Source organism: Chitinophaga sp. (assembly GCF_039596155.1).
Taxonomy (GTDB): domain Bacteria; phylum Bacteroidota; class Bacteroidia; order Chitinophagales; family Chitinophagaceae; genus Chitinophaga.
Genome location: NZ_JBCNKF010000004.1, coordinates 1 through 57,671 on the forward strand (window position 1 = coordinate 1; position 57,671 = coordinate 57,671).

General features: G+C 44.5%; 41 protein-coding genes (1 of these 41 running past the window's edge). 20 read left to right on the forward strand and 21 right to left on the reverse strand.

Annotation, left to right across the window (positions count from 1 at the left end; genetic code table 11):
• Window positions 1–187 precede the first annotated feature (187 nt).
• Complete coding sequence (locus ABDW33_RS04985; protein WP_343688960.1) at window positions 188–583, reverse strand: DUF4259 domain-containing protein; 396 nt, start codon at window positions 581–583, stop codon at window positions 188–190.
• A gap of 372 nt (window positions 584–955) precedes the next feature.
• Window positions 956–4,546, reverse strand: coding sequence for a chromosome segregation protein SMC (gene smc, locus ABDW33_RS04990; protein ID WP_343688961.1), 3,591 nt, complete (start codon window positions 4,544–4,546; stop codon window positions 956–958).
• Window positions 4,547–4,868: 322 nt separating this feature from the next.
• Here smc and ABDW33_RS04995 point away from each other — a divergent pair, with 322 nt between their 5' ends.
• Window positions 4,869–7,094 carry an FUSC family membrane protein gene (locus ABDW33_RS04995; protein WP_343688962.1) on the forward strand — a complete coding sequence of 742 codons (2,226 nt, stop codon included), beginning with the start codon at window positions 4,869–4,871 and terminating at the stop codon, window positions 7,092–7,094.
• Window positions 7,095–7,151: 57 nt separating this feature from the next.
• Here ABDW33_RS04995 and bshC read toward each other — a convergent pair whose 3' ends face one another.
• A complete protein-coding gene (gene bshC, locus ABDW33_RS05000; protein ID WP_343688963.1) occupies window positions 7,152–8,747 on the reverse strand; it encodes a bacillithiol biosynthesis cysteine-adding enzyme BshC in 1,596 nt (531 codons plus the stop codon).
• A 23-nt stretch (window positions 8,748–8,770) separates the two neighbouring features.
• Between bshC and ABDW33_RS05005 the strand changes: the two genes are divergently transcribed.
• Complete coding sequence (locus ABDW33_RS05005) at window positions 8,771–8,929, forward strand: hypothetical protein (RefSeq protein WP_343688964.1); 159 nt, start codon at window positions 8,771–8,773, stop codon at window positions 8,927–8,929.
• On the opposite strand, the gene ABDW33_RS05010 is transcribed toward ABDW33_RS05005, so the two are convergent.
• The 5 genes from ABDW33_RS05010 to ABDW33_RS05030 form a co-directional block, all read right to left on the reverse strand.
• Window positions 8,916–10,217: a TolC family protein gene (locus tag ABDW33_RS05010; protein WP_343688965.1), complete on the reverse strand. Its 1,302-nt coding sequence runs from the start codon at window positions 10,215–10,217 to the stop codon at window positions 8,916–8,918. The two genes, ABDW33_RS05005 and ABDW33_RS05010, sit on opposite strands and share 14 nt — an antisense overlap.
• A gap of 10 nt (window positions 10,218–10,227) precedes the next feature.
• Window positions 10,228–13,293: an efflux RND transporter permease subunit gene (locus ABDW33_RS05015; RefSeq protein ID WP_343688966.1), complete on the reverse strand. Its 3,066-nt coding sequence runs from the start codon at window positions 13,291–13,293 to the stop codon at window positions 10,228–10,230.
• Window positions 13,294–13,314: 21 nt separating this feature from the next.
• Window positions 13,315–14,349: an efflux RND transporter periplasmic adaptor subunit gene (locus tag ABDW33_RS05020; protein ID WP_343688967.1), complete on the reverse strand. Its 1,035-nt coding sequence runs from the start codon at window positions 14,347–14,349 to the stop codon at window positions 13,315–13,317.
• Window positions 14,350–14,859: 510 nt separating this feature from the next.
• On the reverse strand, window positions 14,860–16,131 hold the full coding sequence (locus ABDW33_RS05025; RefSeq protein ID WP_343688968.1) for a glucose-1-phosphate adenylyltransferase: 1,272 nt from the start codon (window positions 16,129–16,131) through the stop codon (window positions 14,860–14,862).
• 85 nt (window positions 16,132–16,216) lie between these two features.
• On the reverse strand, window positions 16,217–17,641 hold the full coding sequence (locus ABDW33_RS05030) for a glycogen/starch synthase (RefSeq protein ID WP_343688969.1): 1,425 nt from the start codon (window positions 17,639–17,641) through the stop codon (window positions 16,217–16,219).
• Window positions 17,642–17,936: 295 nt separating this feature from the next.
• Here ABDW33_RS05030 and ABDW33_RS05035 point away from each other — a divergent pair, with 295 nt between their 5' ends.
• Entirely contained in the window at window positions 17,937–18,842 is a 906-nt protein-coding gene (locus tag ABDW33_RS05035) for a DUF72 domain-containing protein (protein ID WP_343688970.1), read from the forward strand.
• A gap of 96 nt (window positions 18,843–18,938) precedes the next feature.
• On the opposite strand, the gene ABDW33_RS05040 is transcribed toward ABDW33_RS05035, so the two are convergent.
• Window positions 18,939–19,133 carry a hypothetical protein gene (locus ABDW33_RS05040; protein ID WP_343688971.1) on the reverse strand — a complete coding sequence of 65 codons (195 nt, stop codon included), beginning with the start codon at window positions 19,131–19,133 and terminating at the stop codon, window positions 18,939–18,941.
• 168 nt (window positions 19,134–19,301) lie between these two features.
• Between ABDW33_RS05040 and ABDW33_RS05045 the strand changes: the two genes are divergently transcribed.
• Together ABDW33_RS05045 and ABDW33_RS05050 are read left to right on the forward strand one after the other, a co-directional pair.
• Window positions 19,302–21,659: an ABC transporter permease gene (locus ABDW33_RS05045; RefSeq protein ID WP_343688972.1), complete on the forward strand. Its 2,358-nt coding sequence runs from the start codon at window positions 19,302–19,304 to the stop codon at window positions 21,657–21,659.
• Window positions 21,660–21,908: 249 nt separating this feature from the next.
• On the forward strand, window positions 21,909–24,839 hold the full coding sequence (locus ABDW33_RS05050; RefSeq protein ID WP_343688973.1) for an FAD-linked oxidase C-terminal domain-containing protein: 2,931 nt from the start codon (window positions 21,909–21,911) through the stop codon (window positions 24,837–24,839).
• Between the two features lie 58 nt (window positions 24,840–24,897).
• Here ABDW33_RS05050 and ABDW33_RS05055 read toward each other — a convergent pair whose 3' ends face one another.
• The gene (locus tag ABDW33_RS05055) at window positions 24,898–25,452 is read right to left on the reverse strand and encodes a sigma-70 family RNA polymerase sigma factor (RefSeq protein WP_343688974.1); all 555 of its coding nucleotides are present in this window, start codon (window positions 25,450–25,452) and stop codon (window positions 24,898–24,900) included.
• 199 nt (window positions 25,453–25,651) lie between these two features.
• Between ABDW33_RS05055 and ABDW33_RS05060 the strand changes: the two genes are divergently transcribed.
• The 6 genes from ABDW33_RS05060 to ABDW33_RS05085 all read left to right on the forward strand — a co-directional run bounded on the left by ABDW33_RS05060 (window position 25,652) and on the right by ABDW33_RS05085 (window position 34,625).
• Window positions 25,652–26,584, forward strand: coding sequence for a FecR family protein (locus ABDW33_RS05060; RefSeq protein WP_343688975.1), 933 nt, complete (start codon window positions 25,652–25,654; stop codon window positions 26,582–26,584).
• A complete protein-coding gene (locus ABDW33_RS05065; RefSeq protein WP_343688976.1) occupies window positions 26,565–29,615 on the forward strand; it encodes a TonB-dependent receptor in 3,051 nt (1,016 codons plus the stop codon). The genes ABDW33_RS05060 and ABDW33_RS05065 overlap by 20 nt, the downstream gene beginning before the upstream one ends.
• 69 nt (window positions 29,616–29,684) lie before the next feature.
• The gene (locus ABDW33_RS05070) at window positions 29,685–31,019 is read left to right on the forward strand and encodes a DUF4876 domain-containing protein (protein ID WP_343688977.1); all 1,335 of its coding nucleotides are present in this window, start codon (window positions 29,685–29,687) and stop codon (window positions 31,017–31,019) included.
• Between the two features lie 80 nt (window positions 31,020–31,099).
• Window positions 31,100–32,614: a DUF6850 family outer membrane beta-barrel protein gene (locus tag ABDW33_RS05075; RefSeq protein WP_343688978.1), complete on the forward strand. Its 1,515-nt coding sequence runs from the start codon at window positions 31,100–31,102 to the stop codon at window positions 32,612–32,614.
• A gap of 74 nt (window positions 32,615–32,688) precedes the next feature.
• Window positions 32,689–33,810 (forward strand): cytochrome c peroxidase, encoded by a 1,122-nt coding sequence (locus ABDW33_RS05080; RefSeq protein WP_343688979.1) that lies wholly within the window; start codon window positions 32,689–32,691, stop codon window positions 33,808–33,810.
• 302 nt (window positions 33,811–34,112) lie between these two features.
• Window positions 34,113–34,625: an OmpH family outer membrane protein gene (locus ABDW33_RS05085; RefSeq protein ID WP_343688980.1), complete on the forward strand. Its 513-nt coding sequence runs from the start codon at window positions 34,113–34,115 to the stop codon at window positions 34,623–34,625.
• Window positions 34,626–34,904: 279 nt separating this feature from the next.
• Here ABDW33_RS05085 and ABDW33_RS05090 read toward each other — a convergent pair whose 3' ends face one another.
• Together ABDW33_RS05090 and ABDW33_RS05095 are read right to left on the reverse strand one after the other, a co-directional pair.
• Entirely contained in the window at window positions 34,905–35,783 is an 879-nt protein-coding gene (locus ABDW33_RS05090; protein WP_343688981.1) for an inositol oxygenase family protein, read from the reverse strand.
• 346 nt (window positions 35,784–36,129) lie between these two features.
• Window positions 36,130–37,761 carry a sodium/sugar symporter gene (locus ABDW33_RS05095; RefSeq protein ID WP_343688982.1) on the reverse strand — a complete coding sequence of 544 codons (1,632 nt, stop codon included), beginning with the start codon at window positions 37,759–37,761 and terminating at the stop codon, window positions 36,130–36,132.
• A gap of 107 nt (window positions 37,762–37,868) precedes the next feature.
• Here ABDW33_RS05095 and ABDW33_RS05100 point away from each other — a divergent pair, with 107 nt between their 5' ends.
• Window positions 37,869–38,897, forward strand: coding sequence for a hypothetical protein (locus ABDW33_RS05100; RefSeq protein ID WP_343688983.1), 1,029 nt, complete (start codon window positions 37,869–37,871; stop codon window positions 38,895–38,897).
• Window positions 38,898–38,934: 37 nt separating this feature from the next.
• Here ABDW33_RS05100 and ABDW33_RS05105 read toward each other — a convergent pair whose 3' ends face one another.
• Window positions 38,935–39,894, reverse strand: a complete 960-nt coding sequence (locus tag ABDW33_RS05105) for a (-)-gamma-cadinene synthase (RefSeq protein ID WP_343688984.1) — start codon at window positions 39,892–39,894, stop codon at window positions 38,935–38,937.
• A gap of 180 nt (window positions 39,895–40,074) precedes the next feature.
• Window positions 40,075–40,590, reverse strand: a complete 516-nt coding sequence (gene idi, locus ABDW33_RS05110) for an isopentenyl-diphosphate Delta-isomerase (protein ID WP_343688985.1) — start codon at window positions 40,588–40,590, stop codon at window positions 40,075–40,077.
• Window positions 40,591–40,891: 301 nt separating this feature from the next.
• Between idi and ABDW33_RS05115 the strand changes: the two genes are divergently transcribed.
• The 4 genes from ABDW33_RS05115 to ABDW33_RS05130 all read left to right on the forward strand — a co-directional run bounded on the left by ABDW33_RS05115 (window position 40,892) and on the right by ABDW33_RS05130 (window position 44,381).
• Window positions 40,892–41,371, forward strand: a complete 480-nt coding sequence (locus ABDW33_RS05115; protein WP_343688986.1) for a GAF domain-containing protein — start codon at window positions 40,892–40,894, stop codon at window positions 41,369–41,371.
• A gap of 9 nt (window positions 41,372–41,380) precedes the next feature.
• A complete protein-coding gene (locus tag ABDW33_RS05120) occupies window positions 41,381–42,142 on the forward strand; it encodes a CpsB/CapC family capsule biosynthesis tyrosine phosphatase (RefSeq protein ID WP_343688987.1) in 762 nt (253 codons plus the stop codon).
• A gap of 22 nt (window positions 42,143–42,164) precedes the next feature.
• On the forward strand, window positions 42,165–43,484 hold the full coding sequence (locus ABDW33_RS05125) for a nucleotide sugar dehydrogenase (RefSeq protein WP_343688988.1): 1,320 nt from the start codon (window positions 42,165–42,167) through the stop codon (window positions 43,482–43,484).
• A gap of 219 nt (window positions 43,485–43,703) precedes the next feature.
• Window positions 43,704–44,381 carry a response regulator transcription factor gene (locus ABDW33_RS05130; RefSeq protein WP_343688989.1) on the forward strand — a complete coding sequence of 226 codons (678 nt, stop codon included), beginning with the start codon at window positions 43,704–43,706 and terminating at the stop codon, window positions 44,379–44,381.
• Window positions 44,382–44,391: 10 nt separating this feature from the next.
• Here ABDW33_RS05130 and ABDW33_RS05135 read toward each other — a convergent pair whose 3' ends face one another.
• Window positions 44,392–45,750 (reverse strand): sigma 54-interacting transcriptional regulator, encoded by a 1,359-nt coding sequence (locus ABDW33_RS05135; protein WP_343688990.1) that lies wholly within the window; start codon window positions 45,748–45,750, stop codon window positions 44,392–44,394.
• 658 nt (window positions 45,751–46,408) lie between these two features.
• Here ABDW33_RS05135 and ABDW33_RS05140 point away from each other — a divergent pair.
• The 3 genes from ABDW33_RS05140 (at window position 46,409) to ABDW33_RS05150 (ending at window position 50,733) form a co-directional block, all read left to right on the forward strand.
• Entirely contained in the window at window positions 46,409–47,392 is a 984-nt protein-coding gene (locus ABDW33_RS05140) for a GNAT family N-acetyltransferase (RefSeq protein WP_343688991.1), read from the forward strand.
• Window positions 47,393–48,531: 1,139 nt separating this feature from the next.
• Window positions 48,532–49,887: an MBOAT family O-acyltransferase gene (locus ABDW33_RS05145; protein WP_343688992.1), complete on the forward strand. Its 1,356-nt coding sequence runs from the start codon at window positions 48,532–48,534 to the stop codon at window positions 49,885–49,887.
• 3 nt (window positions 49,888–49,890) lie between these two features.
• Entirely contained in the window at window positions 49,891–50,733 is an 843-nt protein-coding gene (locus tag ABDW33_RS05150; RefSeq protein ID WP_343688993.1) for a hypothetical protein, read from the forward strand.
• Window positions 50,734–50,788: 55 nt separating this feature from the next.
• Here ABDW33_RS05150 and ABDW33_RS05155 read toward each other — a convergent pair whose 3' ends face one another.
• The gene (locus tag ABDW33_RS05155) at window positions 50,789–52,366 is read right to left on the reverse strand and encodes a gliding motility-associated C-terminal domain-containing protein (RefSeq protein WP_343688994.1); all 1,578 of its coding nucleotides are present in this window, start codon (window positions 52,364–52,366) and stop codon (window positions 50,789–50,791) included.
• Window positions 52,367–52,577: 211 nt separating this feature from the next.
• On the opposite strand from ABDW33_RS05155, the gene ABDW33_RS05160 reads away from it, so the two are divergent.
• Window positions 52,578–53,540 carry a FimB/Mfa2 family fimbrial subunit gene (locus ABDW33_RS05160; RefSeq protein WP_343688995.1) on the forward strand — a complete coding sequence of 321 codons (963 nt, stop codon included), beginning with the start codon at window positions 52,578–52,580 and terminating at the stop codon, window positions 53,538–53,540.
• Window positions 53,541–53,556: 16 nt separating this feature from the next.
• Here the strand turns inward: ABDW33_RS05160 and ABDW33_RS05165 are convergent, their stop codons facing one another.
• From ABDW33_RS05165 to ABDW33_RS05185, 5 genes are all read right to left on the reverse strand, one after another.
• A complete protein-coding gene (locus ABDW33_RS05165) occupies window positions 53,557–54,096 on the reverse strand; it encodes a hypothetical protein (protein WP_343688996.1) in 540 nt (179 codons plus the stop codon).
• On the reverse strand, window positions 54,093–55,034 hold the full coding sequence (locus ABDW33_RS05170; RefSeq protein WP_343688997.1) for a glycosyltransferase family 4 protein: 942 nt from the start codon (window positions 55,032–55,034) through the stop codon (window positions 54,093–54,095). Before ABDW33_RS05170 ends, ABDW33_RS05165 begins: the two co-directional genes overlap by 4 nt.
• A gap of 3 nt (window positions 55,035–55,037) precedes the next feature.
• On the reverse strand, window positions 55,038–55,931 hold the full coding sequence (locus ABDW33_RS05175) for an NAD-dependent epimerase/dehydratase family protein (RefSeq protein WP_343688998.1): 894 nt from the start codon (window positions 55,929–55,931) through the stop codon (window positions 55,038–55,040).
• 266 nt (window positions 55,932–56,197) lie between these two features.
• Window positions 56,198–57,310, reverse strand: a complete 1,113-nt coding sequence (gene gmd, locus ABDW33_RS05180; RefSeq protein WP_343688999.1) for a GDP-mannose 4,6-dehydratase — start codon at window positions 57,308–57,310, stop codon at window positions 56,198–56,200.
• Between the two features lie 26 nt (window positions 57,311–57,336).
• Window positions 57,337–57,671 carry the 3' end of a glycosyltransferase family 2 protein gene (locus ABDW33_RS05185; protein ID WP_343689000.1) on the reverse strand. Its footprint extends 412 nt past the window's final position, so only the last 335 of its 747 coding nucleotides appear in the window; the start codon falls outside the window, past its right edge — the gene reads right to left on this strand; its stop codon occupies window positions 57,337–57,339.

The window sequence follows — 57,671 nt, forward strand, 5'->3', positions numbered from 1 at the left end:
TTGCCATATTTAAATATAGGAAGAGTTAATAAAATATTGATTAACAATACATTTTTTTATACAAATAAAAGAGGGTGCCTCATTTATTTATGAGACACCCTCTTCTTTATTTAATACAAACGCAAATAGATAAAGCCTTCTGGTTCTTAGACCGGAAGGCTTTCAATCAGGTATCTACAGGTATAAATTAGCTAAGTCTTCTGATCAGCTCATCCTGTACTGTAAACCAGGCTTCCACCTCACCACTGTCTGTGAACGTCTGTTTCATTTCAGAATTCAGCTTGATCTTTTCAACCACAGAAATCGCCAGTTTCCTCAGTGCCAGTGTAGCCAGAACGTTTAACGAATCCAGCTTTTCCAGTGGAGTTTCAGGATAATCTTCACTGGGTTTACCTGTCAGTGCGGCTACTGTTTCTGCTGCTGCCAATGCGTCTTCGCATTCAGAAGTGTCGAGGAGACCGTCTTTGTTCAATGAAAACTGCAAGGTATCAGCAATCAAGCCTCCGTCCTTCGCATCAATCATTTCAAATACCCAGTCTAGTGAACCATCATTTTCAAAATTTCTGGTACCCCATGTGCCCATAGCTATGTAAGTTTTTTGTTTGGTTGCGTAAAGTTACTTCAGAGATCTGAAATCTAAAAGTTCATGCTGCTTAGTATAAATTAAAAGTTAGTTAAGCACATGAAATCTGGCAAAGAGTTCTGGTCATCAAATTTTAGTCCAGATTGATAGATTTTATTATTCTCTACATCCCGGCCAAACATTTCTATCCAAACTACCGCTGTTCATTCTTCCTGTAAATGTCCAAAATACACCTATCTTTTCCAACTACCCTCATTTACGCTTCCTTCAACCACCTTCAATTCTCAGCTCTCTTTCTATGACCGCAATTCATTCCTCTTTCAGATAAAGACAAATTTCCTTTCTTCTAATTAGCTCAATCCGCTGTACCCTCTAATTCAAACTTCTGAAATCCACTGGTACCAGCTTACTCACGCCCGGCTCCTGCATCGTCACCCCGTAAATCACATCCACTGCGGCCATCGTTTGCTTATTGTGTGTTACGATAATAAACTGTGAGTTATCAGAAAACTTACGGATCATATTCGTAAACTTCCCGACGTTCGCATCATCCAGTGGCGCGTCCACCTCGTCCAATATACAGAATGGTGCTGGTTTGATCAGGTAGATGGCAAACAACAACGCGGTTGCTGTCAGCGTCTTCTCTCCCCCGCTTAACTGCGTGATGGCTGCCGGACGCTTACCCTTCGGCTTGGCTATGATCTCAATTCCTGTGTCTGCCAGGTTTTCCGGATCACTCAATATCATATCACACTGGTCCTCTTCTGTAAACAACGCCTTGAATACCCTGACAAAGTTTTCCTTCACCTGGTTAAAGGTTTCCAGGAACTTCTGGTTTGCTGTCGCCTCTACTTCCTGGATGGTTGCCATCAGCGACTCTTTCGCTGTCACAAGGTCATTCTTTTGTTCCAGAATGAACTCATAACGTTTCTTCATCTCCTGGTAGGCCTCAATAGCAGTCGGGTTGATCTCACCCATGTTCTCCAGGCGTTTCTTCAGGCGTTCCGCACTCCCCTGCAATTCGTCTGCCGGCAATGTAGAACTACGTACCTCGTCGATGATTTCGTCAAGGTTCACCTTGAATTCCACACTTAAGCGTTCCTTCATTGACGCCAGTTGCAGCTTCAGTTCGTTCACCTTGTCTTTGATCACGGTCAGCTGGCGGTCCAGTTCCTCCCTTGCACGCTGCCGCACGCGGAGGCTACTTTCCTTTTCCTGCAACTGATTACGGAAGTTATAATACTCCTGATCTTTCTCATTCAGTTCTTTCTCTTCTTCTTCTTTGCGGCGGAAGAGGTCCACGAGACCGTCTTCGGCAGCCCCCAGTTTGTCTTCGGCAGCAGCGATATTCGCGACTGCGTCTTCCAGCTGAGATTTATTGCTGGTGATCTGATTGTGCAGATCGGTCAGTTGTTTACGTTTGAAATCCAGTTCCTGGCGCAATGCCGCCACTTTGGATTGCTGGCGGGTTTGCTGTAAGTTCTGGTTATTGAACTGTACGTTTGCCTGGTTGAACTGTGCTTCGGCATCACTGGCAGCACGTTCTGCATTCACAATGTTGTCATGCAGGGCGTGTACCTTTTCATTCAGATCTTCCAGTTCTTCCCTGACACCCGCAATGCTTTCCTGGTTCTGCTCCAGGGATTGCTGCATTTCTGCAAGACGCTTTTCGCCTGATTCGATGAGGTGACGGAAGTTCTCTATCCTGTTCTGCAGGCCAAATACCTGGTTATTCAGCTGGTTGATCTTCTCACGTTGCTGATTGATCTTATTTTCATTCAGCTGGGTGTTGAAGCCCAGTACCTGGTTGTGTTTTTCCTGGATCTGTTCGCGCAGGGTAGCCACGATAGTTTCCAGGGCCCGGATCTCTTCATCCAGTTTCTCCAGGTTCTTGGCACGGCCAAGTTTCTTTCCTTCGAAAGCACCGACGCTACCACCGCTCATATTGTATTTACCACGTACGATGCGTCCACTCTTTTCAATCACGAGTATATCCTGATCAGAGAGTTGATCCCATTCTATCCCGCTCACATTCCCGGAGATAAATACTTTACCCAGCAGGTAATTGCCCAGCCCTTTATAACGCTCGTCAATCTCTACCACATCCAGTGCCGGAATGGTACCGGGTGGGGTAAATAGCTGTCCGCCCTGATGATTGAACTGATCCAGGATAAAGAAGTTGGCTTTACCTTTTTTGTTCTCATCGAGGAGGTTGATCGCCTGAATGGCTTCGGCTGCGTTGTTGACTACGTAATAGTTAAGGTAAGGTTCGAGCAGGTTCTCTACACAGGTGCGGTAGTCTTCACGACAGAAGAAGATATCGCTCAGGATGGGCGCTTTATTGTTCCAGTCGGTATTTTTCTTGAGGAATTTGATACTGTCGGGGTAACCTTCCAGGCTATCTACCAGGGATTTGAGCAGGTCGTACTCGTTCTTTTTCTGATCGAGGGTACGGTTTTCATCTACCAGCTTGTCGCGAAGTCCTTCGATTTCGCCCTGTGTGGCGAGAATTTTGCCTTTCGTCTCTTCCTGGAAGGCAATCATGTCTTCCAGATCGGCTTTACTATCCAGCAGGGTATCCTGCAGCGCGGCCTTCTCTTCTTCCAGCTGCGTGATTTGCACCTGGCGATTCGCCTTTTCTTCCTGCAGTTGCTGGATACTACGCTGGAGGTTCTGTACAGAAGTATCAGCTACGGCCACTTTTTTCTCCGCTTCGAACTGCTGGCGTTGCCATTGTTGCTGATCGCGGCGGAGGTTTTCGAGGGCCAGTTTCTTCTGGTTGAAAGATTCCTTTTTCTCATCCACCATGTCCTGCAGGCCTTCCAGTTGATCCTGGAGGGAGTCAAACACTTCCTGTTCTTCAGTCACCTGGTTTTCAGTAAAGGCGATGGAATCGGTGAGACCCTGCAGCTGCCCTTCGGCATTAGCGAGGAACGAGCTGATATTGCGTTCTCTTTCTTTTAAGTAAGTGAGTTGCTGCGTGGCGAGGTTCTTGTCGTTTTCCTTGGTACGGATGGTGGCAACGAGTTCGTTGAAGGATTTCTGTAAAACCGACAGTTCGCGTTCTTTGGCAATGAAGTGGAGTTTATCTTCTTCAACGGAGGCTTCATCTTTGGTGATGTCTGCTTCCAGTGCCAGTTTCTTGTCTGATTCGGCTTGTTGCTGGTCGGTAAGGTCTTTAAATTCAACATTAAAGCCTTCGAGGGCAGCTTTAGCCAGTTCTATGGATACTTCGCGGTATTCTTTCTTGATCTCGTAGAAGCGTTCTGCTTTGCGGGCCTGCGCTTCGAGGGTTTTGAGGTTGTTATTGATTTCGAACAACAGGTCCTCAATGCGGTTCAGGTCACCTTCGGTCGCATCCAGCTTCGTTTTGGCTTCCTTTTTACGGGTCTTGTAGATGGAAATCCCGGCTGCCTGCTCAAGCATCCGGCGGCGGGAGTTCTCTTTATCTTTGATGATATCATCTACCATCCCGAGCTCAATGATGGCGTAGGAATCGGTGCTGACGCCAGTGTCCATGAAAAGGTTATGGATGTCTTTGAGTCGGCAGGCTACGTCATTAAGGCGGTATTCAGAATCGCCGTTTTTGTAGAACTTACGGGTGATAGTGACGGTTGTAAACTCAGTAGGGAGTACATTGCGGGTATTCTCGAACGTGAGGCTTACTTCAGCCATCCCGCTGGCAGAGCGGGTTTTGGAGCCGTTGAACACCAGGCCTGATTGGTTTTCGGAGCGGAGATTGGAGATCTTATGCTCACCGATAACCCATCGGATGGAGTCGATAATATTACTTTTGCCGCAGCCGTTGGGGCCTATCACCCCGGTTACACCTTCGTCAAAGTGTAAGACAGTCTTGTCAGCAAAACTTTTGAAGCCTTTGATTTCTAATGTTTTTAAACGCACAATTGCTCCTCTTTGTTTTTTTAAGCCGTCAAAGATAACTATGATTTCTCTGATTTGCATGATCAGATTTAACCATTCACAGCACAATTATGTTCCGAGTCATTATTTTTCAAAGAAAGCAGTAATTTATTATAGATAGACATGTCGGGGGAAATTTAATTATACACAGTTGTGTATAAATTTCAGACAGGTTGCTGAAGATCATTGCTTTAGATGAATATAATGCTGGGTTAGCCGATATGGTATGGACTAACAGGGCGCACAAATTAGGGATTTTTTCTATCTTATGAAAAATTTAAAATAAGCGACTGTTCAGGGATTGACGCGAACCTACATGGGTATAATATTTGAATTCATATCTTTGTAAATATTAATTTTCTACATGCGGCACTGGATCCAGGAAGTCAGGAATTTCATCTACAGCTATCATTTTAGTACCGGTTTGCGTACTACCATCAGTGTGGTCGTGCCCTCTGTAGTCTGTTCAATGCTGGGCAACCTCCCGCTGGGCATCGTCATTTCTCTTGGTGCCCTTGCCACTGCCCTCTCGGACGTTCCGGGAACCGCTATCCATAAGCGAAATGGTACCCTCATTGCCATCGGTTTCATCTGGTTTACGGCGATTACCACCTCTCTCATAATGCCATACCCGGTATTGATGACCTTTTATATACTCGCCTGTTGTTTTATGAATGCCATGTTGCTGGTCTATGGCAACAGAGGGGGAAATATAGGGATTGCCTGTATGCTGGTGATGGTCTCCATTCTTGGTGAAAAGGCCGTGCCCGTTCAGGAAGCCTTCATTCACAGTTTCTATATCCTATTGGGCTCGGTATGGTACGGGCTCCTGGCCCTGCTGCTGTGGCAGATCCGCCCCTACCTCAGCGTTCAGCAAATGCTGTCTGAATGTATTACTGAGACAGCCGATTACCTGCTGGCAAGGGCGCGCTTCTACGAACCCGGCGCCGGTGATAAGATCGAGGAAATCTATAAAGATGTTCTCGCACAGCAGGTGGTGGTGAGTGAAAAACAGGAAGCAGTGCGCGAATTGCTTCTGAAAAGACGTTCCCACCAGGAAGGTACTACCAGTATTAATAAGGCACTGGTTTTAATTTTCCTCGACATGGTAGATCTGCAGGAACAGATCATGGCCGCACAGACTGACTATCATGCCCTGCATGACTCATTTGACAATGCAGGGATTCTCGATAAATTCCATACCCTCATCCTCGAATTTACCGGAGAACTGAAGATCATAGGCGAAGCCGTCGCCACCGGCCAACGCTCCCTGCCAAAGGCGAACCTGAGGTACGAGATCGTAAAAGTGCAGAAAGCCGTCGATGAGATCCGGAAAACTTTACCTACCGTCAAAGAAAGGACCCGCCTACTCGTTCTTTCCAATATTCTTCATAACCTGTCAGACATGGCACAGCGGATCTATAACCTGCACCGCCTGACCAGGTTAGAAAGGGTAAAAGATGAGATCATTGATCCAAGATTACAGTTGTCAAGTTTTACGAACCATGGCCAGTATGACGCGGAGACCTTCTTTAACAACCTTACATTTCAATCACATATCTTCCGGCATGCACTGAGAGTGAGCCTGGCAGCAGTGACTGGCTATGTGATCGGGCAAATCCTGCACCTGGACAGGATCTACTGGATCCTGCTTACGATCGTGGTAATCCTGAAACCAGGTTTTAGTATTACCAAAGCACGTAGTTATCAGCGAATATATGGTACGGTGGCAGGGGCTTTATTTGCTGCAGGCATCCTGTTCATCACTGGCAATAATACGGTGATCTTCATAGCCATGCTGATTTGTATCCTGGGGGCGTATAGTTTTATGACGCACCAGTATACATTGAGTGTCTTCTTCGTTACTCCCTTTGTTATTTTCCTGTTGCACTTTTTACATCCGGCGCATTTCTATAATGTAGGATTAAGGGTATTGGATACTGCCATTGGTGGTACCATTGCATTCTTTGCAAACTTGCTGCTGTGGCCTAGCTGGGAGAAGAATACGCTGCCCAGTCATATGGTTAAAATGGTAAAAAGCAATGCGAAATATTTTGAGCAGGTGATGCATATGTATACGCAGGATCCATTTATGGTAAATGATTATAAACTGGCCAGGAAGGATTCAAATGTGAATGCCGCCAACCTGATGTCCGCGTTCCAGCGTATGCTCTCTGAGCCAAAAAGTAAGCAGACAAACGGATCGCTGGTATATCATTTTGTAGTTGTAAATAATTCAATTATCTCACATATTGCGGCGTTGGCCAATTACGGTACTACCCATAATGGCGTGCGGTTCCCGCAGCCGGAGTACAGGTTACTCAGTCATAATTTACAGGCTTATTTTACCTGTATAACAGAGATGCTGGAAAAGCCAGGCGAGAAACCTTCCTCCCCACCTGCCAACCTGGAAGCGTTTGAAACGCTGGATATGAAACTGGAAGCCATGTATCAGAAACGGCAGGAAGAGGTGAATAATGGACAGGGGGATACAGATTTGAGGCAGGAGATACTGGAAGTAAAGCAGGTAAGGGATCAGCTGCACGCCGTGATGTCATTGCTGAAAGATATGAAGAAAATGCTGGAATAATAAAGCCGCATTTACGTTCCGTAAATGCGGCTTTTTACCTGCATGCAAATTGGCTGATTAGTCCGTATAAATAATCCCAAACTGGTCCGATACAGGTTCCAGATGTTCCAGAATCAGGTCAAAGAAAGCCGGCCCCTGCTGAATGTACCAGGGCATAAAGTTTTCTTTGCGTTCCTGGAGGCTATTGGCAGGGAAAAGCCGTTGTTTCAGCACCCGGATCTGGTCGGTTTGCCATGCGAACTTACGTTTTTCAGCGCGAAGGAATTTGTGTTCCAGTTTGCCGATCGCCTTGATAGCTTTCGCTCGTTCTGATTCTACCGATTTTACCAAAGTAATGTCTATATCTTCTGCTTTCAGGGACAGTTCGTCAAAGAGCTTGTCGATGGCAGCATATTCATCTTTGAGTACCAGTGCAGCATTGGTATGCTTTTGTACAAAGTCGTTCACCAGTGATTCCGCATCCCTGAACAGGTCTGCCATGTCCAGGCCCAGTTTCTCCAACCTGGCGATGGAAGACATATCTGCGAGCAGGAACGAATTGCGCAGTAACAACACCGGGAATGGCACCTGGTAATGTGCAAACAGATCCTGCAACTCTAACCAATACGCAATCTCACCACCTCCGCCAATAAAGGCGATATTCGGCAAAATCGTCTCCTGGAAAAGTCCTCTCAGGATCACATTTGGACTGAACCGCTCCGGATGCTCCTGCAATTCTTTCTCCAGTGAATCCCGGGTAAACTCCACAGGCATGTGCAGCACCTTCCATGTATTTCCTATCTGTACAATGCGCTCACGGGCGGTCGCTGTAAGGTAAAACAGGTTGATCTCCCTTGGATTCGCCTGCGCTTTATAGTGTTGAGAAAGCCGGGAAAGCGTCTCATTTACAATTTTATGTGAATGCTGGTGCAGCAGTTCATCCCGCATTACCGGAATGTACAGTCGTTTCAGCGCAGGGCTGTCTGGCACAAGTACGACCAGGCCAAACCGGCCAAACAATTCATTTACAAGGTATAAAGTGGCCTCCTGGATATTTTCATGCTCCAGGTATGCCTTTTTCATCATGGCCATGAGCTCGGCAGCATGTGGTCCGTAACCAAGGGCAGACTCAATGGTGGCAAAGAGCTCCGTAAAGCCTTCCGGCTGCATACGCCCCACAGCTCCCTGCTGGGAAGTCGCCCAGTTGATATTCCTGCCCCCGATATATACATGGCCCAGTTCCTCCAGGTCAGCATCTTCACTGCCCATGTAATAAACCGGAACGAATTTATACTGCGGATACCTGTCTTGTAACTGCCCCGCAAGCTTGACAGCCTGCAAAATCTTATATACAAAATACAGGTAGCCGGTAAAAATATTAGGCTGATGAGCGGTGGTCACCGTAAAAGTGTTCGCCTCGCCCAGGCTGGAAATATTATTCTTGACGTGATCTGTGATCTGAAGGCCCTGATACTGCTCCTGCAAAGCGGAGACTAATACCCCACGATTTTGTGGATGGGATTTTTTCGCCTTGATAGCAGCTTCAAAATCAGGGGATAAGGAAGAATATTTGTAAAAAGAACGCAGATGCGGATGATCTGCCAGAAAGTCTATCACCAGTTGATTGAAATACCCCGTCTGACTATACGTTATATTGCTTACAGGTTGCTCCATACTACACTCAAATGATCTTTTGAATGCACGAATTTAGGGGAAAAGGCGGAAAAGAAGGGGTTAATTTCATGAGTGGTAAATTTAATGTATACGACAAAGGCGCTTTTACCTTCAGCAAAAGCGCCTTTGTAGCCGGACCGGTTCCTACCGGCATATTAATGACATCATTTAAGGCTGGCTAAGTTGATTTCCGTAGTACTTCAACCGGATCTCCGCAGATTTTGCCGCGAAACTTACATTTATCAGGAGGTAACCGGCATTTTCAAAGCTTTGCTGTGCGGTCTTAACGTCTATGATCGTCGCCTGCTTTAACTGGAACCGCTGCAAAACAAGATCGAGTAGTTTGCCGGACAGGTCATAGTTATCCTTCGCAGTCTGCAGCTGTTGTAAGTTATTATTATAAGCCTGCCAGCTCTTTACGATATTCCCGGTATAATTCATACCCAGTGTGTCCCGGATCAACTTATCATTGGCCGTATTGATCCCCGCAATTTCCTGCCTGCGCTTATATACTGACCCGTTAAAGATAGGAATACTCAACCCCACTCCTACATAAGGACCATAGTTCTGGTTCAACAAAGAGAATCCCTCACTATTCCTCGTATAGTTGAAATTATACCCTCCGTTGCCACTCAGGGATGGATACCTGTAAGCCGCCGTTTCCTTTTCCAGGTATTGGTCCACCTGCACCTGCTTGCCTGCGGCGATCAGATCCGGATGCTGCTCCATTGACTGAAGAATGGGCGCCAGCTGCAAATCTGTCGCCACGATGATGGTATCCTTTATCACGATAAGAGAGTCCTGCTTCAATGTCAGCACTGTCAGCAGATCGGTTTTGGCCTGGTCTATCACGAGTTGTTGTGCCTGTAAATTCTGTACCTGCGTATTGAGGTCCACCTGTGCCTGAAAGAGATCTGCATTATTCGCCACGCCCACGCTCTGCTGCGCCTTCACAATATCCAGCTTCTGGCGGGATACCTCAAGCGAACGTTCCAGGGTGGCCGCATAGCTCTCCTGCCGGATAATGTCATAGTATTTGATCATTACATTGTAAGTAATGAACGCCGCCCTTGACCTGAGATAGTCGTTACTCATCGACTCCGTCACGTCCAGCCTTTTAGCTGCATTTGCCACCCTGCTACCGTTGTAGATAGGCACGGTAGCACCAAAACTTGCAGAGAGCTGGTTGGAACGCGCATTGTTACTCGACTTGTTATTCGCAGGATTCGCATACTTCTGCTCCAGGCTCGTTAACTGCTCCACATCCGAGCCGGAAGCACTTACCACCGGCATCCCTCCTGCTATTCCGTAGTTATTATTTGTCTTTGCAATCTTCACATTATTCTCCGCGATCTTAATGCCTAAGTTCTTATTCAGGGCAATACTGACCGCATCCTTCAGCGAGAGTTGTTGCGCAGGCAGCCACCCCGGAAGTAAACAAAATATCAGGTATATTATGAATCTTTTCATGCTATTTATTTTATTCCGCCACATCCGGTATATGTGCCTTATGCTTGCCACTCACGTAAGTATATACAGCCGGTATCACGAACAGTGTCAATATCAGTGAAAACATAATCCCCCCCACAACTACGATACCCAACGGTACACGACTTGTAGACGCAGCCCCCAGGCTCAATGCCAGCGGTAAGGCACCTAGCGCAGTTGCCAAAGACGTCATCAGGATCGGGCGTAAACGCTGCGAAGCCGCTTCTACCACTGCATCATGCTTGTTCATACCCATCTCCCGCTTTTGGTTCGTAAATTCTACGATCAGAATTCCATTCTTCGTTACCAACCCAATCAACATGATCATACCGATCTCTGAGAAGATGTTCAATGTCTGGCCAAAGATCCACAGGCTCAACAGCGCTCCGCCCAGTGCCAGCGGTACTGTCATAATAATGGTAAATGGATCTATGAAGCTTTCAAACTGCGCAGCAAGTACCAGGTAAATCAGCACCAGTGCCAGCAAAAATGCAAATACGATATTGGAAGAACTCTCTGCATAGTCACGACTGGAACCAGATAACGCAGTGTGGAATGTGGGATCCAGTAATCGATCCGCAATTGCCTGCATTGCTTTGATGCCGTCTCCAATCGTATACCCCGGCGCCAGCGACGCTGAGATGGTTGCACTCTTGAAACGGTTAAAGTGATACAATGTAGCCGGGCTCGTACTGGTCTCTACTTTTACCACCGCATCCAGTGGTATCTTATCGCCACTTGCATTGCGCACATAAATATGACTGATATCGGCCGGTTCATTTCGCTCAGTCCTTTCCAATTGTGCAATTACATAATACTGGTAGCCATTCATGATAAAATACGCCAGGCGACCACCGCTGAATGCAGCCTGCATGGCAGAAATGACGTCATTCGTAGACAAGCCAAGGTCCTTGATCTTCATACGATCGAACGTCACTTCCAGTGTAGGTTTCGTAAACTTCAGATCTACGTCTACATTTGAGAACGTCTTGTCTTTCCGGGCTTCATCCAGGAATAACGGAATGGTATTTTTCAGTTTAGTCAGATCCTGATTCTGCAGAATGAACTGTATGGGTAAACTTGTTTTAGAACCGGATCCTACAGCAATCGTCTGTTCCTGTATTGTAAAGATGCGGGCATCATTGAAGCGCTTCAATTTCTTATTCAGGTCATTCGCAATTTCCGATTGGCTGCGCTCTCTTTCTTCAGGAGGCACCAGTCCGATACGTGGCTGGGAACTGTTGATCACAGACCCTGCAGGTGTTCTTGCAAATACAAATGCCCTTTCTGGAACTGAGTCGTAAAGGTAATTCGCAATCTTATCACTCACAGCCTGGGTGTAGCTATAACTTGTACCTTCCGGCAGGCTTACTGTCATACGGATACTGCTTCTGTCTTCCAGTGGGGCAATCTCACTTTGAATATTTTTCAGGATGATCAGGATCATACCGAAACATGCGAGAATGATCAGCCATGCGGTCCAGCGGATCCTCATAAATGCTTCCAGCCATCGCTTGTATCCATTCTCCATACCCTGGAAGAATGGTTCTGTCTTTTCGTAAAACTTACCGTGGCCGGCATCTTTCCTGTTCAGGTATACATTTAACACCGGCGTGATAGTCAGTGATACAAATGCAGAGATCAATACAGCCGTAGCCAGTACTACACCAAACTCACGGAACAATCTGCCCACAAACCCCTGCAGGAAGATCACCGGCATAAATACAACCGCCAGTGTCAATGAAGTTGAAATCACTGCGAAGAAGATCTCTTTACTACCTTCCAATGCTGCCGTACGGATGCTCATGCCCTGCTCCAGTTTTCGAAAGATATTCTCTGTGACCACAATCCCGTCATCCACTACAAGGCCTGTAGCCAATACAATTCCGAGCAGGGTCAATATGTTAATCGTAAACCCGGCCAGGTACACAACAAAGAAAGTAGCGATCAGTGAGATAGGTATATCGATCAGGGGGCGTATGGCAATGAGCCAGTTCCTGAAGAAGAAGAAGATCACCAATACCACCAGTGCAAATGCAATGATGAGTGTTTCTTTTACTTCTGCAAGTGATTGCCTGATGTTCCGGGTATTATCTACCAGCACACTGAATTCAATATCGTCCTTATTGGAAGCTTTGATTGCCTCCATACGCTTCTTAAACTCATCGGCTATCGCAATATTATTCGCACCTGGTTGAGGAATGATTGCTACCCCTACCGCGTTCACTCCATTGTATTTCCAACCCTGTTCTTCTATCTGCGGTCCAAGTTCTACGCGGGCTACATCGCCCAGCCGCACAATACCTGTACTATCTTCGCGCAGGATAAGATCCCGGAAATCCTTCTCTGTAGTAAGCCGGCCAAGGGCATTGATCGTTAGCTCAGTATTATTCCCGTACACCTTACCTGCGGGCAACTGCACGTTCTCATTGCTCAATGCCGTACTGATATCATTAAACGCTACATTATAGGCATCCATCTTTGCCTCATTCAGCCAGAGACGCATTGCATAACTCTTATCGCCAAAGATGGAAACAGAGCTGACCTGGTCGATCGTCTGTAATTGCTGTTGCAATACGTTGTCGACATAGTCACTCAGTTCCATGAGCGATTTACTACGGCTTTGCACCGCCAGGATGAGTATCGGATCACTGTTTGCATCCGCTTTGGTCACGACGGGAGGTGCATCAATATCCAATGGCAGACTTTTGGTCGCCTGGCTTACTTTGTCACGCACATCGCTCGCAGCAGCTTCAAGATCGATTCCCAGGTTGAATTCCACCGTGATCACGCTGCTACCTAGGGAACTATTGGAAGAAATGGTACGTATACCAGGAATCCCGTTGATCTGCTTCTCCAGGGGTTCGGATATCTGGCTTTCTATGATATCCGGATTCGCACCTGTATAAGCAGTCGTTACTGTAATAATAGGTGGATCGATGGCAGGATAATCTCTTACTGCCAGGAAATAGTAGCCAATTACCCCAAACAGTATAATCAGGAGGTTCATCACTGTCGCAAGGACAGGCCGCTTCAATGATAGTTCTGAAATATTCATTTGTCGATTTCCGTTGGGTGATTATTGCTGTGCAGCTACGAGTTGTTCCAGTGTCTTCACTTTCCTGACCTTCACAGGGGCGTCCGGTCGGGCAAAGAGCACGCCGGTAACTACGACTGTATCACCGACAGCAATGCCGCTGGTAATCTCCACATTATTGGCCTCGCGCACCCCGGTTTGCACAGTAGAAAGATGCGCCTTGCCGCCTTTGACAAGGATTACCTGGTTATTCTTATCATTTGGGATGAGGGCATTGGTAGGCACCATAATCGCTTTTGCGGCTGCCCCGGCATTGAAGTACACTTTTACAAATGCACCTGGGCGGCCTTTACCATCAGCGAGCAAGGCACGTACTTTTACATTGCGGCTGGTCTGGCTCACCTGTGGTTCCATCGCAATTACGGTCGCCTGCTTGTGGGTGCCATTACCCGCATCACTTACCACATCCACTACTTCTCCTTTTTTAATATTATGTGCATAGTTTTCAGGCAGCAGGAAGTCGACCCTCATTTTATCGGGCGACTGTATGGTCGCGATCAGGGTGGACGGCGTAGCATATGCTCCGATGCTCACCTGGCGAAGACCGATAGTTCCGGTGAATGGGGCACGGATGGCCGCCTTATCTATCTGGGCCTGGGTATAGGCAATATCCGCTTTTGTACCATTCACATTGTTCAGTGCCAGGTCGTAATCGGCCTGATTGATACCGTTTATATCCAGGAGTTTGCGGTCGCGTTCTTCAGTTTTTTGATAGAGGTCCAGCAGGACTCTGGACTTCTGCAGCTGCGCCTGCAGGTCGGCGTCATTGATCCGGGCAATAAGGGTACCTTTTTCCACGATAGTGCCTTCGGGCACATTCAGGAAGGTGATCCTGCCGCTGATTTCCGGGTGAAGTTCGGCAAACTCATTAGGTACGATCGTCCCGTTTGATTCAATGTTATTGCTCACACTTCGCGTGTCAGCAATGATCACATCCACAATGGTGGGTTGATTGCCCTGAGATTTTGCATCCTCTTTTTTCTTTTTGTCATGGCAGGCGACCGATAATAAGAGCATACAACAGAGTCCGGTTATATGCATTGCCCTTTGATCCAGCAAGACCATCAAAATTGATTTTTTGTTGAGAACCTAAAAAACAAATGTAGATGCGGGGCGAAGTAGGTTGATGATATGTCGGCCAACAGGCAAAATATGTCGGTGATTAATTAAAAAGCAGAGATGAAAGGGCCGTAAAACACGGTAAAACAAGCCGGAATTTTAACAGTATTTAACGCTGTTATCAGCATTTAATTATTTACATTCCACAGCCCGTAAACCCTTTACTGGAAAGGATTTACGAAGACACAAATCCAAAACCGCCTGTCAGTTTTAAAATGAAATTCAACAGTATTTCTGACCGTTTGTAATGAGATTTTCAGAAGTTCAAAAGGCCATTACAAAAAGTAACCAACGGGGAGAAGCGGGCAAAAAAAAATCGATTTCACCTGTGGTAAAATCGATTTTTTTTAGTGGCCTATACAGGCTTAAGGAAGCATGCAAAAATTCATTTGCATGGTCTGTTCAGTCTTAGATCTCAAAACCATCTGGCAGCACCATTCCGTTCTTTATCACCACAATTCCGTCCTTCACTGTATACAATTCGTGCTCTCCGTCTGGCAATGTCTCTCCCACATTAATCTTTACATTATTCCCAATACTTACATTCTTATCGATGATCGCATTGTTGATCACGCAGTTGTCTCCAATCCCCATTGGCGGATGTCCTTTTGCTTTCGCTCTTGCCAGGTCTTCCAGTGTCTGGTAGAAATCACTACCCATGATATAACTATTGGTAATCACCGAGCCCTTACCAATACGTGCACGGATACCTACCACGCAGCGTTCCAGTGTACTATCGGTAATAATGGTACCATCTGCAATGATGGTCTTCTTAAATGTACCGCTCATTTTGGCGGGCGGCAGCATACGGGCACGTGAATAGATTGTTTTGCCTTCATCGAATAAATTGAACTGGGGAATATCGTCTGTCAGGGACAGGTTGGCCTCCCAGAATGAACTGATATTTCCGATATCTGTCCAGTAACCGGTATATTGATAACTCATTACCTTCAGATCAGCATTGATCGCGTAAGGAATGATTTCTTTACCAAAGTCTGTTGCAGCTGCCTGACCTTTCAGCAGGTCATATAAAGTTTGTCTGCTGAAAATGTAAATACCCATACTTGCCAGGTATTCTCTTCCGGCTGCATGCATTTCATCACTTACAGGAGAAGCCCATGGCGCCAGTACATCCTGTTTAGGCTTTTCTGTGAAGGAAGTGATCAATCCTCTGTCGTCGGTCTTGAGGATCCCAAAATCAGAAGCATCTTTCGCCGTTACCGGGATGGTTCCGATCGTTACGGCTGCCTGAGACTCAATATGATGTTGCAGCATCTCCCTGAAATCCATCTGGTACAGCTGGTCGCCGGACAAAATGAGTACATAGTCGTACTCATAGTTCTCTATATGATGCAGACACTGACGTACTGCATCGGCTGTTCCCTGGTACCAGGTGGGGTTGTCGGGGGTTTGTTCTGCCGCCAGAATATCTACGAAAGCCTTACTGAAGTGACTGAAGTGATATGTGTTCTTAATATGCTTGTTCAGTGAAGCGGAGTTAAACTGGGTCAGTACAAAGATGCGGTTCATATCCGCATTCAAACAATTGGAGATGGGAATATCCACCAATCTATATTTACCAGCTACCGGCACCGCGGGTTTCGAGCGTTTGCGGGTGAGCGGATAAAGACGGGTTCCGGAACCGCCTCCTAAGATAAGGGAGATAACTGCGTTAGACATATATTCTATTCTTTTGTTTCGTTGAAATAATGATTACTATAATGGAAAGTCCCGTTTACAAACTACGTGGAAAGTTCCGTGCCAATTAAGGTCTGATTACTATTGATTCGTATAATTTTACATATTCCGCAGCTGCACTGTCCCAGGAGTGGTCTATCTGCATGATATATTCCTGGATCTCCTGCAACGTCTGCGCATCGCTGTACAGCTCCACAGCCCGCGCGATGGCCTGACAGGCATCCCAGGCCTCGGCCTGTATAAAGCGGATGCCAAAACCGCCAGGTTCTCCGAAGTCCTTCACCGTATCTTTTAACCCGCCTACACTACGCACAATGGGTATTGTTCCGTAGCGCAAAGCATACAACTGATTTAACCCACAAGGCTCTACTCTGCTGGGCATTAACAGGAAGTCACTCCCTGCATATATGCGGTGAGACAAGCCTTCATTATACCCATACTGTACATTGAAATTAGGTCCGGTAGCTACTTTTGTCTGGTGCAACCGCCATTCTGTATGTGACTCCCCGCTGCCTAATACAAGGAAGTTGAGCTGATTCTGCTGCTCATACAAAGAACGTCCGATAATATCTGGTAACAGGTCGGCGCCTTTCTCGCCTACCAAACGGCCAATGAAGGAGATCAATGGTAATTCGGGATTGAAGCCAAATTCCTCGCACAACTGGCGCTTTATTTCTTTTTTCCCACTTACAAAGGAAGTTTCGTCATAGTGAAAGGGTAACATAGGGTCTGTAGCAGGATCCCATACTTTGTTGTCAATACCGTTCAGGATACCTTTACACTTGCGACGCTCGCTTCGTAGCAGACTTTCCAGTCCGTTTGCGCCGTTATACATCTCTTCCAGGTATCCCGGAGACACGGTGGTTACTCTCCATGCACATTTGATGGCTGCTGCCAGCGGGTTCACTGCATTGTTCCATCCTACCAGTCCTGCCTTCCAGAGGTCAAAGCCCGGTAAGCGGTAAAGCTGATCCCAGCCGAATTGCCCCTGGTACTCTGCATTGTGAATAGTTAATACCGAAGCAATGTTCCGCAGCCGCTCATACTTGTAAGCATGTGTCATCATAAAGGGGATAAAACCTGTATGATAGTCGTGACAATGCACAACATCAGGATGATGTTGCCATTCATTCAGCCAATCCAGTACAGCGATCTGAAATGCCAGGAAACGCTCCATATCATTCCAGTGACCGTAGACGCTTTCCTGGTCCAGCAACCCCGGAATATCCAACAGGTACAGGTCAAAGCCCAGTACATTGTTCTTTTCGCGGAACACGTTGACGTGGTACCAATTGAACCCGACCCAGGTACCTCCCTGGTGAACGAGTTCAAATTCGTTGTTCTCAAAAAAGCGGGATTTATAGGCGGGCATCACTACCTTGGCAACACAACCCAGATTGTGCTGGTATTTAGGGAGTGCACCTACGACGTCTGCTAATCCTCCTACTTTCGCTACCGGATAACATTCCGCGCTAACGTGTAAAATTTCCATGCTTGTCAGTTAATAAATAAAGCTCTTGTATATAATCAAATTAGCTTGGAAAAAGGATATTGCAAAGGAATATCCAAACTTTCTTTATATTATTTGCACAGTCGCCACTGGTACAGCCTGCTGCCCGCAAAGCCGCTCCTGCCCGGCTTGTAGCAAGCCTTTCAGTCCATAACATTTTTTTATCATAAGGCAATATCAGTAACCACACTTTGAGGCGATGTAACCACGGAATGCTGAAAAGGCGATTATAGTGAAAAATCTTATCTTCGAAGGTTATTAATTTCCAATAGTTTTTATGCAATTCGGCCGCGTCAATGATTCATTATTAAACAATATAGACTTTACCCTGCCCGACCCGAAGGACAATCTACTTGTATTACCCGGTCTGCCAGCAGCGAATCTGTCTGTCTATATCGGAGCTCCCCGATGGGGAATGAAGGAATGGGTAGGGCCCCTGTATCCTAAAGGTACCAAAGAAGCCAATTACCTTGAAGAATATCCTCATCACTTTAATTGTATAGAGTTCAATGCGACACATTATAAGATCTATGACCCGCTCACCATTGGGAAATGGAAGGCCCGTGTGAACAGGAAGGATTTCAAATTCTGTCCTAAGGTTCCGCAGTCCATTAGTCATTATAGCAGCCTGGTGAATGCGCAGGATCAAACCACAGCTTTCCTGGAAGGGATCCTCGCGCTCGAAGAGAACCTTGGACCTATATTCCTCCAATTAGGTGAAAACTACAGTCCTAACCGTCGGGAGAATCTGTATAAATACCTCCAAAATCTGCCGACAGACCTGCAATGGTACCTTGAACTCAGGCACCCCGATTGGTTTAACAATCCGGCTGTCACTAAAGAACTTTTCGACACCTTACGGCAGCTGAAAATCGGTGCTGTCATCACAGATACTGCCGGCCGCAGGGATTGTGTACACATGCAACTGCCCACACCGGGGTCTATGGTTCGCTTTGTGGGGAATAGTTTGCATCCAACAGATTATAAAAGAATGGATGACTGGGTGGAAAGGATTGACAAGTGGGCAAAGAACGGGCTGCAGGAGTTGTACTTTTTTATGCATATGCAGGATGAAATGGCATATGTGGAGGCCACTGTGTATTTTATCGATAAACTAAAAGAAGTGTGCGGCATCAGCGTGCCTAAGCCTGTGTTCCAGCCCAGACAGCAATCTTTATTTTAAATAAACCTGCCGCAAGGGACTATAAACAGTTCCAGAAAAAAGGCGGTTAAAAAGCGTTCGCCTTTTAACCGCCCTACCTTATAAGCAGCCATCATCTTATTGCTGCTCCTGGTTTTTATCGCCTTTGTTTTTGTTTTGTTCCTGCTTTTCCTTGTCTTTCTTTGGAATGATGACTTTTTCTGTATCATCTGACGTCACCTCCCGGGTAATATCACGACTATAATCATTTCCGAGGTTTGGACCTCCCTGTTCTAAGCCGTGGCTGCCTATTGATCTGTCTCTGATTTCCATAACTCACTATTTTTGGGTTTAATAATACTAACGATAATGGTCCAGAAACCATGCCAGCCAATATGTTCGCAAGCGGACACAAGTTCCTGAAAACGAACAGCCTGCAAAACAAAACAAGCTCATTTACAGGCGTTTACAAACTGGTATCATTGTGGTAATTATTTTTTTATGATCAGGAATTATTGCCGTGTTGCCTGGCGCAACATTGTACAAAACAAGCGACTCTCCGTTATCAATATTACAGGGCTAGCCCTGGGTATGACTTTCGCCCTGCTCATCGGCATGTGGGTACAATATGAAAAGAGCTTCGATCAGTTCCATAAAAATGGAGACCGGATAGGTATCATTATCAGGCATACCTTGTTCAATAATGAGAAAGAGACAACGTATACTACTCCCCTCCCCCTTTATAGTCTGATGCAACATAACTATCCGGAAGTGAAACGCGCTTCGAGGATCAGTCAGTCTGATCAGATGGGCATTGCCTATGGTACTCAAAAGTTCTTCAGGACAGGCATTTTCGCCGATCCGGCTTTTCTGCTTATGTTCTCGTTCCCTTTAATGGAAGGTAACGTCCATACCGCCCTGAATGAACCGAACAGCATTATACTGACAGTCTCACAGGCACATTCCCTGTTTGGTAATGCACCTGCCCTTGGACAAATTGTGAGGGTAGACAATATGGAATTGCAGGTGACAGGGATCATGAAAGACCTGCCGCCAAATTCAACTTTTCAGTTTGACTTTATCATGCCCTTTTCTTTAATGGAAAGAGAATCTCCATTTGTAAAGGATGCAAATAACAGATGGGGAGTCAACTTTGCATGGAATGCGGTAGAGCTGAATCCGGGAGCCACTATGGCTGGTTTGTCAAAGAAGGTAAGCGGATTAATCAACGAGCATGACCCGGGGCATGATAACCAATTCCTGGAACTGCAACCATTTACACACATGCACCTGTACAATGAATTTAAGAACTGGAAAGAATCGGGCGGCAGGGCTGGTTATGTACATCTCTTTACCATCATTGGTCTTTTTATTTTGTTGATTGCCGCTATTAACTTCATGAATCTCAGTACGGCAAGATCTGAAAAACGTGCGAAAGAAGTAGGTATTCGTAAGGCGATCGGCTCCGGACGTATACAATTAGCCGGTCAGTTCCTGAGTGAATCTGTCCTGACAGCGTTGCTGGCTTTCATTATTGCAATCATCTTAATATTACTCATACAGCCTTTCCTGGGGGAGGTAGGCATCACACATGTACAATTCTCGATGCAACATGCGTGGATGGCTTTAGGCATTTGCTTCTTCACCGGATTACTGGCAGGCAGCTATCCTGCCTGGTACCTCTCTTCTTTTATGCCGGTACTTGTATTGAAAGGCCCGGTAAAGACAGGCAAAAGTCCGGTTACACTGCGCCGCGTATTAGTTGTCTTCCAGTTTGCCATCAGCATTGCACTCATCATTTGTACCGCTATCGTATTCCAGCAGATCAGGCATGCACAAAACCGGTTCATGGGATATAATCCAGATAACCTGCTCTCTATAAATACGAGTACTGCACTTAAAAAAAATTACACGGCTCTGAAGCAGGAACTCCTGAGTAGTGGTCAGATAGCTGCGGTCACCAGAACATCTCAACCTATGACAGCCAACTATAACAAGTGGAGCGATTTCTCCTGGCAGGGTAAAGATCCCAAGGCTGAAATAAGCATGGATGTGATCATGGCTGACTGGGACTACGACAAAGCGACCGGCATGCAATTCATGCAGGGCCGCGCTTTTGATCCCAGCCATCCGTCAGATTCCAGTGCTGTAATTCTTAACGAGACGGCACTCAGAACAATAGGATACACAGACCCTATTGGCAAAACCATTCAATCCGGGTCGAATACACTTACGATTATCGGTATTATAAAAGATCTTGTATTATACAATCCTTACCAGACTGCCTATCCGCTGGCGATTATCTTTCAGAAAGAAGAAGCCAACAATATACTCGTTCGCCTCAAACCAGGTGCAGATATTTCGAAAACACTCAATATCATCACCCCCGTTTTTGAAAAATACAATACAGACCAGCCATTTGTGTATTCTTTTACGGACAAGGATTTTGCCCATAAATTCGAAATGGAAAACCAGGTCGGCACTTTAGCAGCCTCTTTTGCATTGCTGGCAATCCTGATTTCCAGTATGGGGCTGTTTGGATTGGCGATGTTCATGGCAGAGCGCAGGACGAAAGAGATAGGTATCAGAAAAGTGATGGGGGCTACACTGCCACAACTATGGTTACTGCTGTCAAAAGACTTCGTCTGGCTGGTGATACTGGCGGGTGTTATTGCTTCACCTTGTGCCTTTTATCTGATGCAGCAATGGCTGGCGCATTTTGATTACAGGATAGCCATCAGTTGGGAGGTATTTGCGGGAGCAGGATTGGTTGCCGGTATAATCGCGCTGATCACAGTCAGCTCCCAGGCTATAAAAGCGGCACTTATGAATCCCATCCGGTCATTACAATCTGAATAAACTCCTGGTGTTCCTCAGCCTGCCGTAAGAACAGGCCGGGAAAAGTATCGGGGCCTGGTCCGGTGAGCAATGCATGTTCTAACTGGCAGCCTTTGAATACCGCTTTACCCCTGCAAAAGCAGTTTTTTATTGTTCACAGGAATATTCTTCAATAAATCCCGTGAAAATTAGACAAAATCTAACAAATTCACTCATTTGCATTCCACCGATCAAAACCTTACTTTTGTTCTCTGAAAAGGGAAGAATAATATGCGCGAAAAGCTTAGGGAGCTTGCCGGTGAACTGACCGGAACGTTATACACCGATGATACCATGCGTACCTTGTACGCCACAGATGCTTCTGCATACCGGGAAATGCCATTGGCCGTTGCTATTCCAGCCAATGAAGCAGACATCAAAACACTGATCCGTTTTGCGAGGGCAAACAAAACGTCGTTAATTCCGCGTACAGCCGGAACGTCGCTCGCCGGACAAGTTGTTGGCAACGGGATCGTCGTTGATGTGTCGCGTACTTTCACCAAAATTCTCGAAATCAACACAGCAGAACATTGGGTAAGAGTGCAGCCAGGGGTCATCCGCGATGAGCTCAACATGTTCCTCAAACCATACGGCTTCTACTTCGGACCGGAAACCTCCACTGCCAACCGCGCCATGATTGGTGGGATGGTTGGAAATAACTCCTGTGGTTCTAACTCTGTTGTATACGGTAGTACCCGTGAACACCTGCTCGAAGTAAAAGCTATTCTCAGCGATGGCTCTGACGTCACTTTCAATGCTATCTCTGCAGAAGAATTTCATGCCCGCTGTGAAAAGAATGATGGTAGTCTGGAAACGGCTGTCTATAAGCAAATGCGCACACTGCTGGGTAACCACTCCCACCAGGAAGAGATCCGCCGTGAATTTCCGAAACCTAGTATCCTCCGCAGAAATACCGGTTATGCTGTAGACCTGCTATTGGAAACAGCACCTTTTACAGCCGGTAAAGAAGATTTTAACTTCTGTAAACTCATTGCCGGTTCAGAGGGAACCCTCGCATTCCTGACAGAAATAAAAATCAACGTGGATCCCCTGCCTCCTAAAGAGACAGGTTTGCTTTGTGTACACTTCAATAATGTTGATGAATCCCTGCGTGCGAATATTATCGCCATGCAATATAAACCCAGCGCCAGTGAATTGATCGACCACTACATCCTGGAGTGTACAAAAGATAATATTGAACAAAGCAAGAACCGCTTTTTCGTACAGGGAGATCCGGGGGCTATCCTTGTAGTAGAATTCCTCCGCGACACCCGCGAAGAAATCACCGGGGTTGCCGACCGCCTCACTGCTGAGCTGAAAGCTGCAGGTCTGGGATATCATTTTCCCCTGCTGTTCGGTGCAGACACGAAGAAGATCTGGACACTACGTAAAGCAGGTCTTGGCTTACTGAGCAACCTGCCCGGCGATGAAAAGGCTGTGCCAGTGATCGAAGATACGGCAGTTGATATCTACGACCTGCCTGATTATATTCGCGACTTCAATGAGATACTGAAAGCAAATGATCTTTACTGCGTACATTATGCGCATGCGGGTAGTGGAGAGATCCACCTTCGTCCGATTATCAACCTGAAAACACCTGAAGGCAATGCCCTCTTCCGTAAGATCGCCGAAGAGATCGCAACCCTCGTTAAGAAGTACAGGGGTTCACTGAGCGGTGAACATGGAGATGGCCGTCTGCGTGGTGAATTTATCCGCCAGATGATTGGTAATAAGAACTATGAACTGCTCAGAGAAGTAAAATATACCTGGGATCCGGAGAACATCTTCAATCCAAATAAGATTGTGGATACCCCAAGCATGAACAGCATGCTGCGCTATACACCAGGCCAGCAAACACCGCCTATCCAGACTGTTTTCCACTTCCCGGAGCAAACTATCCTGCAACATGCTGAGCAATGTAACGGATCAGGCGACTGCCGCAAGACACAACTGAGCGGTGGTACCATGTGTCCCAGCTATATGGCTACGCGTAATGAGAAAGATACTACCCGTGCAAGGGCCAATATCTTACGTGAGTTCCTGACGCATTCAACAAAGGAAAACCGCTTCGACCACCAGGAGATTAAAGAAGTACTGGATCTCTGCCTGGCTTGTAAGGGTTGTAAGTCAGAATGCCCTTCTAACGTCGATATGGCGAAACTGAAAATGGAATTCCTGCAGCACTATTACGATGCAAACGGAGTGCCTTTCAGAGCAAAACTGATCAGCAACTACAACCGGCTGAATGGACTGGCACAATACGTTCCGGGACTGTACAACTGGATGATCCATACAAAAGCTACCGGTGATCTGATCAAGAAGACTTCCGGGTTTGCGAAAGCACGTTCATTACCAGGATTACAGGCAACCACCCTGCGTCGCTGGTATAAGAAAGAGTGGCCAGCGGTAAAGGCAGCACTGCCGGCAGCCACTAAAAAGGTGTACCTCTTCTGTGATGAATTTACCAACTTCAATGATACACATATCGGGATCAAAGCAATACAATTACTGTATCGCTTAGGTTATGAGGCAGTGATGATAGAACACCCTGAAAGTGCCCGCGCATGGCTGTCTAAAGGCCTGTTGCGCAAAGCAAGGACATTCGCGGAACAGAACGTACGCATTTTCAGTGAGGTGATTAACGACAATGTACCTTTGTTAGGTATAGAGCCGTCAGCCATCCTGAGTTTCAGGGATGAATATCCGGATCTTGTCAGAGAAGACCTGAGAGCAGCAGCGAAAGCATTAGCCAAAAATGTATTCCTGATAGATGAATTCCTGAACAGGGAAGCTGAAAAAGGAAATATCAAAGCCGATCAGTTCATAGCTGACAAAAAACAGATCAAACTGCATGGACATTGCCAGCAAAAAGCATTGTCATCTGCACTTTACAGCAAAAATATTCTATCATTACCTGCTCAATATACCGTCGAAGTTATTCCTTCCGGATGTTGTGGTATGGCGGGATCATTTGGGTATGAAGAAGAGCACTATGAGCTATCCATGCAGATTGGGGAACTGGTGTTGTTCCCGGCGGTAAGAAGTGCCGGTGAAGAGACCCTGATTGCGGCACCGGGCACGAGTTGCCGCCACCAGGTGAAAGACGGTACAGGCAAAAAGGCCCTGCATCCAATCGAGATTTTATTCGATGCACTAAGATAAAAGCAACTTATATTAATGATAGATAAAAACGCTTTTGCCGATGCAAAAGCGTTTTTATTTAAGTCAACTCTTTCCTCAGTTCTTTGATGGCTTCATGCACCTTGTTATAAATAGTGCGCTCTGACAAACCTGTCTTCGTAGCCATATCCGCGTAAGACAATCCTTCAAAATACTTTAGCCGGATTAATAATTGTTTTCTCTTCGAGAGACGTTGAATAGCATTTGTAATTCTTCGTTGCAGCAAAATATTTTCTTCCCGATGCAGGGATACCTGTTCCGGAGATTGTTCAGTGTATAGCTGTAAATGTTCATCGGTCAGTTCTGATACTGCCGACAGCATCCCTCCCTCTTTCAATAACTTTCGCCTGAAGGAAGTTGTCACATAAGTAAGCGGATATCCAATGTCCTGCAACGTTTCCCGCTGCTGCCACAACTGCAGGAATTGCTGGTTCAGGACATCTTTCAGCAGATCCCTGTCTGTCGTGATCTTCAATCCTATCGATAATAAATAAGGGAAAAACTGACGGTACAATGCATAAAAATCCTGTTCGCTACGATTATTTACAAATGCCTTCCATAACGCCCGGATTTCGTTTGTATCCCTGGCACCCATATGTTGGCAATTAAGGCAGCAAAACTACCTTATTCAAAAAACGATCGTTTACGTATTCGGGAAAAATGCAGGCAATCAAATTTTCCCAAATTGATCATCTACCCTGAAATCCCTTACCACAAAACATTTCAGAGGATTATTTTTTTTTCTTACCCAAAAAGGCAAGGGTAAAAATAAAAATCTGACTGCTCTATATAGTATGACTCAGCCATTCGACATAGAATCATTACTGTTAGACGACAGCTTTATTCAATATTGCCTTGACCGGGCTGACGAGGCCACCATCCGTCACTGGGATGCTATTAGCCATACACATCCAGATACTGTAGCCCAGGCCAGAGAAATTGTATACGGTATTTACAACTGGGGCGTCGACAAAGAACTGCACCTCTCCACTAACACACTTCGCAGGCAAATTAATCAGCCCACACACATCTACCGTATCATCAAACGGGTAAGCGTAGCAGCTGCTGTCTTAGTGGCTGTAGGTATTAGTTACCTATGGCTGCATACGAACGCTATGATCACACTCAGCACAGCTGACAGTGTCAGGAAAATCATCCTCCCTGACAGCTCTGTTATCTGGATGAATACGAAAACTACGATCCAATATAGTGGCAGAAAAATCATTCTTAAAGAAGGTGAAATCTTTTGCGAAGTACAACATGATGTCAACCACCCATTTACTGTCACTACGGCTACGGGACTGAGGATAGCAGATATCGGCACCAGTTTCCAGGTACGCAGCTACCAGGCACTCAACGAAGAAAAAGTCAGTGTAATGAGTGGCATAGTCATGGTCAAAAACCAACTCATTCATCAGGGAGAAGGTATAACAGTCAACAGGTATACCCGGCAGGTCACACCTATTCCCGCAGAAGATCCCCGCTGGATGCGGCAAACATTCATTCTCAACAATGTTCCGCTCAGCCAGTTGTTACAATCCCTGCAGGAAAATTATCACGTGCACTTCAACGCTAAAAACAATAGCATGCTGAGATGCCATGTCACCGTGAGTTTTACATCAGGTGATCAGCTGCGCGATATTCTGGACAATCTCACCCTGATTTACGGAATCACCTATACAATTCAACAGGAAGAAATCATATTAGATGGTAAAGGATGTAATTAAAATCGCCGGTCTGCTGCTCATTACAGCTATTTGCCATGCACAAAAGATCTCGTTCCGCACAGAGAAAAGCTGGAAGCTGGATCATGCGCTGCTGGCATTATCTGCACAGTCGGGTGTAAACATTGCATTCAATCCCGCTGATGCAGGCGACATTGTTGTACCTGCGCGATCGTTTGAGAAGCAGTCAATAGAAGGCATTGTCACGATCCTGCTCAACGGGACCGGCCTTACTTATCACCTGCAGGGAAACCGTCTTGTGGTTTTTAAAGCAACTACTGCGGCGCCCAAAAAAGCAGTTCCCCTACCCCCCGTAGCCACAAGCAGATTCGTTATATCCGGTCGCGTGCTCGCTGAAGATGGTACTGCGCTTCCTGCCGCCAGTATCCGTCTTAAAGAACTTAATCAGTTTTTCACTACCGATAACCGTGGTAACTTCACCATGATCCTCTCCGGCGCCAACACCTTTACCCTGGAGATTTCATATGTAGGTTACCAGCAACAAACGCGCAGGATCGAACAATTGTATACCGATACCATATTACCGGTCGTGTTCTTAAAAGAGGTAAGCCTTCGCCTAAAAGACATAGCAGTCACTGCCAGCCGCTCCATGGAAGGTAGTTCCAACTCTTCGCTCATGATCACCAGGGAAGTGATCGAACAAACACCTGCATTAAGTCTGAACGACCTGCTGAACCAGATTCCCAACAGAGCAGTAACAGCACCCTCCCTGCAAAATGTACAGCAGATCAATCTACGTGCAAGTTTTGCCCCTACTACCAATAACAGGGGCGCCTACGAACTGAGTAACTCATTCGGTGTGGCCATTGTCATGGACGGAAACACTATTTCCAACAACATGAATATGCAGGGATACAATCCGGGTTACAGGGGAATGACCAACTCATTCATCACCAGTGGATCCGGCTGGGGATTGAGTGGGGCCGGCACTACCAGCTATTCAGGAGATTATACGTATGGTGGTACTGACCTCCGCCAGATCCCACCTGATAATATAGAAAGCATTGAAGTCATTGCTGGCGTTGCTTCTGCCAGATACGGCGACCTTACCGATGGTGCGATCATTATAGAGAGACAGGCGGGTGTCTCCAAAGGGTATTTTCGTACACAGTTGCGGGATGCAGCTACTACCGCCAGCTTTAGCAAAGGCTTCCGGCTTTCACCCAAAGCGGGTGTAATGAATACCAGCTTCAATTACGTGAACTCAACTTTTGATAGTCGTGATAAATTAAAGAACTATGAGCGCCTCAACGGCAACATTATCTGGACAAATTACTACGGTCAAAATAACCGGCTGAAAAATACAACCATCGTGGATTACGGGCGTAACCTGGATGGGATAAAAAGAGACCCGGATGATCCGACCTCTGCGAAAGCCCGCTTCGACAGCTGGAACTTCAGTATCTCCGATAAGGTGACTTATCGCGTAAATAGCAAGTTCATAAAAAACATTACTGCCAATCTACGTTACAGTGAAGGACACCAATATACTTACAGGGAATGGCAGGTGAACAATGCGTATGTACTATATACACTGGCCACCACTACCGGTATTCACGAAGGATCTTACGCACCGGGTATCTATACCGCACAGGCCATTGTAGATGGCAGGCCGGTGAGTCTGAACGGGAGTCTGGATGTTGCAAATGAATTCCGCACCGGTCGTATCAATCACTACCTTACAGTGGGCGGTAACTACAACTGGGGGCGCAACAAAGGTCTGGGCCAGTTATCTGACCCCAGCAATCCACGCATTGGCGCTAATATCAACACAAGCTCCGGCGGCAAGACCATGGGCGAGCGATATTATGATTATAGCCGTATCGTACCACAGCGCGACTTCGGATTTTATGCAGAAGATGTATTTAAAACGCCCATTGCCAATAATTATCTGCATGTGAGGGCAGGCGCGCGGCTGGATGTACAGAATGGTAAACTCAGTGGTTCCCCGCGTATCAATACCAACTATGAGCTAAACAAATACCTGAGGGTGGGGCTGGCGTATGGACTGGCATTTAAATCACCGGGTTTAGCGATGCGGTACCCGGGGCCTTCTTTCACAGAGATTCCACTGTTGAATGCATATAACGGCAAGGAAGCAGAGAGTGCTGCACTGATTTATGTAAACCGCTATGATCCGACTAATAAAAACCTGAAGGCGGCTAAAAGCCAGACATTTGAACTGTCTGCCCAATACCGTAAGCATGGCTGGAATATCTCAGGTAATGCATATGCCAAATGGAATACAGATGGTGTGAACACAACCGTGCAATATACACCGGTGACGCTCCCGATGTATTCAGCTACACAGGTAGCGGGTTCCAAACCGATCATCACAGTGGATAGTATGAAACGTTTTCAGATTGCCACCCATACATTTTCTAACAGCTTAAAGTCAACCAGCTATGGGGCCGAACTGATAATGTCTACACCGGCTGTAAAGGCAATTGCGACATCATTTACGTTGAGTACAGGTATTAACCGTTCCCTCTCCAGCACAACGAACGATACCTGGGTATCAAGACCCGGTAGTATAACCAATACAAATCCGGACTATGCGCTGCAGGGATTATATCCTCCGAGAAATGAATATACCACCTTCAGTTCCGGTCGCATTACTTCGGTCACACATATTCCTAAGATCAGCCTGATCATTCAGTTTACTGCGGAATGTATACTGATCAGCAAGACAACTACAGCCGCCAGAAGTGGTATTCCGGTTGCGTATATGACGAATAACTATGACATTGTTTATCTCGCTGCATTTAATAAGGATGACCTGAGATATGGATACTTATATCAGCCTGAGAGTGAAACGAATGCAAACAGGGCACCAGGTCCCTTGATGAACTTCCATATGAGTGTAGGAAAGGAGATTCGTAAGCGTTTCAAATTTGCCTTCAACGTATACAATGTTTTCAACTATCAGCCTTACTACATAAACGCGGCAAATCAATATCAATTCCCCAATGCGTCACCAACATTCGGGGCGGAGGTATCCGTGAAGTTTTAATTACATCCGATTCCCTGATACTGGTCCTCGTTCCGGGGCCAGCTATCTCTAAAATTTAAAAAAAGAATAATGAAAAAGATCTGTTATTACCTGCTGCTGATCACCTTCCCAGCCATGTACTCGTGTAAAAAGGAAGGCGGTGTAACCACTGGTATACAACCCGTGAACCTCACGGTCAATCTCTCTTATGCACTGGACTCCAGCAAATATACCCTTCCGGTAAAAAACGTACAGGTAAAAATTACCAATACCAGTACAGCCAGTACACTTTCATCCACATCCAATGATTCCGGCATCGTACGCTTCACGGGCATTCCAGCCGGCACTTACGATGTAGACGCAACGATCACCATCACTGCGGACAACTATTACACTATCACGGGTACTTACGTGGCTGAGGATGTTACCTTCAACGCCTCGGAAAAGAACACGGCAATCGCGGTAGGTAGGGATGTGGCAATGAAGATGATACTGGTAGCCGGTACTACCGGTCAATGGGTGATCAAGCAGGTGTATTTTGCCGGCTCCAACCGAACAGACGGAGCCCTGTACCGTGACCAGTTCATCGAAGTATACAACAACAGTGACGAGGTATTATATGCAGATAGCCTGTATATCGGGCAGGTATTTGGAAGACAGTCATTCACTTCCAGCAACTACTATACACAAAAAAATGGCCAGATGGATTGGAGCAAGTCTGTAAACATGCCAGCAGATATTGATGCAAATAACGATTATGTGTATACCCGCACACTGCTTATGATACCTGGTACCGGTAAGACTTATCCTGTACAACCAGGCAGCGGTATCGTCATTGCACAAACCGCCATGAACCACAAAGTGCCCTGGACAGGCGCAAACGGTTCAACAATATCAGTAAAAAATCCGGCTCTGACCATCGATCTGAGTAGTGCCGACTTCGAAGCGTATTATGCATCCTTCCTGACGTCACCGCTGGCATCTGATGTCGACAATGTGAATGTACCCAACTTAGTAGTATTACAATATTTTGGCAGCGACTGGATACTGGACAACAACGGGCGTGATGGTTATGTCATCTTCAAGGCAGGTGGTTCAACAATAGTGAAAGATTGGCCCATGTACAACTTCCCCACTACCAGCGCCCCCTCGTCTAACGCAACGAAATACTACCAGATTCCACTGAAGTATGTGATAGATGCAGTAGAAATCCAGCCGAATACTGCAGAAGACCGCATCCCTAAAAAATTCGGTGCGCAATACGATGCAGGCTTTACAGCTGTTCCTAAAGGTGCTTACTCCTCACAATCGGTGATCCGTAAAACGCAGAAAACATTGAATGGCCGTATCATTTTAAAAGATACGAACAACTCAACTGAAGATTTTGATTACTTCGACGTAGCTACTCCAGGAGGATTCAAATAATAAGATATAGGATTCAAAAAATGAAATAGCCCCCTGATGTATTCAACTAATGCAGTGGCTATTCCGGAAGGATTCAGATAATGAAAAGACTGTTATTAATTTTAGTCAGCATAGGCGTTTCTCCTGTTGTCTTTGCACAAGGGCAACAGGAGCTGCCAGCAATGACACTGGCAGCAGACTCCACCAGATACCTGCTTTACGAGGCCGGCAAACTTTCTCCTACCTTCATTCCTCATCTCATGCCTATGGGTTTCAACACCGTGAAGCTTGACTACGGATTACACAACGGTAAGTTTGCAGCCGCGCAGGATGCTACTTCTGACAGGACATTTACTTTCAGTACAGAAGGTAAAACCAATTTAGGCCAAACAGCACTCTGGGGTTCCTTCAATTACCAGCGGATAGTAGAAGACAGTACGCGCTTCCGCCACCAGACAAGAAACAATCCGACAGCGCCATACTATTATGGTTCGCCAGCTGCCGTAAGTTATCACCGGGCACTGTATCAAACCCGCGTAGGGTTATCGCATTATTTTTTCAATCATCACCTCCCCCTTTCTGTTGGTGCCGACTATCGCATCGGTAATCACTTTAGCGTAAATGATCCCAGAGGTTCGATCAACGATTACCAGTTTAACCTGAATGCAGGTACAGGTTATTCCCTGAGGAATAAATTCACAGGTACCATCGATGGTTACTATGGATATGGTACCGAAGTAGTAAATGTAGCTTACAAGAATGACAGCTATGGAGAAAGCACCGTTTATCCGGATTATGTAAACTACCTGATCAATGGATATGCGGACCCCAATCCCAAATTGACAAACCGCAATTACAGAACACGCTTCAGACGAAACGGGGCTGGTTTTTCTCTGATCTGCAAGGACAAATACATAGGTACGCTTGCTGCCACAGCAAAGCGTATCAAAGAACAGCAATTCTACTATTACCGTTCTGACGGAGGATTTGATACACTGGAAAATTACACACTGACTACAACGAAAGCACAGGTCTTATGGTCAAAGGGGCATTTTCTGGCATCCTTTGCCTATGAGGCGCAGAAGGGCGAAGATTACCAGATTGTGTATAAAGCCAACAATTATCAATACCGTTCCGAAAGCTATACTTTTCGTGCAGTGTACACCGGCCGCAATATGAATTATGGCGTGCAACTGAACAATCATACAGAAGAGCGGATGGATGGTATCACCGGCAATCATGTGCAATATGAACACATCACGGTACAGCCCAATATTGGCTATAATTATACTACTAAAAAGAAAGATCACTGGGGGACTGATTTATCGGTGCATTACACGCAGTCAATGAATCCAGCTATATACACCACATCAGTGAATGTCAATTATTTCACGCACCAGGTAATACAATATGACTATTACTTCAATGCTGCCAGCAGTGCAGGTGGTATGTTCTCTATACAGTACAACAAACATTTCAAAGGGTTTTACGCCGGGCTGAAAGGAACTATAGCATATACAACGGCATTTCATGAAAGTAACGTTGTACTGGATGGAGCATGGAGACCCGGGAAGGACAGAACTTACGGGAACATAGCGTTGCAATTCTATTTTTAATACACCAGGTAAAGGTGCATTATCCTTTACAACACGTCGTCGTGGACTAGCAATTTCATCTTTAATACACCAACATGAAGAGGTCAATTTTGATAGCAGGAAGCTTTATCATTTTATGTTCACTAAACAGTTACACAATTAATCATTTTAAGAGTGAAGCAGATTCACTGCGTACAATCTATAGCAGACCCGTTTCCGAATGGCCCAGACCCGATATAGACAGCGGAGTTAAATATGAAGAAATGCAGGCACTGCCAAAAGAAAACGCATGGTTTGATGGCATGAAAGACCCTGAAGTCCAACTAGGCAAATTGTTATTCTTCGATCCCCGCCTATCGCGGTCCAGCCAGATCTCGTGCAGTAGTTGCCACGAACCGGACCTTGCGTGGACAGATGGTCGCAGGGTTTCATTAGGCAATGATCATTTACAGGGCACCCGCAATACTCCGACATTGTTAAATGTATTCATTTATGGACGGAGCTATTTCTGGGACGGCCGTGCAGGTTCGCTGGGCAACCAGATCTTCGGACCTATAAGTGCGCATCACGAGATGGATATGGATACTGCATTATTACCTGCAAAATTGCAGGCGATCAAAGGCTATGATTCGTTATTTAGAACGGTTTACAAGGACAAAGTAAAACTGGAGTACATTAGTAATGCACTTGCTGCGTTTGAGAAAACCATCCGCAGCAGAAAGAGTCGTTTTGACCTGTTCTTACAGGGTATGGACAGTGCATTCACCGACCAGGAGATAAAAGGGCTACATGTGTTCCGTACCAAAGCAAGATGCATGAATTGTCACTACGGTACATATTTAACAGATAAGCAGTTTCACAACATTGGTCTTACTTATTACAAGCGTAAATACGAAGACCTGGGCAGGTATGAGATAACAAAAGATACTGCTGATGTAGGTAAATTCCGTACACCTTCGCTGAGAGATGTTGCCTACACAGGTCCATATATGCATAACGGATTGTTCCCTGAATTAGAGGGTGTAATTAATTTATATAATAGTGGGATGCGGCTTCAGCCAAGGCCGGCGCTGAAAGATGATCCGATGTTTCCGGTAACGGATAAGATCATGCGGCCGTTGAGATTAACAATCGCGGAGAGAGACGCGTTGGTAGCGTTTTTACGTGCGGCATCTGCAAGACCGATGCATGTAAACAGGCCACAGTTACCTGACTGACAAAGAACAGGAAAGCTGTTCCGGGAAACCGGGCAGCTTCCTGCACACAAAATTATTCTGACCGCCCAGGAAATCTTATCAACAGGAATGTTGCATCGCATTCCTATCTCCCCAATTGTCTTATTGCCCTATACCCTCCAGCTTAACTTTCCTTTATCATAACCTTAACTTTTTATTAAAACCCTTTTTTTCACCTTAGCGCAATCACGGTAGCGGATCAACTGCCAGCGCAGTCCCTAACCGAAGGGATTGCTAATGAAGACGTTGTTAATTCGCTATCCTTTTCTAACCAAACAAAGCCTATGTGCAAAAATTTTACGTTCGTTATCCTGTTGCTGTGCATTACCATGCTTACCACTTCCAGTTCATTCGCACAGGCAAAAATTGCCTACGTGAATATGCAACAATTAGTTATCAGTATGCCGGAAGCACGAAAAGCATATGACTCACTGCAACATTATCAACAGGCATTAATCAAAGACGGACAGGCATTGGTCGTTGCGTATCAGGCCCGGGCAGCTGAATTTGACACCTTACAGGAAAGATATAGTCCTGCGATCAGAGAAGTAAAAATGAAAGAGCTTGAACAGGCTAAGAACAATATCGAAGAATTCCGTCAAAGAATGGAACAACAGCTTTCGGTACGTGAACAGGAGCTAACCAGTCCTATACTGGTCAAAGTGAAAAAAGCCATCTCAGACCTGGCTGCGGAAAAAGGCTATGTGTGTGTTTTAGATAACTCTAAAGATATTGTGATCACTGCTACCTGCGAAGACCTCTTCCAGGCAGCCAAGCAAAGATTAGGTATAAAATAAGCGGTCTTTCGCCATTGATAACCCTCACAAACGACAAACAAAACGGGAATTGGAGCTGGTAGTCCCCTCCCGGGAAGGGAGGGGAACTATTAGCTCAAACAACAATCAAACGATTAACCACCCTGATAAAGATTTTTTTTCCATTAGTTGTCTGAATAAAAAACGGCTGTTTCATTTCTGAAACGGCCGCATTTATTTTGTAACATTCACTAGTATTTACTACAAGACTTTTAATAAGGCCACTCTATTTTACAGATCACCTTTCAATGTAAGCCCATTCTACAGCCTGATTGTGGCGGGTAGATACTTCGCTATCAGATCTTCGTAGTAAGGCTTCAATTCTGATATAACCGGTGGTTTCGGGCTCTTACTATACAAGTCGTAAGGATTAAATTTTTTCACCCACTCAAACATTTCCTTATCGTGCTTAGTCATTAAATGCTCATAACTATGCTCCCTGTGCTGCGAATAAAAAGAGTGGTACCTGATCATATACAACGCCGGCTCCGGCAAATAATCCTTCATCATCTGATATAGATACTCATCATGCCCCCAGCTCATCGACACATTATCCAATCCGCAGTTAGGGCTATATATACCGTACTTCGTATTATAACGTTCATCTCTTGTATCAGGATTTAACGAAAAAAACTCAGGATACACAATCTTGTCAGAAAATGCACATCCGACCGGGAAAGTATCTCCTACAACTGCCCACTGAGCTTCGCCAAATAAACACAACACCTTTCCCATATCATGAATAAATCCTGTTAATACAAACCAGTCAGGATGACCATCCGCGCGGATTGCCTCCGCCGTCTGGAGCAGGTGTTGTAACTGATCCAGGTCAATGTCCGGATCAGAATCGTCTACTAATGTGTTCAGGAATTCCATAGCTCCCCATACAGGCATTTCCTTCCTGTTAAAACGCAGGAAATCTGCCCTTTTCTCCTGCACAAACTCATAAGTCTGATAGGTATGATTAAGGCGGTAAAAATCCCGGACAGTATCCCTGCCTGGGTTCTCGTAGTTTCGAAACTCTTCCTTGGCTTTGGCTGGTTCACCTGCATCCGGATAGCGCAGGAGTACATCATCTTCCCATTGTTCAATACTCTGCAGTGGGCGTAGCTCCTCACCGGAGAAATCATGTGCTTTCATACGTGTAGTTTTAAATAAAAGAGTGCAATCAGGCTTGACAACCTTAATTTACAAATTACAATCGATTTCAACAAATAATTTCACCTAAAAATGCCTCATTTTGAGCCACTTTTAAGCTTTTTTCAAAAAACAACCCTTAAAAGGCATTTTCATCAAAAAGGGCGAAACGCGTGTATAGTTCGGGAGGCCGGTTCGATCACATTCAGGACAAATTAATAACAGTATCAAAACAATTTGTGCTCAAAGTATACAGTTGCACAATGCGTCTGATATCCGTATATAAATAAAAGCAAAAAGGCAAACCTGTATAGATTTGCCTTTTTACTTTTATTACATTATTAATTACCTACCAGAATACGGTGTACAATGCCGTCAAAATCCCCATTATAATCACTGATCCCACTACAAAAGCCGGTGTAGCCTTATACATTTTCCTATCCACTATTATTACCGGCTGATAGAACTTGCTATTCTCTTCCATCAGGGTCATTACCACCATAATCAGCATCAACAACCCGAATACAATACTCATCCGATCCAAAAACGGGAAATCCGGGAAAGCCCCACCTGTCCAAACTGGCAGGAACTTCAACACAGCGGACAATGGGATGGTCAATAATGCCCCAGCCATCGCAGCCCGGGTAGTTGTTCTCTTCCACCATAAACCTAACAGGAAGATAGCCAATACGCCAGGCGCGATAAACCCTACATATTCCTGTATAAACTGGTATGCCTGATCTAAAGTACGCAACGCTGGCGCAACTAATGCTGCTATTACCATCGCCACGATCACAACGTACCGGCCCACTCTCACCAATTGCTTTTCTGTTGCTGATTTATTAAAGTATTTATGATAAATATCCAGCGAAAAAATCGTCGAAATACTATTTGCTTTACCGGCCAAAGATGCAACCACGGCCGCAGTAAGGGCCGCGAACGCCAGTCCTTTCAATCCTGCTGGTAGTAAATTCAATAATGTCGGATATGCCTGATCCGGCTTCAAAGCCCCGGTCGCATCGTGCAATTCCGCACCAAAAACCCCATTTTGATACAACACGTAAGCTGCTATTCCTGGCAACACCGCAATCACCGGAATCAGCAGTTTCAAAAACGCGGCAAACAATATACCGCTCCTCGCCGTTTTCAGATCCGCACCCAGCGTACGTTGTATAATATACTGGTTACAGCCCCAATAGTTCAGATTATTGACCCACATCCCTCCTATCAATACTGATAGTCCCGGCAGATCTTTATAATATGGATGCGTAGAGGGAAAGATCATATGAAAATGTGTATCGGCTTTCTCCTTTATCAATGTCAACCCTTTAAAAACATCATCTCCATATCCAAAATGCCTGCTCACCATATGCAATGCCAGATATGTAGTAGCAAGCCCTCCCACAATTAACACGATTACCTGTATCACATCTGTATACCCGATCACTTTCATACCACCGAGTGTTACGATCACAGCGAACAACGCCAGTCCTAAAATACACCAGTAAAAGTCAATTCCTGAAATTGCAGATATAGCCAGCGCACCTAAATAAATAATAGATGTCAGGTTCACAAACACATATACCAGTAACCAGAACACGGCCATAATTGTACTCACCGTAGAATTATATCGCTGCAACAAAAACTGTGGCATGGTATAAATCCTGTTTTTCAGGTAGACCGGAATAAAAAATACTGCTACGATAATCAATGTCGCTGCACTCATCCACTCATATGTAGAAATTGCCAGCCCAAGTGCAAAACCTGACCCGGACATGCCTATAAAGTGTTCAGCACTAATATTGGACGCAATTAAAGAAGCACCAATTGCCCACCACGTCAATGAACCTTCTGCCAGGAAAAAGTCTTTGGAACTTGCCATGGCAGACTTCTTGCGTTGGTAGATCCAGTAGCCATAACTAGCTACAATAACAAAATAGATCAGGAATACAATATAATCGAGTTGCTGTAAGTGGTTCATTACAACTAAGCTGTTTAATAGACCTTAACGAAAATTCTAACTGAGCAAAGAAAGTAAAATATACGGAATTAATGCAGGCTTTTCAATTTATATTATATTTACCCAATATGCTGGAAGTTGACAAAAAAGACGCCCACTTACTCGAACGAGCCGTTTCCCAGTGGGAAAATGATTCCCTCATTTCGCCCGAGCAGGCTCAAAACCTGCGGAGCACCTGGCACATCCGCACTACGGACTGGCAAGCTATTACACTCTACATCTTCATTGCAGCCATCTCCTGTGCACTCATGGCCTTTGGCGCACTGGTACTTGACGAAAAATGGATTGAAGTGCTCCGGCAAAAGTTCGCCCTCGGAGACGGCGTAATCGCTGCGGGTTTCGCGGTACTCACCGTATTTCTGTGTATTCATGGATACCGCCGTCAGCAGCGCTATCCGGTATATTCACTCAACAGGGAATTATATTGGCTGCTCCCGGTGCTTAGTATAGGAGTCAGCGTAGTTTACCTGGGCAAGGCACTGCATTATCTCAATGGTAACTATGGGGTGTTCTGGTTACTCGCTACTTGTGCATATGGTGTGCTTGGCGTTATGCTCTCCAGCAGGCTCCTATGGTCAGCTACACTCATTTGCCTCATTCCTGCTTATGTGAAACTTACTTATTTTCTCAGTGATGGCCAACCTTATTTCTGGGGCATGAACCTGCCCTGCCGGATGGTGTTGCTGGCACTTATCATGATGGGCATTCACGCGATGTTCTATAAGAACAAACATTATAAACGGATAGAAGATATTACATGGACGGGTGCGTGGTTACTCCTCCTGCTCTCAGGCTGGATGATCTCTATTTTCGGCAACACCTCAGGCTGGGAAGAATGGCAACAGGTACGACAGGTACACCTGCTATGGTGGGTGATCGGTTATACATTTTTATGTGTAGGATCGCTTTTATTTGGCATTAAAAAACATGACCCGATGATCCGTGACATGGCTGTACTATTTCTTTTGCTGGACATGTATACACGCTACTTCGAGTATCTATGGGACCGTACCCACAAGGGACTCTTTTTCGCAATACTGGCAGCATCGTTCTGGTGGATCGGTAAACTGCTGGAGAGAAGACTTAAAAAAGGCTGATCGCAAGTGATCAGCCTTTTTTAGTACAACCAACATACTAATGCGCAATCTCTACCTCTCTGATCTGATATCTTCCTGTATCATAAAAGCTCCAGTCGTAATTTGCTGTAATCCAGGAACGCAGGATCATAATAAACCGTTCTAACTCCTTATCCATTACTTCTCCAAATGATGGCACCAGTTTCTCGAGCGCTGTAAACAACTTCACCTCTTCATTATGCATCCTGGCTGTTTCATCAACTGCTTCCTGTATAGATAATTTGCGTTCATGCTGCAATACCAATACAAGATTATGTACATCTCCCTGTCTGGCTTCCTTCGCGCAGGAAAAAATATCATTACTCCAGCAAACAATGTTATTACAAGCTAAAACCAATCGCTGAACAATAAAATTTTGTAAAATTTCCGAAGGCAGATAGACCTTTTCGATAATCTCGATGGCTTCGACATCGGCAAAAAGGGCTCCTGTGTAAGGACGCATGGTAACGTATTCCGCAACTGTAGGAGTCACACCTGCGGCGCGGTTACCAGCCTCCCAGTGGCAGGAAGTAAAGTACTCTTCCATACTTCTGATGAACCGCAATTGCCATCCCGGAGACCCTAATGCCTGCATCCGCTCCCAGATATCTGTGAAACTGCGGCCGAGGATACTCTCCGCTGGCTTATTATTGCGTAGGATTTGCATAAAGCTGTCCGTCACGCTCTCCAGGTATACCGCCTTTTTACCCAGTTGTGCTTCGTCGCACTGGTCATCGAGCATAAAAAGCCAGGTATTGAAGTTGGCAATTACACAAAGCTCATGTAGCTCCGCATAAGGGAAAGCCCTTGCAGCCAGCCACGCAAAGCGCGCTTTGTTAAATTTAGCAATGCCTTCCGGTGAATTAACAAGGCCGAATTTGGTCACAAATTCCAGGTTCTGGGCGTGTGCAGCTTCTACATGCTGGTTAATGAGTGAGGGAAACGGATATGCAATCCGCGGTAAAATAATCGTTGGCATAATAAAGTGGATTTTGAGTGGGTTCACGCATCTGTGGCATTTAAGGGCGTAAAAATGAGGAAGGGCCCGACCTCCGGTGATGCCGGAATGATCAAACCCTCAAACATTCAGGAAAAGAAATCCCTGGCGCTGTCGGCTCTGATGACAGCACCATCGTTCTCTTTCTGCATTTTGACAACCTTACTTGCCCAGATGCTCAATTAATTTTGGAATTGCCAGCTTAAACCAGCTGGTAAACTGTGCGGGTTGTTCCTGCAACAACCGGGTTAGTGTTTCGACAGGTATAAAACGATAATCGTTTACTTCCTGTGGGTTCGGGTTAATTGTACCATTGTAAGTCCCGATGAGTACGTGGTCGTATTCATGCTCGATAAGACCATTATCAAAATCAGTACGGTAAGTAAACTGAAACAATTCCGACAACGGGCAGTCAAAGCCCATTTCTTCCATTAAACGCCTGTGGGCGGCCTGTACGACGGTCTCTCCCGGCAAGGGATGACTACAACATGCATTCGTCCATAATCCACCTGAATGATACTTATCCAGTGCACGCTGTTGTAACAGCATTTCACCTGCATCATTCAGGATAAATACGGAAAACGCCCTGTGTAATAGCCCTTTCCGATGTGCTTCCATCTTCTCCATTACCCCCATCACTTCATCCTGTTCGTTAACTAGAATTACCTGTGCTTCCATAATCGTAACAAATATACTAAAACCCGGTTGGCATTATAAACAACTGGCAAATTGAATGCTGAATGACAAGCGTCATGCTTGTGGCGGAGAATGAATGGATCTCATGTTTTGTTGTCTTTTAAAGGTTCTAACGATTTCTAAAATGGGCGGGGCTTTCAATAGGTGAACCGTTTTTAGGAAGAACGGGCCAGGTTAAAAATATCTGAACTGAATGTACGACATTATTTTGTTCATTCTATCTTAAAATGGAGCAGTGGTAAGCACAGGCCCATATCTCAACTTTCCCGTATATTTGCACCCTATGGCAGAAGATTTAAGTATCGTACAGGGAGACAAAGTAGCCCAATACCAATCTATCATTCCGCAAATCAAGGCACTCATTGACGGCGAACCCGACCTGGTGGCGAATCTCGCCAATACCGTAGCCGCCCTGAAGGAACAATTCAATTGGTTTTGGGTAGGATTTTACCTCGTAAAAGGAGATGAATTGGTACTTGGCCCTTTCCAGGGTCCTGTAGCATGCACCCGGATCAGAAAAGGCAGGGGCGTTTGCGGCTCCAGCTGGGCTCAGGCCGCCACCTTGATTGTACCTGATGTCGAAAAATTTCCGGGCCATATTGCCTGCTCCAGCCTTTCCAGATCCGAAATTGTATTACCCATTATCCGCAATGGTAAAGTGATTGGTGTTCTGGACGTAGATAGCGAACATTTGTCCCAATTCGACGAAACTGACCAGCAATACCTGGAGGAAATAATCTCCGGCCTGAACTTTGAGGAATAATCTACTATTATGTTTTTCTTCCGTAAAAAATCTGAAAATGTCGAACCAGATCTGCCTTTCCTGGCGGGTATTGGAACTGACATACACTCGCACCTGTTGCCAGCCGTGGACGACGGTTCTCAGGATCTGGACACGTCCGTAAGCTTTATTGAAACACTTCATGCACTCGGTATTCAGAACGTAATCACGACTCCCCACGTCATGATGGATCGTTATCCAAACTCAGCCGAAACGCTCAGTGAACCTTTCCGGCAGGTTAAAAATGCACTGGTTGAAAAGAATATACCCGTGCAATTTCACCATGCAGCGGAATATTACATGGATGAATTTTTTGAAGAGCTGATGAAAGCACCACTCATGACATTGAACGGTGAACTCATCCTTGTAGAGATCTCCTTTATGAGTGCGCCTCCTCAGCTCCATCAATGGCTTTTCGAACTCGCAGCGCAGGGCTACCGTCCTATACTGGCGCATCCGGAAAGGTATAATTACTATCATGCTACACCAGAAGATTACAAGGTGTTTAAACAAAGAGGATGTTACTTACAGGTGAACCTTCTTTCACTTACAGGTTATTATGGTAAACATATACAGAAAACTGCAGAATGGCTGGTAGAGAATAAACTGATTGACTTCATAGGAACAGACTTACATCACAGCAAACATTTACAAGCGATTAAGTCAATTGCAAAAGATAAAAAACTGGTGAAGTTGCTGGAAAATTATGCATTCAAAAATAATACAATACAAATAGTACCACAATCTATCTAACTATTTAATTCTTACTTTAATTATGCAGCCCGTTGTACAGCAACACGTACCAGAAAACAGCCGCATTGCTATCATTGGCCTCGGCTATGTCGGCTTACCCCTTGCCATAGAATTTGCTAAAAAGTACCCCGTACTGGGCTTTGACATCAATTCAGATCGTGTAAAGGAATTAAGCAAAGGACAAGACAGAACAAAAGAAGCAAACCTGGACGATCTCAAAAAAGTAATCCAGGACCGTAAAAAAGAGGGCGCGGCCAACGGACTTGCGTTTTCTTCAGACAAAAACGATCTGGCTCAGTACAATGTCTTTATAGTCACGGTTCCTACCCCCATCGACGAATTTAAATCCCCGGATCTCAAGCCCTTACTCAGTGCATCTTCCATGCTGGGTAGTATTTTAAAACAGGGTGACGTAGTCATTTACGAATCAACAGTATACCCCGGCTGTACGGAAGAAGATTGCGTACCAGTGCTGGAAAAAACTTCCGGCCTTACATTCAACAAAGATTTCTTTGCTGGTTATTCCCCCGAAAGAATTAATCCGGGTGACAAAGTGAATACCCTCACAAAAATCCGGAAAGTTACCAGCGGCTCTACACCTGAAATAGCCATTTATGTCGATGCTTTATATGCAAGCATTATCACTGCCGGCACCCATAAAGCACCAAGCATCAAAGTCGCGGAAGCATCAAAAGCGATTGAGAACGCCCAGCGCGACATCAATATTTCTTTTGTAAATGAACTGGCGCTCATCTTTGACAAAGTAGGTATTGACACCAATGATGTGATAGAAGCTGCCGGCACCAAATGGAATTTTCTCAAATATAAGCCAGGATTGGTAGGAGGACATTGTATAGGGGTTGACCCCTATTACCTGGCGCATAAAGCAGAAGCGCTTGGCTATCATCCTCAGGTAATACTCTCCGGCCGCAGAGTGAATGATCATATGGGACATTTTGTTGCAAACAAGATTGTAAAACTCATGATCGAAAAGGACCATAAGATCAAAGGGTCAAAAATTCTGATCATGGGTATCACTTTTAAGGAAAACTGTCCGGATGTACGTAATACGAGAGTAGTCGACATTTATCATGAACTAATTGATTTTGGGCTAGATGTTACCATCTATGATCCATGGGCAGACCCCGAAGAAGTAAAGCATGAATACGGTCTTGACATTGTTACTTCATTAAATGAAAACGAAATTTACGATGGAATAATCATTGCCGTTGCCCATAAGGAATTTCTTCATTTCGATTTTAAAAAGTATAAACGCAATAATGGGGTTATTTTCGATACCAAAGCCTGCATTGACCGCAATCTGGTTGACTGCCGGCTGTAACCCGTTAACATATCTATTAATAGCAAACGCTTCTGCTTACCGCAGAAGCGTTTTTCTTAAAGAAATTTTCAATATCTTTACATAAGTCTCGCACTCAAAAAAATCCCCATATCTTTTCTGCAAAGCCTTCCTGTAAATTGTTATTATCCTATTCCGATCCGTACCATTATTCAGATTCAACTAATGCTTCCCATGCTGGTTTGGGAAAAACCGTATACCATGATTACACCTCACTACACCCCTGAAGTACAAGAGTCTCCCCGGAAAATACTTTTGGTATCCGGCGATGCTGGTATAACCCGAAAAATCAGGTTAATGCTTTACTCTCAATACAATGTTCTTGAAACATGTTCAATTTCAGAAGGAATGGAAATAGCCCATATCCGTCATCCCGATCTCATTCTATGCGATGCTGTAGTACAGGATGATTCAGGCTATCAGTTTCTGATCACCCTGCGTAATGACCCTATTCTGAAACCAATCCCATTCATCCTGTTTTCAAGACCGCAAATGGCAGCCAATGTACGCAAAGGAATGAACCTCGGAGCGGACGATTACTTATCTGGAAACTTCACGAGCGAAGAATTACTTAAAAGTATACATTCACGCATTAGCAGATTTCATCACATTAGGGATACGCCTGCATTTGTCACAAAAACTTTAGCTATACATGACATCAATCCAACAGCCATTAATGAAAGGCTGAGTAAGACAGAAGCTAAAATTTTAAATATGATAGCCAGGGGAATGAGTAGCAGGGATATTGCATCGCATAAATGTATTAGTGTAAGAACCGTGGACAATCACAGACATAATATCACCAAGAAACTGCACCTATCCGGACCAAATGCACTCGTTAAATTTGCAATTGGCTATGCCGGCGGAATGGGACGGTGAAAAATCATACTTACTTTACTACATGTTCCTTTACGATACCCAGTTTTCTCATCCTGGCCTCCAGGGTGGTTGGCTTTATTTCCAGGATGGCCGCGGCTCCTCCCGGTCCCCTGATACGTCCATTACATTGTTGTAATGCCCTTATAATAGTATTCCTCTCTGCATCGGCGAGTGTTAATACAGGCAGAGGTGGAGACATATCTGAAGCAGCTACCTGCCGGCTTATAGGTGGCATAATATTAATATAGGGCCCTGTTGCAATGATTACTGCCCTTTCAACTGTATTTTCCAGCTCCCGGATATTACCCGGCCAACCATATGCCAGTAGTGCAGGCAAACATGCCGGGTTTATTCCCGTTATATTCCTTCCATACCGCAATGCTGCTTTACCTGTAAAATGCTGTAACAACAACGGAATGTCATCCTTACGTTCACGCAGTGGTGGCAAATGTATCGGAAAAACAAATAACCTGTAGTACAAATCCTCTCTGAACTTTTTATTAGCAACATCTTCTTCCAGGTTCCTGTTAGTAGCAGCAACAATCCTCACATCTACCCTGATAGTTTTAGCACCACCCAGACGCTCAATTTCTCTTTCCTGTAAAACTCTTAATAACTTTGCCTGCAACTCCAATGGCAATTCCCCTACTTCATCAAGGAATAAAGTACCTTTATCAGCCTGCTCAAATTTCCCGATACGCATTTGCAAAGCACCCGTAAAAGCACCTTTCTCATGCCCAAACAATTCTGATTCGATCAAATTAGGTGGAAGCGCTGCACAATTTACCTTTACCATCGCCTGCTGACTCCGTGGCGATAACCGGTGCACCGCTTCTGCAATCAGCTCCTTACCTGTACCCGTCTCCCCTGTTATCAATACAGTAGCGTCGGTAGGTGCCACCTGTGCGACCATTTGCAACACAGGTTGTAAAGCATCCCCTCCAATAATGCCCTTGTTCATTATCACGGCAGGCAGTGCAGCAGGTATTTCCTGCCTGTACTTTTCAGTCAGTGATAATATTAATACCTGTAAACTACCCACAGCAAATGCAGCGGCAGATCTGGTAACAGCTTGTTGAAGGGCATTAGAAAATGTAGCTTTTGAATCCGCCAGCAAACATAAAAAACCAAAGGCCTTCTCATGATAACGCAATGGTTGCAATAAAACCTCTTTCACCCCATTCTTAAACAAAGTGGTCTGGAATGCATCTCTACGATCCGGGGATTGCAACTCCAATATTTTGGAGCTACCATCTGCCAGATATGAAGGGGCTATTCTATCAGGCAATGCCTGGGACGATAATCTATTGTTCGAATTTAACCACCAGAAGGCAATCATACCCTCCGCATCAGTGATGCCTATAAGCATGGATATATTATGCAAATACGGCATTAATACCATTTGTATAAATGCCATTAATTCTGTCTCGTTTCTGATTTTCATTGTCAAATCATACTCTGACTGATTGCCGGTAGTTCCTTGTGGCAGCAACCATTCTAATAACCCGAATAGCTCCATATGCCGCTGCTTTCTTTAAATAGATGCCCCATCAGACCTGCAAGCATGGCAGATCCGGGGAACAAACTCCAATATTTAGTACATGCATTTAGAAAACTCCAATATTTTGGAGTAGGAATAATTGTGATAATTACGTTACATAATTGATTCACAGATACTTAATCTAATGGCACGAAGCTTGAGTCTCTTGGGTTACCTGGGTTGAATTTTTGATAATAGCAAGTCTATTTTTAAATGACTGGAGCGATAGTGTCATGTTTGTTTAAGATTGAAGAATTTCTCTCTCCAGCTGGACTTTCACAGGGGTAACAAATTTATTTCAGAGCTATTTACAAAAACAGTACCATACGGTGCTGCCTCCCAGGCTCCCAGACCCAGCCATTTTGCTAAACTCATTGTTAACATTCATCAGCAAAATAAATATTTTATCCTACTAAGGAGTAAAGAAATGTAAACGTTGCTTTTGCTTACTTTTTTTACACCCATTATTGAAAAACTAGTAAAGAATATGTCTTTTACGGCCGTTAGCATTTACGATAATATTCGATGGGATCGTTATATACGAAATGCGCATACCTTTGATTTTAATCACACCTGGCATTATCTCAGCACTTATCCTGGAGATGCCATATTACTCGTATATGAAGAGCAGTTGGATTACATTGCTTTACCCATAATCATACATACCAATTCAAACGGCTCAAAGTGTGCCAGAGCACTTGCTGGCCCCGTATCTAACTGTAGCTTTGAAATAATTGACAAACATCTGCAGGAACAGTTCGAAGCAGCCCTTACTAAGTATTTCCTCGAACAACGAATAGCTGAATCGGATATACTGCTCCATCCGCTTATACATAACACATTCTCTCCGCTATTGACGGGGCGCTTGCAACAGCACCCCGATAGTTTGCTGATAGACCTGGCTTTACCTCTGGAAACCCAACATCTATTCAGTACCGAAAACTTCAATCAAAAAGTATCGCTGCTCAGGAGAAAGGAATATACGGTAAGACGGGCCATGTCGATTCTTGAAGTAGATACTTTCGCTAATATATATCAAAGGAATAGTTTGCACCTGCAAACGATATCTACTCTCTTTGATAAAGCATGGTTCAGACAAATGATGCGTCCCAGTGGCTTTGATACCATATTGCTGGTGGCTTGTAACAATGCACAACAAATTGCAGCCGGGGCATTACTTACTTGTTGCAACGATATCATGCAGTTACACCTGGCCGCAACACATGAGAACCACCTGCAGCATTCACCGTTACACCTGCTGATAGCAGAAGCCATTAACCTGGGCCAGAGCCTGGGTATGCAATATTTCAATCTTGGAGGTATGGCAGACAAGCCGGAAGCAGTTTTTGCGAGTAAAGCAGTTACATCAGAAACCTATCCGGGATTTAAGACCTGGCAGATCTCTGTACAAACCGGTACTTTGCAAACCTTACGAACAAATTACCGCCCACAACTTTCATTAGTTGTTTAAGAATTTACATTGGAAAACCAGGTTAGACGCAACCTTTTAAGTGTCGTTATTGACTAGCCCTCTCCCCGGGGGCTTTTCGTCATTTAAGGGCAAAAAAAAACGGCCAACCATGAATGGAAAGCCGGTCTTTCATCCATTGTTTGTTAACCCCAGATACCGTTTCTCTTTCGAGTCTGGTAGCTGGGGCTACCCTTGCAATGTTTGTTATGCAATATTAATGCATTCCACATTACGATTTTGTTAACCCTTAGTTAATGGAAAAGTATTCTTTTTTTAAAATTATCAATTACTTCATTTCTATCCCACTTTGATGGGATCTTCGAAAGTATGTATGAAAAGCCTGTCAGGTTAAAGACCTTGTACTAAACATTATAGATAGTATAGAATAATATTAATATCTGATTACTGTAGGATACCTGGCTATACAACTAAATACTCATGGTAAATTTTGAAAAAAAAGTCACTGTTAAACATGCACTCAAAAAGGCGACTCTATAATTGGTGCAAAATGAACATTTACCAATACTTTCTAAACAAACAACAATATACACGCGTAAATGTATTCATGAAGAGAAAGCGGCTTAGTGCAACGCCCTCATAATTAACTGCCAACTCAACGCAAGCTTATCGCTTTAATAACAGCAATTCCTATATCCCTTTAATAAGCGGTTCAAGGCATCCAACCCGGAAACATCATTACTAAGGTAACTATCTTAAATGACTATGGAGATAGCACTGGTCACATGCATCCTGCTTTCATCCACAGAGGCAGTAGCCAACATGGCAGATGTATCATACAATCGAACGCAATATGGCTACCCCTACTTTATTCAATTGAATAATATCATTCTACCACTACCCCCTCTGCCATACTTTATATAAAAACACCGGATAACCTGACCGGGTATAACTAAAACACATTGTCTGGATAGCCAGACAGCGACTGCCAGAACAATTATAACAACCTACCAATGCAATTCTTAAGAAATAAGTAGTCCAAAATAAAATCATATATTATATAAACTGCAAATCAATCCCTTACATAAACAAATCTGTCAGTTTTAACATTTCTTTAACACCCCTTAACGTATTTTCGATAATAATCTATGCCTATATATTTTATATCATACTAATTCTTCATGATCTTTAATTCTATCAACTTTCTTTATTTCATCCTGTGTTTTTTCCCCCTGTATTTCCTGTTATCCAGGCAACTAAGACTACAAAACTACCTGATTCTTGTAGCCAGTCTTTTCTTTTATGCCTGTTGGGACTATCGTTTTCTGGCACTCCTGCTGGCAAACGTATGCATGGATTATTATTTCGGAATAGCTATCTATAATGCTCGCGATCCCAAAATCAAAAAGCGGATCCTTACGGTAGCCGTTATTATGAACATCGGTATTCTCTTCTTTTTTAAATACTATAATTTCTTCATTCAGTCTTTTAACGAGCTAACCCATATTCACCTGAATTCATTAAATATATTGCTCCCGATTGGTATCTCATTTTATACGTTCCACTCTCTTTCTTATACCATTGATATCTATAATGATAAACTGGCACCTACCAAAGATTTTGTGGCGTATGCCTCATTTGTAACATTCTTCCCCCAGCTTGTAGCCGGCCCGATTTCCCGCGCAAAAGATATGCTTCCAAAGCTTACCTCTGAACGGAAAATAGATGCTGATCGCATGACCAGTGGCCTTTCCCAGATCACTTTTGGATTCTTTAAGAAAATGGTAGTTGCCGATACTATCGCGACCTTTGTAGACCCTGTGTATAACAATCTTCATATGGTATCCGATCTGAGCATATTACTGGCAGTAATTTTTTACTCGTTCCAGATCTATTGCGACTTCTCTGGTTATACCGATATCGCTCTCGGATTAGGCAAAATCTTCGGTATCGAGCTGAAGGTGAACTTCAACCGACCCTACTTTTCAAAAAATTTCAGTGAATTCTGGGAACGCTGGCATATCTCCCTTTCCAGCTGGCTGAGGGATTATTTATATATACCACTTGGAGGAAATCGAAAAGGAACCGGACGTACTTATTTAAATCTATTTATTACCATGCTCCTTGGTGGGCTCTGGCACGGCGCCAGCTATAATTTTATTATATGGGGTGCTCTTCACGGCACTTATCTTATCATCCAGCGGTTGCTTAAATTCAAACTTCCCGGATTGCTTGCCATTTGCATTACGTTCGGGCTTACGACGCTGACATGGATTTTCTTCAGGGCGCAAACCTTACATGACGCAATGTATATCCTGCAACGTATCTTTATGCTGCACAATAAACAGCTCACCAGTGTATTTACAGTAATGAAGCTGTTCTATCTCACAGGAATACTGCTGGCTATGGATCTGCTATTCGTGAATTACTTTGACAAAGTAGACAGAAAGGCGGTGATCATCAATGTCTTACTGCTGGTGCATATTCTACTGTTCTCAACTTTTGCCGGTAATTCCTTTATTTATTTTCAATTCTAAATTATGTCACTCTTTATAAAACGCCTTTGCATATTACTCGCGCTGGCTATGATCGTACAAGTAGGCGTTTACTTCGCATTTAAAACCCTGCTGGACCACCGATCACAATTCAGGTTATCCCGCTATTTCAGGCAACCAAGGCACCAACACTATATTTTGGGCAACTCACGCGCCGTTAACGCTGTCAACGAACAGTATGCAACACAGTCCAAGCATACAGACCTGATCAATCTGGGCTTTAATGGTATGAATTATCAAACCATCTCCGCTTTAATCAGTGATATCAATACAAAGCAAACGAACGCTACCCTGTTCATTGAAATTACAGGCCTACTCGAGGAAAAGCAGGATGACAGCTATGCGTACTACATGGGGAACTCTCCATTCCTGCGTGAACAATATAAAAACACAAAATACGCATACCTGCATCTTATGCGGCTCAACAATGAGATATTCCTCAGGAATATCTATTATCTGAAGAAATCAGATGCAGACTGGATCAACAAATACACGATTTCAGAAAATATTATTGAAGAAACCAGAAAGCTGGCACCCAATGATACAACGATGGCAAACAGACCATTGCTGATAAAACGTATGCGAAATATCGTCGAAAACTGTAACCAGTACAACAATAAAGCAATATTTTTCCTCGCCCCTTATTACCCGGAATACCTGAAAAAACTCAGCCAATATCCTCCATTGATTGATACTATCCAACAGTTACATGTATTCGATTTTCATGACCTGAATACACTAAAGATACCAACCACAGGATTTTCTGACCGGATTCACACCAATATAAGTTCCTCCTTACAGATTACTGAATATCTTTTGAGACTATAACATGCACATGTAGAGCGATGTCATGCTTTATATAAGGATAGGCCGGTCTTAGTTACTATCTCACTAAGACCAGCGTGCCCTGTTGTTTCATTTCCTGACCTCTGCCATCCACGTAAGTTACCACATACAGATATCCGCCCGGATCCTGGCTTACCCCTTTAACAGTGCCGTCCCAACCAATACCTGGCTGACGGCTCTCAAATATTACCTGTCCCCAACGGCTGAATACCCGCATACTGAAATTAGTGATCTGATCATGTACAACAGCTCTGAACAAATCGTTAACGCCATCTCCATTCGGACTAAACGCTGTGGGTATAAAAACGGAGCATCCCATCTCCCCTTTACGAACCTCAAAATTACCTGTTACCTCGCATTGATGTCTATCCAGCACTGAATAGCTGTAATTACCAGGGGCAAGTTTCGTAACCACATTCTCAGCTTGCTCATCTGCATAGCCTGGCAGTGTGTATCGATAAGGTGCCGCGCCGCCTTCTACATCAAACCTCACACTCCCATCCTTGTTACCTGCACAAGACTCGGGTGTTACAGAGAGATTCTTCACCACTATTGCAGAAGGTTCTATTAGCTCTATTTTATCTATAACAGCCGTACAACCACCTGCATCCATAACCCTTACCTTATATTTACCTGCAGCCAGGTGACTAAATACAGAATCCCTTTCCGCACTTGTCGCATCATTGAGGTAATAATAAAACGGCTTTACCCCTCCCCTGGGAGCTACGAAAATTACACCGTCCTGGGCGCCATTACAACTCAGGGCACTTACATGTACACTTCCTGACAGTTCAGAAGCCTGTACCTTTACCCTTCCATAAGTAGAGGTCTTTTTATGCTTTCCCCTCACCGTTACATGGTATTCACCGTTCTTCAGACCTTTCACCCGGGCGCAGGTATCACCTGTACTCCACAGATAGGAATACTCATCATCATCCTCATTTGCCACCCGTGCCCATGCTACGCCATTCGAGCCGTTACAGGAGTTCTCCGAAGACAGTGATAATTGTATGACCTCCCTGATAGGTGAAAAGTTGTCAACCAGTACACCGGCAATATACTTAATGGAATCTCCCGGTTGTTTATAAGCACTGAGAATTATATACTTGTACTCATTGGATGGTGTAAATACAGCCTGTTGCCGCTTCCATTGAGTATTCATGAACCTGTCCGAAGCCCACAACAATTCCTCCCGTTTGCCAAACTCATTACCTCCGTAAATAGCAAAACCGCCATAAGTAATGGCCCAGGAATAATCAGCGGCATAAGCCAGGTCAAAAGACAGAGAATAACTCTTCCCCGAATCAAGCGGCTGCACCAGCAATTGAGTAATACCTTCCTGGATATAGGTATTCGCAACCATACCCACGTAAGTGTTTCCGTCAGATGCCGGCATCGTTAAACCGTAAACACCTGGTTGTATATCAGGCGTTTCTTCAATAATAGACCACTCGGGTGGTGCCGCCCTTTCCAAACCGGCTGTACCTTCCAAAGAAGGATTCTTTAATGGTATTATTTGTGCATTCGAATGGATGGAGGGCAAAATGAACAATAATAGGTATAACAGCCTATAGCGGGCAAACACACCACTACCAGTCAATTGTAAGGCTTTCATAGGACTTCAGATAATTTAATCTAACTCATAGGATAGAAAACGAAAATAACCGGTTATTATTTTTTCAAATATAATTTTTATTATCTATAAAGAAAGGTGCTTAACAATTATTTATTGAAAAAGTTTATTTTTTATTTGGAGAATTTATTAGATTTTTATTGCTTATTCAAGTAACAACCCCTATCTGTAACCACCAAATAGTATCTCTCACATGAAAAACATCCTTTTCATCAGCGCAATATTTCCACTGATTTTCATTGCTTGCAGGAAAGATAGTTCGTCGAATCACCCTGTAGAAAACAACAAATTTCCTGTTCAGTTCGTAATCAATGGCTTTAGCAAATCGACAGAAGATTTTAATGGTGAAAGAAAGCCAGCAAACAATGGAAAAGAGACAGCTGATTCTCTGTCTGATTACATCCAACATCTTTACTACCTGGTATATAACAACAGCAATGTATTGGTCAAACGTATTAATCAGACCGCCACGGACAGTAGCTTTGGCCTGATACAGGATTCCCTTCCGGCAGGTCATTATACTATCGCACTGGTAGGTTCCAGAAATGAAACCTATATCGGCGGTGACCCTATCTCCGGCTCCCAGGACGAAATCGCCTTCTTTGATTTACCAGGGGGAGATGTCTTCTACAAAAAAATAGGGATTGATGTTAACAATAGTATTGCTGCCAATATTTCCCTGGACCGGGTTGTGGCCAGGCTCAGTGTACAAATCCAGGATGCTATTCCTAATAATGTCAAAAATATCTCTGTCTTACCTACTATGTACCCATTGCCTCCTGATGGAGCAAATGCAGGGGTACCGAACAATATATTATTATACAGTGGCACTAATTATGCCTCTATACGAGGTGGCGGATTTTATTCAGCTTACTTCTTCCCTGTACCAGACTCCCTTCATGGTAGCACCCACCTGTCTCTTGAAATGTACTTGCTCGCACTTAATCCCGCAACCATTTCGGTAATTATCAAATCACTGGATGCCAGCTTTGGTATTATTACAGAAAAAGATGTTACACAGGTAAATATCCAGTCTGGTAAAAAAACTGTCCTGAAAGGAAATCTATTTTCCGACCTCCCCGGACAAGGTAAAGGCGTCCATGTGGGCCTTAACACGCCCGAATGGGGAAACGATACTACCCTGGTCAATTTCTAGCAATAAAAAAGGCTCCTCAGGGAGCCTTTTCAAATACTGTATTGGGTGGAATCTCTGTCCATGCCGGAACCTGTACATTTCGCATTACGACAGCTCCCGGACCAATCAAAACACCTTCCCCGACTGTCGCCCCACCACCTATATAACACCCGGGGCCCAGATGTACATAATCACCAACCACTGCATCATGATCCACCTTACTGCCTATATTCAATATACACTGTTTCCCTATTTTTACATTTGCCTGTACAATCGCTCCAGACAGTATCACTGTTCCTTCCCCTATATATACTGAAGGTGAACAGACAGCCGTCGGATGCACCAACACGATCTCTTTATTATTTACCCGCTCTGCCACTAATTTACGGGTCGCATTATGTCCAATAGCAATTAATACCGGCAACATACCTTCTTTATAAGAAGTAACCTCAATTCCGTTAAATAATCCACCGGTGTTATCCGAAAATGCGGCTGATAACGTCCACTGGGTCATCGCTGCAAGTTCCGCCAATACCTTTGCATGTCCGCCTGTACCGTATAGCTGATATGCTCTCATACTACTGCTGATTTCATTAATCTTGGTTTTAAAGCCACATAAATGATCACCAATGGAATGATCACCCCGACAAAACTGAACAGACTGCCATTCAATATTACGATCACACATACAAACGCCTGCAGAATCGCATACAATGTACTAACATACAAATGCGGAATCTTCCTGTCGTTTGCAAGGATCTGATAAAAGTGCAGGCGATGGGCTTTAAAAATATTCTGTCTCAGGTACAAACGGTGTATAATCGTTAGGATCGTATCTACCCCGTAGATAGCCAGAAACAGGATATAGGTGTAATTACCAGTGTGAATGATCAATTGCAACAACAGTCCTGCTATCCAGAAAGCAATTGTTACACTCCCAACATCTCCTGCAAAACATTTTGCTTTTTTCCTGAAATTAAACACCAGGAATACTACACAGGCTATAGCCGGATACCAGATCATGCTATCACCAACAAAATGCACCTGTGACAGATTCACGTACTGCAAAAATAATAACACCACCAGGCTATATAAACCTGTAATACCATTAATGCCATCCATGAAATTATATGCATTGATAATGCCTATCACAAATACATACAGGCAGACAACCCAAACTATATTGAGTGTGAAAACCGACAGGAAATAAAACAACAGGCTTACCGCAGCAATATGAAATATTATACGAATCCTGTTACTAAGCGTGAATACATCATCCAGAAAACTAATCACCCCTATCATCAACAACCCGGCTACAAATGGCCAGTATGTCGTAAAATCGTCTACCAATAATGCTAACCCGGCAAATAAAAAAATAATACCTCCACCTCTAATAGTTATCTCTTTGTGTGAACTCCTTTCGTTAGGTTTATCAATAATGTTAAAATGATCTGCCAGCCTGAAGTAAATTAGGATTAGCAGAAATAATGAAATACCTAAAATCAAATAATTCATCTGTTAAATTTTGAATTCATCTAATACCCTGTGGGGACGCCAACCCAATGATGCCTTTGCCTTGCTGTCATCAAAGGTAAGCGTGGATATGATCTTGCTCAGCTTGAGAGAATTGATCGGAGACCTATTCCCGGCCAGGTCGCCTACTCGCCCAAGGAACCTTGCCATCCACAAAGGAATGGCCATTGGTCGTGCTTTGCCTAACTGAGAAGCAATCGTTGCTTCTAATTCTACAAAGGTGGGATGGTAACTGTCTGTCAGGTTATAAATCCCTCCAATCTTACTCATTACCGGAATAATAGCCGCTATATCCGTTGCCATTACCACACTCTTCCGGGCATTTACACCCTTTATACTCAGATACCGGCCTGTACGAATACCATTAATCATCGCCCCCAGGTTGCCTGGCGGATTATGACCAGCTATCAGCGGCAACCGGACTATGGAGAGAATGACGCCGTGTTCCTTAGACCATTCAGTTAAAAACGCTTCCGCCTGGATCTTACTTTCTGCATAAGGAGTATCTCCGTTCAACGGATGCTCCTCGTTGATTCCTTCCCCGGCTTCTACACCATACACCGCCACAGTACTGATAAAAACAAAGTATGCCGGCAGCTTTCCACTGGCACTCAATGAACGGCATAACTGTACTGTACCGTTGTAATTAACATCGTAAAAAGCGGCCTTTTCTTCCGCTGTTCTGGGTACAGAATGTGCCTTGCCTGCACAATGTACGACCAGTGAATACGCATGCTGATTACTAAATCCCTGTTTTGAAAGGTCACACACGATATCATGCTGCGGATCTCTTCCCAGCGTGTGCACCACGTCTGATTTCAATAATTCTTCCCGGATTATCTTCCCGAGAAAACCACTGGCTCCGGTTAATAAAATCATATAAGCATCAATTCTCCTGATTTTTTAAACTGCTCAGTGACCTGTTTGATCTCCTGCTCATTTTCTTTTTTAAATATCAGCGGTACATTAACTGTAAGAATCCCGGAGAAGGGTACTGCCTGTCAGTATTGACGTAAGCTACAACAGGTGTAGCCCATATGCCTGTTATGTCCGGGAACTGCTTAGGTTTCCCAGCACTTACTAATAGTCCGGAAGCGACTACCTACACCGACGGTACATATAAGTAAGTGCTGGTTATTCATATTCTATTCGAATTGATTCATTATCTCAAAACCGTGTTCCTTCAGCAATTTCTCTTTCTTAAATAATCTGATATCTGCCTCCACCATTTCTTCTACAAGCATATCCAGATCGTATTGTGGTGTCCATCCCAGTTTGGTTTGTGCCTTTGTAGGATTTCCAATCAGCAAATCTACTTCTGTAGGGCGGAAATAACGCGGGTCTACACATACAATTTCCTGTCCTTCTACAAGACCGGTATCCATATTGTGCAGGGCCTTCACTACACCCACTTCATTCACCCCCTCACCAGAAAATTCAACCTCGATACCTGCTACTGCAAATGCTTTCTTTACAAAATCTCTTACAGTTGTAGTCACACCGGTTGCAATAACAAAATCTTCAGGCTCGTCCTGCTGCAAAATGCGCCACATTGCTTCTACATAATCTTTAGCATGGCCCCAGTCACGCTTTGCATCCAGGTTACCCAGGTAGAGCTTTTCTGATAATCCCATAGAGATTCTTGCCACACTACGGGTGATTTTCCTGGTCACGAACGTTTCTCCTCTCAGCGGACTTTCGTGGTTAAACAGGATACCGTTGCAGGCGTACATGCCATATGCTTCCCTATAGTTCACTGTGATCCAGAATGCATACATCTTAGCCACCGCATAAGGGCTTCTTGGATAAAATGGAGTACGCTCAGATTGCGGTACTTCCTGTACCAGACCGTACAACTCAGAGGTAGATGCCTGGTAAATCCTGGTTTTCTTAGTCAAACCAAGGAGCCTTACCGCTTCCAGGATTCTCAGGGTACCGATACCATCCGCATTACCGGTATACTCAGGAGTATCAAAACTTACTTTTACATGGGACATAGCGCCCAGATTATAAATTTCATCAGGTTGCACATCCTGTATAATCCTGATTAAATTGGTCGAATCAGTGAGGTCACCATAATGCAGGATGAAATTTCTGTTATGCTCATGAGGGTCCTGATACAGATGATCGATTCTATCGGTGTTCAAAAGAGAACTTCTTCTCTTAATACCATGCACAATATAATTTTTGCTTAAAAGCAATTCTGCCAGGTATGCACCATCCTGACCAGTAATCCCTGTAATGAGTGCTACTTTCATTATTAAAAATTGTTTTTTTTAAAGTTTTATACCAACTGTTTCAGCTTCTTCACCAGTCTATATGCGTACAGCAAGGCCGGTACCGGCAGTTTGTTCATCTTCCATGCCTGCATAATCTCACGGTTACCACGCATAATGTTCTTTATGCTTCGGGTGCTTTCTCCCCCCATTCGCATTTTTACAATAGTATTATCTAAAAAATACGGCTTGTAATGATGCACACGGAAAGCTCTTAACATGAACTCATAGTCAGACGATATCTTGAAATCAGGGTAGTATGTGCCAATCTTGTCATAAACTGCTTTGCGTACAAACAAACCCGGATGTGGAGGTACTTCCCCGCTTTCGAAGAAATTCCTGC

Excerpts from the sequence above, each read along its gene's own strand:
- ABDW33_RS05175 (WP_343688998.1), bottom strand. The coding sequence starts at position 55,931 with ATGATTTTATTAACCGGAGCCAGTGGTTTTCTCGGGAAGATAATCCGG.
- ABDW33_RS05070 (WP_343688977.1), top strand. The coding sequence starts at position 29,685 with ATGAAAAAGATCTGTTATTACCTGCTGCTGATCACCTTCCCAGCCATG.
- ABDW33_RS05055 (WP_343688974.1), bottom strand. The coding sequence starts at position 25,452 with ATGGGTGCCAGGGATACAAACGAAATCCGGGCGTTATGGAAGGCATTT.
- ABDW33_RS05165 (WP_343688996.1), bottom strand. The coding sequence starts at position 54,096 with ATGAGAGCATATCAGCTATACGGTACAGGCGGACATGCAAAGGTATTG.
- ABDW33_RS05080 (WP_343688979.1), top strand. The coding sequence starts at position 32,689 with ATGAAGAGGTCAATTTTGATAGCAGGAAGCTTTATCATTTTATGTTCA.
- ABDW33_RS05115 (WP_343688986.1), top strand. The coding sequence starts at position 40,892 with ATGGCAGAAGATTTAAGTATCGTACAGGGAGACAAAGTAGCCCAATAC.
- ABDW33_RS05020 (WP_343688967.1), bottom strand. The coding sequence starts at position 14,349 with ATGCTCTTATTATCGGTCGCCTGCCATGACAAAAAGAAAAAAGAGGAT.
- ABDW33_RS05100 (WP_343688983.1), top strand. The coding sequence starts at position 37,869 with ATGCTGGAAGTTGACAAAAAAGACGCCCACTTACTCGAACGAGCCGTT.
- ABDW33_RS05095 (WP_343688982.1), bottom strand. The coding sequence starts at position 37,761 with ATGAACCACTTACAGCAACTCGATTATATTGTATTCCTGATCTATTTT.
- gmd (WP_343688999.1), bottom strand. The coding sequence starts at position 57,310 with ATGAAAGTAGCACTCATTACAGGGATTACTGGTCAGGATGGTGCATAC.
- ABDW33_RS05125 (WP_343688988.1), top strand. The coding sequence starts at position 42,165 with ATGCAGCCCGTTGTACAGCAACACGTACCAGAAAACAGCCGCATTGCT.
- ABDW33_RS05065 (WP_343688976.1), top strand. The coding sequence starts at position 26,565 with ATGGTAAAGGATGTAATTAAAATCGCCGGTCTGCTGCTCATTACAGCT.
- ABDW33_RS05045 (WP_343688972.1), top strand. The coding sequence starts at position 19,302 with ATGATCAGGAATTATTGCCGTGTTGCCTGGCGCAACATTGTACAAAAC.
- ABDW33_RS05015 (WP_343688966.1), bottom strand. The coding sequence starts at position 13,293 with ATGAATATTTCAGAACTATCATTGAAGCGGCCTGTCCTTGCGACAGTG.
- ABDW33_RS05105 (WP_343688984.1), bottom strand. The coding sequence starts at position 39,894 with ATGCCAACGATTATTTTACCGCGGATTGCATATCCGTTTCCCTCACTC.
- ABDW33_RS05090 (WP_343688981.1), bottom strand. The coding sequence starts at position 35,783 with ATGAAAGCACATGATTTCTCCGGTGAGGAGCTACGCCCACTGCAGAGT.
- ABDW33_RS05040 (WP_343688971.1), bottom strand. The coding sequence starts at position 19,133 with ATGGAAATCAGAGACAGATCAATAGGCAGCCACGGCTTAGAACAGGGA.
- ABDW33_RS05150 (WP_343688993.1), top strand. The coding sequence starts at position 49,891 with ATGTCACTCTTTATAAAACGCCTTTGCATATTACTCGCGCTGGCTATG.
- ABDW33_RS05035 (WP_343688970.1), top strand. The coding sequence starts at position 17,937 with ATGCAATTCGGCCGCGTCAATGATTCATTATTAAACAATATAGACTTT.
- smc (WP_343688961.1), bottom strand. The coding sequence starts at position 4,546 with ATGCAAATCAGAGAAATCATAGTTATCTTTGACGGCTTAAAAAAACAA.
- ABDW33_RS05025 (WP_343688968.1), bottom strand. The coding sequence starts at position 16,131 with ATGTCTAACGCAGTTATCTCCCTTATCTTAGGAGGCGGTTCCGGAACC.
- ABDW33_RS05140 (WP_343688991.1), top strand. The coding sequence starts at position 46,409 with ATGTCTTTTACGGCCGTTAGCATTTACGATAATATTCGATGGGATCGT.
- ABDW33_RS05155 (WP_343688994.1), bottom strand. The coding sequence starts at position 52,366 with ATGAAAGCCTTACAATTGACTGGTAGTGGTGTGTTTGCCCGCTATAGG.
- ABDW33_RS04995 (WP_343688962.1), top strand. The coding sequence starts at position 4,869 with ATGCGGCACTGGATCCAGGAAGTCAGGAATTTCATCTACAGCTATCAT.
- ABDW33_RS04985 (WP_343688960.1), bottom strand. The coding sequence starts at position 583 with ATGGGCACATGGGGTACCAGAAATTTTGAAAATGATGGTTCACTAGAC.
- ABDW33_RS05050 (WP_343688973.1), top strand. The coding sequence starts at position 21,909 with ATGCGCGAAAAGCTTAGGGAGCTTGCCGGTGAACTGACCGGAACGTTA.
- ABDW33_RS05010 (WP_343688965.1), bottom strand. The coding sequence starts at position 10,217 with ATGAAAAGATTCATAATATACCTGATATTTTGTTTACTTCCGGGGTGG.
- ABDW33_RS05075 (WP_343688978.1), top strand. The coding sequence starts at position 31,100 with ATGAAAAGACTGTTATTAATTTTAGTCAGCATAGGCGTTTCTCCTGTT.
- ABDW33_RS05145 (WP_343688992.1), top strand. The coding sequence starts at position 48,532 with ATGATCTTTAATTCTATCAACTTTCTTTATTTCATCCTGTGTTTTTTC.
- ABDW33_RS05060 (WP_343688975.1), top strand. The coding sequence starts at position 25,652 with ATGACTCAGCCATTCGACATAGAATCATTACTGTTAGACGACAGCTTT.
- ABDW33_RS05120 (WP_343688987.1), top strand. The coding sequence starts at position 41,381 with ATGTTTTTCTTCCGTAAAAAATCTGAAAATGTCGAACCAGATCTGCCT.
- ABDW33_RS05030 (WP_343688969.1), bottom strand. The coding sequence starts at position 17,641 with ATGGAAATTTTACACGTTAGCGCGGAATGTTATCCGGTAGCGAAAGTA.
- ABDW33_RS05135 (WP_343688990.1), bottom strand. The coding sequence starts at position 45,750 with ATGCTTATAGGCATCACTGATGCGGAGGGTATGATTGCCTTCTGGTGG.
- ABDW33_RS05160 (WP_343688995.1), top strand. The coding sequence starts at position 52,578 with ATGAAAAACATCCTTTTCATCAGCGCAATATTTCCACTGATTTTCATT.
- ABDW33_RS05170 (WP_343688997.1), bottom strand. The coding sequence starts at position 55,034 with ATGAATTATTTGATTTTAGGTATTTCATTATTTCTGCTAATCCTAATT.
- bshC (WP_343688963.1), bottom strand. The coding sequence starts at position 8,747 with ATGGAGCAACCTGTAAGCAATATAACGTATAGTCAGACGGGGTATTTC.
- ABDW33_RS05130 (WP_343688989.1), top strand. The coding sequence starts at position 43,704 with ATGATTACACCTCACTACACCCCTGAAGTACAAGAGTCTCCCCGGAAA.
- idi (WP_343688985.1), bottom strand. The coding sequence starts at position 40,590 with ATGGAAGCACAGGTAATTCTAGTTAACGAACAGGATGAAGTGATGGGG.
- ABDW33_RS05005 (WP_343688964.1), top strand. The coding sequence starts at position 8,771 with ATGCACGAATTTAGGGGAAAAGGCGGAAAAGAAGGGGTTAATTTCATG.
- ABDW33_RS05085 (WP_343688980.1), top strand. The coding sequence starts at position 34,113 with ATGTGCAAAAATTTTACGTTCGTTATCCTGTTGCTGTGCATTACCATG.